This is a genomic window from Enterobacter sp. FW301-JW81 (assembly GCF_058788735.1).
The window spans coordinates 456,378-514,048 of record NZ_JBYTBA010000003.1; the positions used below are offsets into that span (position 1 = coordinate 456,378).

General features: G+C 53.8%; 53 protein-coding genes (2 of these 53 cut by a window edge). 29 read left to right on the forward strand and 24 right to left on the reverse strand.

All coding sequences use genetic code 11. The features are described 5' to 3' along the window. Both gltB and gltD read left to right on the forward strand, forming a co-directional pair. On the forward strand, positions 1-219 hold the end of the coding sequence (gene gltB / locus AC3WOK_RS13195; RefSeq protein ID WP_059312157.1) for a glutamate synthase large subunit. The gene continues 4,242 nt to the left of window position 1, outside the view; only the last 219 of its 4,461 coding nucleotides appear in the window; the start codon falls outside the window, past its left edge; the stop codon is at positions 217-219. Between the two features lie 9 nt (positions 220-228). After that, complete coding sequence (gene gltD, locus AC3WOK_RS13200) at positions 229-1,647, forward strand: glutamate synthase subunit GltD (protein WP_059312156.1); 1,419 nt, start codon at positions 229-231, stop codon at positions 1,645-1,647. A gap of 33 nt (positions 1,648-1,680) precedes the next feature. Here gltD and AC3WOK_RS13205 read toward each other — a convergent pair whose 3' ends face one another. The 9 genes from AC3WOK_RS13205 to zapE all read right to left on the reverse strand — a co-directional run bounded on the left by AC3WOK_RS13205 (position 1,681) and on the right by zapE (position 10,629). Continuing rightward, the gene (locus AC3WOK_RS13205; protein ID WP_492354639.1) at positions 1,681-2,232 is read right to left on the reverse strand and encodes a hypothetical protein; all 552 of its coding nucleotides are present in this window, start codon (positions 2,230-2,232) and stop codon (positions 1,681-1,683) included. Then, positions 2,229-4,655 (reverse strand): fimbrial biogenesis outer membrane usher protein, encoded by a 2,427-nt coding sequence (locus AC3WOK_RS13210; protein WP_492354640.1) that lies wholly within the window; start codon positions 4,653-4,655, stop codon positions 2,229-2,231. The genes AC3WOK_RS13205 and AC3WOK_RS13210 overlap by 4 nt, the downstream gene beginning before the upstream one ends. Positions 4,656-4,661: 6 nt before the next feature. Beyond that, positions 4,662-5,369, reverse strand: coding sequence for a fimbria/pilus chaperone family protein (locus AC3WOK_RS13215; protein ID WP_063431365.1), 708 nt, complete (start codon positions 5,367-5,369; stop codon positions 4,662-4,664). Positions 5,370-5,904: 535 nt separating this feature from the next. After that, entirely contained in the window at positions 5,905-6,576 is a 672-nt protein-coding gene (locus AC3WOK_RS13220) for a DUF1120 domain-containing protein (protein ID WP_492354641.1), read from the reverse strand. 353 nt (positions 6,577-6,929) lie between these two features. Then, the gene (sspB, locus tag AC3WOK_RS13225) at positions 6,930-7,427 is read right to left on the reverse strand and encodes a ClpXP protease specificity-enhancing factor (RefSeq protein ID WP_059312151.1); all 498 of its coding nucleotides are present in this window, start codon (positions 7,425-7,427) and stop codon (positions 6,930-6,932) included. A gap of 5 nt (positions 7,428-7,432) precedes the next feature. After that, on the reverse strand, positions 7,433-8,071 hold the full coding sequence (gene sspA, locus AC3WOK_RS13230) for a stringent starvation protein SspA (RefSeq protein WP_014071978.1): 639 nt from the start codon (positions 8,069-8,071) through the stop codon (positions 7,433-7,435). Positions 8,072-8,379: 308 nt separating this feature from the next. Further along, positions 8,380-8,772: a 30S ribosomal protein S9 gene (gene rpsI, locus AC3WOK_RS13235; protein WP_003860436.1), complete on the reverse strand. Its 393-nt coding sequence runs from the start codon at positions 8,770-8,772 to the stop codon at positions 8,380-8,382. A gap of 15 nt (positions 8,773-8,787) precedes the next feature. Beyond that, on the reverse strand, positions 8,788-9,216 hold the full coding sequence (gene rplM, locus AC3WOK_RS13240; RefSeq protein ID WP_006178824.1) for a 50S ribosomal protein L13: 429 nt from the start codon (positions 9,214-9,216) through the stop codon (positions 8,788-8,790). Between the two features lie 288 nt (positions 9,217-9,504). Further along, positions 9,505-10,629: a cell division protein ZapE gene (zapE, locus tag AC3WOK_RS13245; protein WP_492354642.1), complete on the reverse strand. Its 1,125-nt coding sequence runs from the start codon at positions 10,627-10,629 to the stop codon at positions 9,505-9,507. Between the two features lie 189 nt (positions 10,630-10,818). Here zapE and zapG point away from each other — a divergent pair, with 189 nt between their 5' ends. From zapG to degS, 3 genes are all read left to right on the forward strand, one after another. After that, a complete protein-coding gene (zapG, locus tag AC3WOK_RS13250) occupies positions 10,819-11,217 on the forward strand; it encodes a Z-ring associated protein ZapG (RefSeq protein WP_008502832.1) in 399 nt (132 codons plus the stop codon). A 171-nt stretch (positions 11,218-11,388) separates the two neighbouring features. Next, positions 11,389-12,756, forward strand: coding sequence for a serine endoprotease DegQ (gene degQ, locus AC3WOK_RS13255; RefSeq protein WP_492354643.1), 1,368 nt, complete (start codon positions 11,389-11,391; stop codon positions 12,754-12,756). Positions 12,757-12,848: 92 nt separating this feature from the next. Beyond that, positions 12,849-13,916, forward strand: coding sequence for an outer membrane-stress sensor serine endopeptidase DegS (gene degS / locus AC3WOK_RS13260; protein ID WP_492354644.1), 1,068 nt, complete (start codon positions 12,849-12,851; stop codon positions 13,914-13,916). Positions 13,917-13,973: 57 nt separating this feature from the next. Here the strand turns inward: degS and mdh are convergent, their stop codons facing one another. Next, a complete protein-coding gene (gene mdh / locus AC3WOK_RS13265; RefSeq protein WP_023309387.1) occupies positions 13,974-14,912 on the reverse strand; it encodes a malate dehydrogenase in 939 nt (312 codons plus the stop codon). A 397-nt stretch (positions 14,913-15,309) separates the two neighbouring features. On the opposite strand from mdh, the gene argR reads away from it, so the two are divergent. The 3 genes from argR (at position 15,310) to yhcN (AC3WOK_RS13280) (ending at position 16,796) form a co-directional block, all read left to right on the forward strand. Further along, positions 15,310-15,780, forward strand: a complete 471-nt coding sequence (gene argR / locus AC3WOK_RS13270) for a transcriptional regulator ArgR (protein WP_059312147.1) — start codon at positions 15,310-15,312, stop codon at positions 15,778-15,780. A gap of 375 nt (positions 15,781-16,155) precedes the next feature. Further along, positions 16,156-16,419: a peroxide/acid stress response protein YhcN gene (gene yhcN / locus AC3WOK_RS13275; RefSeq protein ID WP_047347671.1), complete on the forward strand. Its 264-nt coding sequence runs from the start codon at positions 16,156-16,158 to the stop codon at positions 16,417-16,419. A gap of 110 nt (positions 16,420-16,529) precedes the next feature. Beyond that, positions 16,530-16,796 (forward strand): peroxide/acid stress response protein YhcN, encoded by a 267-nt coding sequence (gene yhcN, locus AC3WOK_RS13280; RefSeq protein ID WP_032659672.1) that lies wholly within the window; start codon positions 16,530-16,532, stop codon positions 16,794-16,796. A gap of 68 nt (positions 16,797-16,864) precedes the next feature. Here the strand turns inward: yhcN (AC3WOK_RS13280) and AC3WOK_RS13285 are convergent, their stop codons facing one another. The 5 genes from AC3WOK_RS13285 to aaeX all read right to left on the reverse strand — a co-directional run bounded on the left by AC3WOK_RS13285 (position 16,865) and on the right by aaeX (position 21,845). Further along, entirely contained in the window at positions 16,865-17,137 is a 273-nt protein-coding gene (locus AC3WOK_RS13285; RefSeq protein ID WP_047347670.1) for a barstar family protein, read from the reverse strand. Between the two features lie 45 nt (positions 17,138-17,182). Next, positions 17,183-18,637 carry an NAD-dependent succinate-semialdehyde dehydrogenase gene (locus tag AC3WOK_RS13290; protein WP_492354645.1) on the reverse strand — a complete coding sequence of 485 codons (1,455 nt, stop codon included), beginning with the start codon at positions 18,635-18,637 and terminating at the stop codon, positions 17,183-17,185. Positions 18,638-18,728: 91 nt separating this feature from the next. Next, positions 18,729-20,696 (reverse strand): p-hydroxybenzoic acid efflux pump subunit AaeB, encoded by a 1,968-nt coding sequence (gene aaeB, locus AC3WOK_RS13295; RefSeq protein ID WP_063431359.1) that lies wholly within the window; start codon positions 20,694-20,696, stop codon positions 18,729-18,731. A gap of 5 nt (positions 20,697-20,701) precedes the next feature. Beyond that, positions 20,702-21,634 (reverse strand): p-hydroxybenzoic acid efflux pump subunit AaeA, encoded by a 933-nt coding sequence (gene aaeA / locus AC3WOK_RS13300; protein WP_059312144.1) that lies wholly within the window; start codon positions 21,632-21,634, stop codon positions 20,702-20,704. Positions 21,635-21,641: 7 nt separating this feature from the next. Further along, on the reverse strand, positions 21,642-21,845 hold the full coding sequence (gene aaeX / locus AC3WOK_RS13305) for a p-hydroxybenzoic acid efflux pump operon protein AaeX (RefSeq protein WP_003860416.1): 204 nt from the start codon (positions 21,843-21,845) through the stop codon (positions 21,642-21,644). Between the two features lie 179 nt (positions 21,846-22,024). Here aaeX and aaeR point away from each other — a divergent pair, with 179 nt between their 5' ends. Both aaeR and AC3WOK_RS13315 read left to right on the forward strand, forming a co-directional pair. Beyond that, a complete protein-coding gene (aaeR, locus tag AC3WOK_RS13310; protein ID WP_023616809.1) occupies positions 22,025-22,951 on the forward strand; it encodes an HTH-type transcriptional activator AaeR in 927 nt (308 codons plus the stop codon). 219 nt (positions 22,952-23,170) lie between these two features. Then, complete coding sequence (locus AC3WOK_RS13315; protein WP_059312142.1) at positions 23,171-23,785, forward strand: YagU family protein; 615 nt, start codon at positions 23,171-23,173, stop codon at positions 23,783-23,785. Positions 23,786-23,830: 45 nt separating this feature from the next. Here the strand turns inward: AC3WOK_RS13315 and tldD are convergent, their stop codons facing one another. The 8 genes from tldD to csrD all read right to left on the reverse strand — a co-directional run bounded on the left by tldD (position 23,831) and on the right by csrD (position 36,099). Further along, on the reverse strand, positions 23,831-25,276 hold the full coding sequence (gene tldD, locus AC3WOK_RS13320) for a metalloprotease TldD (protein WP_047347665.1): 1,446 nt from the start codon (positions 25,274-25,276) through the stop codon (positions 23,831-23,833). An 84-nt stretch (positions 25,277-25,360) separates the two neighbouring features. Next, complete coding sequence (gene yhdP, locus AC3WOK_RS13325) at positions 25,361-29,161, reverse strand: AsmA2 domain-containing protein YhdP (RefSeq protein WP_492354646.1); 3,801 nt, start codon at positions 29,159-29,161, stop codon at positions 25,361-25,363. Positions 29,162-29,203: 42 nt separating this feature from the next. After that, complete coding sequence (gene rng / locus AC3WOK_RS13330; protein WP_010436156.1) at positions 29,204-30,673, reverse strand: ribonuclease G; 1,470 nt, start codon at positions 30,671-30,673, stop codon at positions 29,204-29,206. Continuing rightward, a complete protein-coding gene (locus AC3WOK_RS13335; protein ID WP_492354647.1) occupies positions 30,663-31,256 on the reverse strand; it encodes a Maf family protein in 594 nt (197 codons plus the stop codon). Before AC3WOK_RS13335 ends, rng begins: the two co-directional genes overlap by 11 nt. 9 nt (positions 31,257-31,265) lie before the next feature. Next, positions 31,266-31,754, reverse strand: coding sequence for a rod shape-determining protein MreD (mreD, locus tag AC3WOK_RS13340; RefSeq protein ID WP_023309399.1), 489 nt, complete (start codon positions 31,752-31,754; stop codon positions 31,266-31,268). Continuing rightward, positions 31,754-32,770 (reverse strand): rod shape-determining protein MreC, encoded by a 1,017-nt coding sequence (gene mreC, locus AC3WOK_RS13345; protein ID WP_023309400.1) that lies wholly within the window; start codon positions 32,768-32,770, stop codon positions 31,754-31,756. The genes mreD and mreC overlap by 1 nt, the downstream gene beginning before the upstream one ends. 62 nt (positions 32,771-32,832) lie before the next feature. Next, positions 32,833-33,876, reverse strand: a complete 1,044-nt coding sequence (gene mreB / locus AC3WOK_RS13350) for a rod shape-determining protein MreB (RefSeq protein WP_000913396.1) — start codon at positions 33,874-33,876, stop codon at positions 32,833-32,835. A gap of 282 nt (positions 33,877-34,158) precedes the next feature. Further along, positions 34,159-36,099, reverse strand: coding sequence for an RNase E specificity factor CsrD (csrD, locus tag AC3WOK_RS13355; protein ID WP_059312139.1), 1,941 nt, complete (start codon positions 36,097-36,099; stop codon positions 34,159-34,161). A gap of 182 nt (positions 36,100-36,281) precedes the next feature. On the opposite strand from csrD, the gene acuI reads away from it, so the two are divergent. The 14 genes from acuI (at position 36,282) to AC3WOK_RS13425 (ending at position 49,198) form a co-directional block, all read left to right on the forward strand. Further along, complete coding sequence (gene acuI / locus AC3WOK_RS13360) at positions 36,282-37,256, forward strand: acrylyl-CoA reductase (NADPH) (RefSeq protein WP_063957249.1); 975 nt, start codon at positions 36,282-36,284, stop codon at positions 37,254-37,256. A gap of 77 nt (positions 37,257-37,333) precedes the next feature. Further along, positions 37,334-38,335 (forward strand): protein-methionine-sulfoxide reductase catalytic subunit MsrP, encoded by a 1,002-nt coding sequence (msrP, locus tag AC3WOK_RS13365; RefSeq protein ID WP_059312137.1) that lies wholly within the window; start codon positions 37,334-37,336, stop codon positions 38,333-38,335. Continuing rightward, a complete protein-coding gene (gene msrQ / locus AC3WOK_RS13370) occupies positions 38,336-38,935 on the forward strand; it encodes a protein-methionine-sulfoxide reductase heme-binding subunit MsrQ (RefSeq protein ID WP_059312136.1) in 600 nt (199 codons plus the stop codon). Between the two features lie 234 nt (positions 38,936-39,169). Continuing rightward, entirely contained in the window at positions 39,170-39,622 is a 453-nt protein-coding gene (aroQ, locus tag AC3WOK_RS13375) for a type II 3-dehydroquinate dehydratase (protein WP_032642454.1), read from the forward strand. Between the two features lie 21 nt (positions 39,623-39,643). After that, positions 39,644-40,105 carry an acetyl-CoA carboxylase biotin carboxyl carrier protein gene (gene accB, locus AC3WOK_RS13380; protein ID WP_010436174.1) on the forward strand — a complete coding sequence of 154 codons (462 nt, stop codon included), beginning with the start codon at positions 39,644-39,646 and terminating at the stop codon, positions 40,103-40,105. Positions 40,106-40,115: 10 nt separating this feature from the next. After that, positions 40,116-41,465 carry an acetyl-CoA carboxylase biotin carboxylase subunit gene (gene accC, locus AC3WOK_RS13385; protein WP_010436177.1) on the forward strand — a complete coding sequence of 450 codons (1,350 nt, stop codon included), beginning with the start codon at positions 40,116-40,118 and terminating at the stop codon, positions 41,463-41,465. Between the two features lie 108 nt (positions 41,466-41,573). After that, complete coding sequence (locus AC3WOK_RS13390; protein WP_032659654.1) at positions 41,574-41,816, forward strand: YhdT family protein; 243 nt, start codon at positions 41,574-41,576, stop codon at positions 41,814-41,816. Further along, positions 41,806-43,257, forward strand: coding sequence for a sodium/pantothenate symporter (panF, locus tag AC3WOK_RS13395; protein ID WP_059312133.1), 1,452 nt, complete (start codon positions 41,806-41,808; stop codon positions 43,255-43,257). Before AC3WOK_RS13390 ends, panF begins: the two co-directional genes overlap by 11 nt. Positions 43,258-43,268: 11 nt before the next feature. Then, the gene (prmA, locus tag AC3WOK_RS13400) at positions 43,269-44,150 is read left to right on the forward strand and encodes a 50S ribosomal protein L11 methyltransferase (protein WP_047347656.1); all 882 of its coding nucleotides are present in this window, start codon (positions 43,269-43,271) and stop codon (positions 44,148-44,150) included. Positions 44,151-44,277: 127 nt separating this feature from the next. Continuing rightward, positions 44,278-45,018, forward strand: a complete 741-nt coding sequence (locus AC3WOK_RS13405; protein ID WP_059312132.1) for a carbonic anhydrase — start codon at positions 44,278-44,280, stop codon at positions 45,016-45,018. Between the two features lie 330 nt (positions 45,019-45,348). After that, positions 45,349-46,314 carry a tRNA dihydrouridine synthase DusB gene (gene dusB, locus AC3WOK_RS13410; RefSeq protein WP_047347654.1) on the forward strand — a complete coding sequence of 322 codons (966 nt, stop codon included), beginning with the start codon at positions 45,349-45,351 and terminating at the stop codon, positions 46,312-46,314. Between the two features lie 23 nt (positions 46,315-46,337). Beyond that, positions 46,338-46,634, forward strand: a complete 297-nt coding sequence (gene fis / locus AC3WOK_RS13415; RefSeq protein ID WP_000462905.1) for a DNA-binding transcriptional regulator Fis — start codon at positions 46,338-46,340, stop codon at positions 46,632-46,634. A 178-nt stretch (positions 46,635-46,812) separates the two neighbouring features. Further along, positions 46,813-46,977, forward strand: a complete 165-nt coding sequence (locus AC3WOK_RS13420; RefSeq protein ID WP_492354648.1) for a DUF2556 family protein — start codon at positions 46,813-46,815, stop codon at positions 46,975-46,977. Between the two features lie 139 nt (positions 46,978-47,116). Next, positions 47,117-49,198 (forward strand): putative bifunctional diguanylate cyclase/phosphodiesterase, encoded by a 2,082-nt coding sequence (locus AC3WOK_RS13425; protein WP_492354649.1) that lies wholly within the window; start codon positions 47,117-47,119, stop codon positions 49,196-49,198. Here the strand turns inward: AC3WOK_RS13425 and envR are convergent. Beyond that, positions 49,114-49,833 carry an acrEF/envCD operon transcriptional regulator gene (envR, locus tag AC3WOK_RS13430; RefSeq protein ID WP_492354650.1) on the reverse strand — a complete coding sequence of 240 codons (720 nt, stop codon included), beginning with the start codon at positions 49,831-49,833 and terminating at the stop codon, positions 49,114-49,116. The genes AC3WOK_RS13425 and envR overlap by 85 nt on opposite strands. A 388-nt stretch (positions 49,834-50,221) precedes the next feature. Here envR and AC3WOK_RS13435 point away from each other — a divergent pair, with 388 nt between their 5' ends. From AC3WOK_RS13435 to AC3WOK_RS13455, 5 genes are all read left to right on the forward strand, one after another. Next, the gene (locus AC3WOK_RS13435) at positions 50,222-51,361 is read left to right on the forward strand and encodes an efflux RND transporter periplasmic adaptor subunit (RefSeq protein WP_492354651.1); all 1,140 of its coding nucleotides are present in this window, start codon (positions 50,222-50,224) and stop codon (positions 51,359-51,361) included. An 11-nt stretch (positions 51,362-51,372) separates the two neighbouring features. After that, positions 51,373-54,486, forward strand: a complete 3,114-nt coding sequence (locus AC3WOK_RS13440; RefSeq protein ID WP_492354652.1) for an efflux RND transporter permease subunit — start codon at positions 51,373-51,375, stop codon at positions 54,484-54,486. A gap of 303 nt (positions 54,487-54,789) precedes the next feature. Continuing rightward, positions 54,790-55,011 (forward strand): lipoprotein, encoded by a 222-nt coding sequence (locus AC3WOK_RS13445; protein WP_008502867.1) that lies wholly within the window; start codon positions 54,790-54,792, stop codon positions 55,009-55,011. Positions 55,012-55,485: 474 nt separating this feature from the next. Next, positions 55,486-56,511 (forward strand): amino acid ABC transporter substrate-binding protein, encoded by a 1,026-nt coding sequence (locus tag AC3WOK_RS13450; RefSeq protein ID WP_063431964.1) that lies wholly within the window; start codon positions 55,486-55,488, stop codon positions 56,509-56,511. 67 nt (positions 56,512-56,578) lie between these two features. Further along, positions 56,579-57,671, forward strand: partial view of an amino acid ABC transporter permease gene (locus AC3WOK_RS13455; protein ID WP_492354653.1) — the 5' portion only. The gene runs 89 nt beyond the window's last position; the window shows 1,093 of its 1,182 coding nt (coding positions 1-1,093); its start codon is at positions 56,579-56,581; its stop codon lies off the right edge, out of view.

The following is a 57,671-nucleotide window of genomic DNA, read 5'->3' on the forward strand; positions in this document are numbered from 1 at the left end:
CTGGACGTTGATACGCTGGCCATCCACGAAGAACACCTGCGCGGTTTGATTACCGAGCACGTGCAGCATACCGGTTCTTCGCGCGGCGAAGAGATCCTGGCGAACTGGCCGGCGTTCTCTGCGAAATTCGCGCTGGTTAAACCGAAGTCCAGCGATGTTAAAGCCCTGTTGGGTCACCGTAGTCGTAGCGCAGCAGAGCTGCGCGTGCAGGCGCAGTAAGGAATTCAGATGAGCCAGAACGTATACCAGTTTATCGACCTGCAGCGTGTTGATCCGCCAAAGAAACCGCTGAAGATCCGTAAAATTGAATTTGTAGAAATCTACGAGCCGTTTTCAGAAGGCCAGGCCAAAGCGCAGGCAGACCGCTGCCTGTCCTGCGGTAACCCTTACTGCGAATGGAAATGCCCGGTACACAACTACATCCCGAACTGGTTGAAGCTGGCCAACGAAGGACGTATTTTTGAAGCCGCCGAGCTGTCTCACCAGACCAACACCCTGCCGGAAGTGTGCGGCCGCGTGTGTCCTCAGGACCGTCTGTGTGAGGGTTCCTGTACGCTGAACGACGAGTTTGGCGCGGTGACCATCGGTAACATCGAACGCTATATCAACGATAAAGCGTTCGAGATGGGCTGGCGCCCGGACATGACCGGCGTGAAGCAAACCGACAAGCGCGTGGCGATTATCGGCGCGGGCCCGGCGGGCCTGGCCTGTGCGGACGTCCTGACCCGTAACGGCGTGAAGGCGGTGGTCTTTGACCGTCATCCGGAAATCGGCGGTCTGCTGACCTTCGGCATCCCGGCCTTCAAGCTGGAGAAAGAGGTCATGACCCGCCGTCGTGAAATCTTCACCGGCATGGGTATCGAGTTCAAGCTGAACACAGAAGTGGGCCGCGACGTGCAGCTCGACGATCTGCTGAAGGATTACGACGCCGTGTTCCTGGGCGTGGGCACCTATCAGTCCATGCGCGGTGGTCTGGAGAACGAAGACGCGCCGGGCGTGTACGATGCGCTGCCGTTCCTGATTGCCAACACCAAGCAGATTATGGGTTATGGCGAAACGGCCGAAGAACCTTTCGTCAGCATGGAAGGCAAACGCGTGGTGGTGCTGGGCGGCGGTGATACCGCGATGGACTGCGTGCGTACGTCTATTCGTCAGAACGCGGCACACGTGATCTGCGCCTATCGTCGTGACGAAGAGAACATGCCGGGCTCTAAACGCGAAGTGAAAAACGCGCGTGAAGAGGGCGTTGAGTTCCAGTTCAACATCCAGCCTCTGGGTATTGAAGTGAATGCCAATGGCAAAGTGAGCGGCGTGAAGATGGCGCGCACCGAGATGGGCGCGCCGGATGCGAAAGGCCGTCGTCGTGCAGAAATCGTAGCCGGTTCCGAGTATGTGATCCCGGCCGATGCCGTGGTCATGGCGTTTGGTTTCCGTCCTCACAGCATGGCGTGGCTGGCGAAGCACAGCGTTGAGCTGGATTCGCAGGGCCGTATTATTGCGCCAGAAGGCAGCGACAATGCGTTCCAGACCAGCAACCCGAAAATCTTTGCAGGTGGCGATATCGTTCGCGGTTCCGACCTCGTGGTCACCGCGATTGCCGAAGGGCGTAAAGCGGCCGACGGGATTATGAATTACCTGGAAGTGTAACGAGAATGGCCCGGCAGACACCGGGCCATTTTTTTATTTCTTGAGAAGTTGCCAGGACAAATCGCTCTCCAGAGCAGTTTGATCAGAAATATGGTTAAACGCGCTGTCATTCAGTACCGGGAAAATCGTCACGGTAAAATTTAGCTGCTGGCCGCTGGGTACCTTACCGTTTTCAACCGCGATTACCGCTTCGTTATTGCGAACATAGAGTGATGCGCCGCTATCACTTTCAGGCGTAAAGTTCACCTGATCGGTTGTTTTTCCCACGCTGTAGCTTTTACCGTCAAGCGTCAGGTTGCTGACTTTAATCGCCACACCGCCGTTCTGGCCAAACTGAAAACGCCCTTTCTGTCCGGAAGCGCCCTGTATTAACGTCGCCATCTGCTGTTTTTCAGGGCAATAGACGCTGACGTTAATCTCTTTTTCCGGCATTTTGTTCCAGCTTTGCTGACTGGAGATAATGTTGTCACGCCGCATCTGATGATAATCCACGACCTGCTGGGAGAGCGTTAACTGGCACTCTTCAGCATAAGAAAAGCACGGTAAGGCAAGCAGCAAAAGCGTAGCCAGATGTTTAAGGTTCATCGACATACTCCGTTAACTTCCTCATAAAACGCGTCTTCGTCATGCTTTGCAGGAAGGGTGAAATCAAGCTTGCACAGACGTTGATTGTCATCATTGATGGCATACAGTGCGGCGACCTGATCGGCATCGTTCAGGAAAACATGTCCATCATCGACCACCGTCACCACGTAATTATCTTTGTCATCCACCACGGACAGGCCTTTCGTTAGCGGCTTACCGTCGGCCTGCTTGATGCGTAACATCACGCGACGGCTGTTCAGCACCTTAAAGCTCACCTCACTGACCGAACCATGGGCAGCAGCAATGTACTTGGTGCCGTTTGCCAGCGTCATGCTCTGCGGCAGTTTGTTCGCATCCACTTCAATGCGCGAGTTACGCCACTCGGTCAGGCCTGGAATGACAGCCTGCCCCCAGCGATCGGTCCAGACGGTACCCTGCGGCGTGGTGATCTCCACACCCGCTTTCGGTTCGCTCAGTTTGGCAATTGCGAAGGTGTCTTTAATGGAATACGGCGAGAAGGTCACGCCCTCTTTATGCATGGCAATACCGCCAGACAGCGTCGCATTATAGTTACGCTGGTTATCACCGCTGGTCCCCCCGCCTACGCTAAGCTGGGCGTAGTGCAGGTTGGTGTTAATGTTGCCGTTAAAGCTGTTTTGCTTTGATTCCTGGTCACGATCGGCAGAAATATAGTAGTTAGTGTCATTACCCAGCGAGCCGCTGTTTGCCAGGCCGTAGCTGGTGCTATCGCCCTGCTTGCGCATATAAGAGCTCAGGCTCTGCGAACCGCCTAGCGGGATGCTGAGGTTGATGTATAAAAGATCGTCATTCTGGTCATCATCAGAGTTACCAACTGCGCTTTGCCAGTTAACGTTGACCGAGGCATATTTGAAGGTCTTACCCCATGACAGCAGTAAATAACGTGAATCCTCTCCGTCTCCTGCTGCCTGGTTGTAGCTAAGGCCTGCACTAAATGCTCCGGCTAGCGGAGTTGACCAGCGAATGTTGGCGGAATAGCTGTTGTCATAGCCCTGGTAATCATCGTCCATGGCATCCGCCAGCTCGCGGTAATCACCGCTGTAGTGCGCTACGCTGGCAGACAGGCCGACGTTCTCGGTAAATGAATAATCGCTCTGTAATTCGTTTTTGATACCGTTATCGCTGTCGCCAAATTGCGCCTTGCTGGCGGCCATGCTGGTGGAGATATTCCAGTCATCGGTGACCATAAACTCAGTGCGCGCGCCTGCTGCCTGGTAATCTTCAGCCACCACGCCGGAGGCAAGCAGGTTCATCCAGGGGAAAATTCGCCAGCCGTCGGATACGTTGAACACCAGCGGGTCGCTGTAGTCACTGTCTATGCCGCGCACCTGGCCTGCCGAAACGGTCAGGCCGTTTGGTCTTGAAAGGTTCCGCGATTTTACGGAAGAGGCGGGAACAATGTAGTGGTTCGTTGAGCCGTCAGATTCAACAACGGTGACGTCCAGATCGACGTTGTTGCGTACCATCGGCACATCATCCAGCGTAAACGGCCCCGCCGGAACCAGGGTGTTAAAGATAAGTCGCCCGTTCTGACGAACTTCAACGCGCGCCTGTGACGTACGGGCGATACCGGACACGCTCACGCCCGAGCTGTCTTTCTGCAAACCGCTCGTTGGCATCAGCTGTACACCGGTGATCGGCACGCCGCTTAGCACATCGGACATGGCGTTGACTTCACCCACCTGCATGGTCAGGCGCTGGGGCACAAACACATGTTCTGCGTAGGTATAAATGCTCTCTGCGTTTCGGTTACCGTTATCATCCGTCAGGATATAGCGGCTGCGCAGAGACCAGTCCATCGTATTGAACCCCGCCTCCAGGCTTGCCTGGGAGTAACGGTTACTGCTGCTGTCACTTCCGCTGTAGTCACTTTTGGTACTGAATAACGAGTAGTTAAGCATGCCTGCCGTGCCGCCATGCTGGAAGTTTTTAACGTCTGCGCTCAGGCTGTTAAGCGCTTCCGGTGGCAGATAAAGCTCGACTGCCTCCTGGTTTGGCAACGGGTTAATCACAGCCTGAGCATAGTCGCTGCGAATATCATGACAGGTTTCATTCGCCTTTATGGGCACCGGCATGAGTCCTGCGAATTCCAGGAAGTCGTTATCAACGCACATCGTACCGTCTTCACTGAAGCGTACGGCTGCCGTTCCGCGATCGTTGCCGTTCACTTTGACCGAAACGGAATGCGTCCCCGGTAAAAAGCGCGGGGCTTCGGCAAAGTAGCGGTTCAGATCGACGCCCAGCCCCCGGGATTTGAGGATATCCGTATCAAACGTCACCTCCCTCGCGTGGACAGATGGGGCATCAAGCAACAACAGTGGTATTGCGCTATAAATCACAGCGCGCACAAAAAGTGCAAGTTGGCTTTTTTTACGCACCGCCATAATCCTTTATTTTTTATTGAGATCCGAGATGAAGCTTGGAACTTCGACCCCATAGCGGCTGGCGGGGAAGAATTTAACTTTGTTGTTGCCGCTGACGGATTTGCCCATTGAAACCGTCATGGTTTCACCGGGTAGTATGTAGGTTTTGGCAAGCGAGCCGCTGATGCCTGAAGGCTGCAGGACTACGTTTTGCGCCAGGCGTACGACATATTTGCTCGGGTTTTTCACCGTGACGGAGGTGCCTGAAGCGGTCCAGTCGAGGTATTTCCAGGCATCGGTCACCACGGCCAGTTTCGCAGGGCGAATCAGTACAGGCAGATCCTGACGAATATTGATGCCAATTTTGACTTTGTTGTCGTCACTTTTCGGTGGGATACCTTCAAAGGTCACACGCTTATAATGCTCAACATCCAGTGGCTTGCTGTTTTGCAAAATGAAGCGCAATTGCTGGGTCTGACCGGGCTCGAGACGCACCACGGGCTGAGTGGTCACCAGTTTCAGGCCTTGATCATCTGGCAAATCCACCACATCGGTATACAGCAGCGACGGATGGCTATCGGTATTTTTGACGTTGATGGTGCCGCTGTGGGTCGCTTCATCAATAACTAGCAGACTGGTTTCTGGCACCATACCTGCGGCATGTACGGCAAACTGTGCAGTGAACAAGGCAGCTGCAGCGAGCGTTTTAATTAAAACAGTTTTAGAGCATGTCATATGTATATTCCTTGAAAGCACTACCTAACACTCCGTGTTTATGGCGCTTCTCTATTAGGGTGAAATGTTACTTATTTGTTGGTTTGAATTTAACTCACTTTAAATTTTGAGAGACTGACAGATTCCTATCGCCAGCACATTAAAAATTAACAACCCATTGATAAATACCACTGAAGTTCACGGCGATAATATAGAAATTCCAAATGCATGCAATTTAGACTTATTAATAATTGACTTAAGATAATCTCAATCCATTAATAATTCATATAAATTAAATGATATCAAGTAAATTATCAGCCATTTATATTCAAGAAATTAATTGATTGCGGTTTTGATTTAATCCACTTACGCTCTTAGCATTTCAATACATATAAAATACTTGTTTACACTGTTCTAAATTTGTCCCCATCCATCCTCAAAAAGTGATTTTACTATACGCATCTTCATAGCATTGAGTGTTTTACAAACAATAAAAAAGAGCAAATATACAGCATTTGCTCTTTTGGATGATTTTTATACTTTGAAAAATGGAGGATTACAGATAATTTAGGCTGATTGTCAGTTGACCATCTAACTTCGTATCGTCGGTTATCGCTAAAGTCGTCGTATCCTGAATAGCGACAGAGGTTATCAAAGGGAACACTGCTGTAGTAAATGCCAATGGCTCTAAAGAGCCTTTTGCTGCAACTGTCATTGTCCGAATATTCTCATCCTGAAGCTGGTTTCGTACAGTAGTACTTGTCCATCTTCCATCAAGATATTGCGTATAAATGCCATCAACGTCAATGCCATCAGCGGTAATTTTATCGCGATCCAAGAGCACTGCATATGCACCAATCTTAACATCCCCAGTCGTTTTCCCAAGACCAAACAAATAGGGATCAATGGTTTGATCGCCGTATTTTGTGCTTTCAACTTTGATATCTGCCTGACTATCACTTCGGTCATCAACAGATGAGAATCCAACTTTAGTGGGTGCTGAACAGTTAATTGTCAGGCTAATGTTTTTTTCGCCCAATTGATTTACTTCAGTTGTCGACAGCTCACCCAGATGGATGTTACCGTAGTCGACAACACCGCCATTGCTTAATTCAGGTGTACATGCTGAGTTAGTCAGCGTTCCTTTCACCTTCATTACCGCCGTTTCCGCAGCAAATGCAGATGAAACACACAGTGACAATACCGTGACAAGTAATACTTTTTTCATTTGTTAATCCTTAACGTATGAGTTATTTCAGTATATGATTTCTGCAACAAATCTTTTTCTTCATGCTGAAGGATATGCAACAGTACATGTGCATATAATATCTACAATGCGAATATATGCAATTTATCAAAAATAATATTATTATTTAGTTTTTTTAATTCTAATGGTTTAAATGATAAATAGCCTGAAAAAGACCGCTACGGAAGGGGTTGATATTCACGACAATGATATATTCAGAGCATCTCTTTGACTTTCAGCGAGTCCCATTAGAAAAAATATATGAAATATTAATTTCACAAAAAAAAATCCAGCCATCTTTAGATAAGCTGGATTTATAACGTATTGATTAACCGTTATTTTACCACTCTGAGAGCAGGACGCCCCCCGCGTGGTGGCGGATCGTCATCTGGATCGTTATCATCCTGGCGATCGGGTTTGTCGCCGTCGATAACGGACATCACCGCGTCGCTTTCGCGCTCTCCGGTTGCATCGTCATCATTCAGGCTGGCAACGTCTTCGTCGTAAGCCGCTTCCGGCTCAAACATGGTACCCGCACCGTTTTCACGCGCGTAGATAGCCAGCACGGCAGCCAGCGGCACGGAAACCTGACGCGGTACGCCGCCGAAACGCGCGTTAAAGCGCACTTCGTCGTTTGCCAGTTCCAGGTTACCCACTGCGCGCGGCGCAATATTCAGCACGATCTGTCCGTCACGCGCGTATTCCATGGGAACCAGCACGCCCGGCAACGTCACATCCACCACCAGGTGCGGCGTGAGCTGGTTATCCAGCAGCCATTCATAGAAGGCGCGCAGCAGATACGGACGGCGTGGGGTTAGTTGTGACATTTCCACAGTGATTAGCCTCGGCCGAGACGCATTTCACGTTCCGGTTCAGTTAAAGATGCCAGGAAAGAGTCGCGCTCAAATACGCGAGTCATATAGCCCTTCAGCTCTTTCGCACCAGGACCGCTGAACTCTACGCCCAGAGTAGGCAGACGCCACAGCAGCGGAGCCAGGTAGCAATCCACCAGGCTGAACTCATCGCTCAGGAAGAACGGTTTCTGACCAAACACAGGGGCGATGGCCAGCAGCTCTTCACGCAGCTGCTTACGCGCAGCATCGGCTTCAGAAGAGGAACCGTTAACGATGACGTTCATCAGCGTATACCAGTCTTTTTCGATACGCTGCATGTACAGGCGGCTTTCACCACGCGCAACAGGGTAAACAGGCATCAGTGGTGGATGCGGGAAACGCTCATCCAGGTATTCCATAATGATACGGGATTCCCACAGGGTCAGCTCGCGATCCACTAGCGTCGGTACGCTTTGGCTCGGGTTGAGATCGATCAGATCCTGAGGCGGGTTATCCTTTTCCACATGCTCGATCTCAAAACTGACACCCTTCTCGGCCAGCACGATACGAACCTGATGGCTATAAATGTCAGTAGGACCAGAAAACAGCGTCATTACCGAACGTTTGTTGGCAGCGACAGCCATGAAAACCTCCAGGTATATTCAGAATTTTTACTGCTACCAGCCCAACAGGGGCCAGCCAGATGTTGTATCGCCCATCCCAGAGAAAACACATTGTTCAAGAATCGAACAAAAATCGAGTATTCACCGATATTTGGGCAGAAAATTGGATGATAGTTTACCAGATTTTGATGGCTTTGTGGTGAGGGGATTCTGGAAATGTGGAAAAAGAGAAGATATATGCATTGATACTGTGGATAACCTACGCATTATCCATAAAAAAACCCGCCGAAGCGGGTTTTTCGCCAATCGTTCTGCGTAAGCAGAATGAATTAACGTTTGGAGAACTGTGGACGACGACGTGCTTTACGCAGACCCACTTTCTTACGTTCAACCTGACGCGCGTCACGAGTAACGAAGCCAGCTTTACGCAGTTCAGAACGCAGGGATTCGTCGTACTCCATCAGAGCGCGGGTGATACCGTGACGGATCGCACCTGCCTGACCGGAGATACCACCACCTTTAACGGTGATGTACAGATCCAGTTTTTCTACCATGTCAACCAGTTCCAGCGGCTGGCGAACTACCATGCGGGCAGTTTCGCGACCGAAGTATTGTTCCAGAGAACGCTGGTTGATTACGATTTTACCACTGCCCGGTTTGATGAAAACGCGAGCTGCGGAACTTTTGCGGCGACCAGTGCCGTAGTATTGATTTTCAGCCATTGCCTATAATCCCGATTAGATGTCAAGAACTTGCGGTTGCTGTGCCGCGTGGTTGTGCTCGTTGCCTGCGTAAACTTTCAGTTTACGGAACATAGCACGACCCAGCGGGCCTTTTGGCAGCATGCCTTTAACCGCGATTTCAATCACACGCTCAGGACGGCGAGCAATCATCTCTTCAAAGGTCGCTTCTTTGATACCACCGATGTGGCCGGTGTGGTGATAGTACACTTTGTCAGTACGCTTGTTGCCGGTTACAGCAACTTTATCAGCGTTCAGAACGATGATGTAATCACCGGTATCAACGTGCGGAGTGTATTCCGCTTTATGCTTACCGCGCAGGCGACGAGCCAGTTCAGTAGCCAGACGGCCCAGAGTCTTACCGGTCGCGTCAACAACATACCAGTCGCGCTGTACGGTTTCTGGTTTAGCTGTAAAAGTTTTCATTAAAAGCTTACCCAAATAATAAGTTACACGTTGGTGAACACCCAAACGTTTAGTCAGTTGAGGTTCACACGACAAAGTCCGGCAAACCTACCCCTTCGAATAGCTAATGCCGACACATAGAAAGTTTCGGGAAAAAAACCTTCTCGTAACGTGGGGTCGCAAGATTATAGAGAAGTTGAGGTCAAAGATCGACCCTTAAATGTGATTTGGAATGGGTTTTTCGGGGGTGAGCACTGTGCGGTCTGGTGCCCTCACCCCCAGCCCCTCTCCCACGGGAGAGGGTGGCATTTATGGCATATGCTCCAGCTTGAGGTATTCCTCGCTCTGCATCTCCTGCAGGCGCGAGAGGCAGCGCTGGAACTCAAACTTCAGCCGCTCCCCCTGGTAGATCTCATATAAAGGAACCTCGGCGCTAATCACCAGCTTGACGTGGCGCTCATAAAACTCATCCACCAGCGCAATGAAGCGACGTGCTTCGCTCTCCATCAGCCGCGTCATCACCGGAACATCCAGCACCATCACGGTGTGGAACAGACGCGAAAGCGCAATATAGTCGTGCTGGCTGCGGGCATCAACACACAGCGTCGTAAAGGAGACCGCCAGCGTTTGGTTTTCAACACCGAGCGTTGCCAACGGGCGATGGTTAATCTCGAGTTCCGGAGCGTGCTCGCGTTTTGCCCCCGCTAGCGCCAGCCACAGTTTATCCATCTGTTGGGTGGTCTCTGCATTTAATGGTGAGAGCCAGAGATGTGCCTGGGTCAGCGTGCGTAGCCGGTAATCTACCCCTGCATCAACATTCATAATGTCACAATGCTGTTTGATAGCGTCGATGGCAGGCAGGAAGCGCGCCCGCTGCAGGCCATTGCGGTACAGCTCATCAGGCGGGATGTTCGACGTGGCAACCAGCGTAATCCCCCGGGCAAATAGCGCTTTCATCAGGCCACCTAACAGCATGGCATCGGTGATGTCAGACACAAAAAACTCGTCGAAGCAGAGCACGTCCGTTTCCGCCTTGAATCTGTCGGCCACAATCTCCAGGGGATCGCTTTTGCCCTGCAGTGCCGTCAGCTCTTCATGCACCCGCAGCATAAAGCGATGGAAGTGCAGACGCTGTTTACGCGCCCCCGGCAGGCTCTGGTAGAACATGTCCATCAGCCAGGTTTTTCCCCGCCCGACACCGCCCCACATATAGAGACCGCGCACCGGCGCGTGCTCCTGCGGCGCTTTTTTCCCAAGCAGCCGTCCAAAGGCCGCCTTGAGCCCACCGCTCTGTTCAGCTTCCGCGGGCTTTGCCGTGAGTTCCTGATAGATCGTCTCCAGACGGCTTACCGCCTCACGCTGAACGTCATCCGGTTGATGGGTGCCCTCGTTAAGGGCCAGTTGATATCGCGATGCAGGGGACAAGTTTTGCATAATCTTATTGTTATTCCCTCAATTAAAGCTCACCAGCAGGCGTGACTGATGAAAAAAAGGCCGTTCTACACTACGCGATGATACGTCAGGATTCCACTTCTGCGGAAATAGCGGTTATAGTGGCATTATCAGGCACAGGCAGGAGCCGAGCCAACACCCTACGGAACAACAAGACAACGGGAGAAGTTCATGACCTGGGAATATGCGCTAATCGGTTTAGTGGTCGGCATCGTCATCGGTGCTGTGGCCATGCGTTTCGGTAATCGCAAATTGCGTCAGCAGCAGTCACTGCAGTACGAACTGGAAAAGAACAAAGCCGAACTGGAAGAGTATCGTGAAGAGCTGGTCAGCCACTTTGCCCGTAGCGCCGAGCTGCTGGACAACATGGCGACCGACTATCGCCAGCTGTATCAACACATGGCGAAAAGCTCCAGCAGCCTGCTGCCTGAAATGACGGCGGAAACCAACCCGTTCCGCAATCGTCTGGCAGACTCTGAAGCCGGTAACGATCAGGCTCCGGTTCAGATGCCACGCGACTACTCAGATGGCGCGTCCGGCCTGCTGCGCGGTGGCGTAAAACGCGATTAATCGCACAACCAGAATTTATTTTACGGGCGCAGCGATTGCGCCCGTCCTTTCTTGATGACCCCAGCTATTATTTAGTTAAACACCTCATTGTTCAGCGGTTTAAAATTCAATAACATCAACGTGTTTTTGGGGCCGTTTTTCCTTTATTCCAGGTTACGAGAGTCAACATCGATGAAGAAAAAAAACCAGCTGTTGAGCGCTATCGCGTTAAGTGTCGGGTTATCTCTCTCGGCGTCCGTCCCGGTATTCGCCGCCATTCCCTCCCAGGTGCCAGGCCAGGCGGCCATCCCAAGCCTCGCGCCAATGCTGGAAAAAGTATTGCCTGCGGTGGTCAGCGTCCAGGTTGAGGGCACAGCAGTACAAAGCCAACGCGTCCCTGAAGAACTGAAAAAATATTTTGGCGATGAGTCTCCCGACCAGCAGGCTCAGCCTTTTGAAGGTCTGGGTTCTGGCGTCATTATTGATGCGGCAAAAGGCTATATTCTGACCAACAATCATGTCATCAGCCAGGCCGATAAAATCAGCGTCCAGCTTAACGATGGCCGCGAATTTGATGCCAAACTGATCGGCGGCGATGACCAGAGCGACATCGCGCTGTTGCAGGTGCAAAACCCAAGCAACCTGACCCAGATTGCCATTGCGGATTCCGACAAACTGCGCGTCGGCGATTTTGCCGTCGCCGTGGGCAACCCCTTTGGTTTAGGGCAGACCGCAACTTCCGGGATCGTCTCGGCGCTCGGGCGCAGCGGCCTGAATCTTGAAGGGCTGGAAAACTTTATCCAGACCGATGCCTCCATCAACCGTGGGAACTCCGGCGGGGCATTGCTCAACCTGAACGGCGAGCTGATTGGGATCAACACGGCAATCCTGGCTCCGGGCGGCGGCAGCATTGGGATCGGTTTTGCTATCCCCAGTAATATGGCCAAAACGCTGGCGCAGCAGCTCATCCAGTTCGGCGAAATCAAACGCGGGCTGCTGGGCATTAAAGGTATGGAGATGAGCGCGGATATCGCAAAGGCGTTCAACATTAACGTACAGCGCGGGGCGTTTGTCAGTGAAGTAATGCCAAACTCCGGCTCGGCAAAAGCAGGCGTGAAATCGGGTGATGTGATCGTCAGCCTTAACGACAAACCGCTGAGCAGCTTTGCAGAACTACGTTCGCGGATTGCCACAACCGAACCTGGAGCCAAAGTGAAGCTGGGTCTGATTCGTGACGGTAAGCCGCTGAACGTTGAAGTAACGCTGGATAAGAGCACCTCTTCCTCTGCCAGCGCAGAGCTTATCGCGCCGGCGTTGCAAGGCGCTACGTTGAGCGACGGGCAGCTGAAAGACGGTACGAAAGGCATCAGCATCGACACCGTCGAGAAGGGCAGCCCTGCCGCGCAGGCCGGATTGCATCAGGATGACGTTATCATTGGCGTAAACCGCAATCGCGTGCAGTCCATTGCCGAAATGCGCAAGGTGCTGGAAAGTAAACCGGCGGTTATTGCCCTGCAGGTCATGCGTGGCAATGAGTCCATCTATATTCTGTTGCGCTAAGCATTTGCGACCCCGGACATCACCGCTGCGTGTGATGTCCGGATAACTCATGTTATGCTGCAAATCGTTCCTTATTTAACGACACGCGCATCATGCTTTTAAAGCTCTTACGTTCTACTTTCATCGGTTTGATTGTCGCAGGCCTGCTGCTGCTGGCGCTGCCGTCTTTACGTCAGTTCAACAAACTGTCGGCTCCCCAGTTCGATAGCACGGATGAAACGCCGGCCACCTATAACCAGGCCGTTCGCCGTGCCGCACCTGCCGTGGTTAACGTCTATAACCGTGGCCTGAACACCTCAGCCCATAACCAGCTGGAGATACGCACCCTCGGCTCCGGGGTAATTATGGACGAGCGTGGCTACATTATTACCAACAAGCACGTGATTAACGATGCCGACCAGATCATCGTCGCCCTGCAGGACGGCCGCGTGTTTGAGGCATTACTTGTTGGATCGGATAGCCTGACCGACCTGGCCGTCCTGAAAATTAACGCCACGGGCGGTTTGCCGGTCATCCCGATCAACCGTAAACGTACCCCGCACATTGGTGACGTCGTGCTGGCTATCGGCAACCCTTACAATCTGGGCCAGACCATCACCCAGGGGATTATCAGCGCGACCGGCCGTATTGGTCTCAACCCATCGGGACGGCAGAACTTCCTGCAAACCGATGCCTCAATCAACCACGGTAACTCCGGCGGTGCGCTGGTCAACTCGCTGGGCGAGCTGATGGGCATCAACACCCTCTCGTTCGATAAGAGTAACGACGGTGAGACGCCGGAAGGGATCGGCTTTGCCATTCCGTTCCAGCTGGCGACCAAAATTATGGATAAACTGATCCGCGATGGGCGTGTGATTCGCGGCTATATCGGTATTGGCGGCCGTGAAATTGCACCTATGCATACCCAGGGCGGCGGTATCGATCAGATTCAGGGCATCGTGGTGAACGAGGTGTCGCCAGGCGGTCCGGCGGCGAATGCGGGGATTCAGGTAAATGATGTCATTGTGTCGGTCAACGGCACGCCGGCGGTCTCTGCGCTGGAGACGATGGACCAGGTGGCAGAAATTCGCCCAGGCTCTATCATACCTGTTGAAGTCATGCGCAACGATAAGAAACTGACGCTGCATGTGACGATTCAGGAATACCCGGCCACTAACTGACAGGCATAAAAAAACGGAGCGATAAGCTCCGTTTTTTTTACCGGGTGGGGGTGCGCTTTACTTGTTAACGAACTCTTCGCCCAGGGTGATATCTTTCTTCAGCGTGTCCAGCATGCCTTCCATCGCGTGTTGTTCAAACGCGCTCAGCGTACCAATGGATTTACGCTCTTCGATACCGTTTTTACCCAGCAGCAGCGGCTGAGAGAAGAAGCGAGCGTGTTCGCCATCGCCTTCAACGTAAGCGCATTCAACAACGCCTTTCTCGCCCTGCAGAGCGCGAACCAGTGACAGACCGAAACGCGCAGCTGCCTGGCCCATAGACAGGGTCGCAGAACCGCCACCCGCCTTCGCTTCCACCACTTCGGTGCCCGCGTTCTGGATGCGTTTGGTCAGGTCAGCCACTTCCTGCTCGGTGAAGCTAACGCCTGGGATCTGCGACAGCAGAGGTAGAATGGTGACGCCAGAGTGTCCACCAATAACCGGAACTTCCACTTCTGTTGGCTGTTTGCCTTTCAGCTCAGCAACAAAGGTGTTGGAACGGATAATATCCAGCGTGGTCACGCCGAACAGTTTGTTTTTGTCGTAAACACCTGCTTTCTTCAGCACTTCTGCCGCGATAGCAACGGTGGTGTTTACCGGGTTAGTGATGATGCCGATGCATGCTTTCGGGCAGATTTCAGCAATCTGCTGCACCAGGTTTTTCACAATGCCTGCGTTGACGTTGAACAGGTCTGAACGATCCATGCCTGGCTTACGCGCCACGCCTGCAGAAATCAGCACCACGTCGGCACCCTGCAGTGCAGGACGCGCATCTTCACCGGAGAAGCCTTTGATTTTTACAGCGGTTGGGATGTGGCTCAGGTCAACCGCCACACCTGGGGTTACCGGAGCAATATCGTACAGGGAGAGTTCTGAGCCTGAAGGCAGTTGGGTTTTCAGTAGTAGGGCAAGCGCCTGGCCGATACCACCAGCAGCGCCGAGGACTGCGACTTTCATCCTAAACTCCTTATTATGGTTAACTTAAGTATCTGTAAATCCGTTGCGGCGACCATAATTCAGCAAGTGTTTAATTACAATTTTCGTAGCTAAAGAATTTGAGGTCACGCGGCTTTATCTCTCATCAGAAGACTATCTGACGACAGATGGCAACGAATTAAGAGGTGGTTACAATACACCCTGCCCCGCCACCAAAACAACATCATTTTGATAACATTTAATTTACTTTTAAGCTTATTTGCGCGGCGTGACCCAGGCATGTTTTCTGATAACGAAATCTGATAAAATCACTCCCTTTCATAACATTATTTCAGCCTGGCGCTGAGTAGATAATTTGCATAAAAATTCATCCACATGCATAATAATGTTGTTTCTATCGTCATATTCCGGGTGACTTATGCGAAGCTCGTCTAAGCAAGAAGAATTAGTTAAGGCGTTTAAGGCGCTACTTAAAGAAGAGAAATTCAGTTCTCAGGGAGAAATTGTTCAGGCGCTGCAGGAACAAGGCTTCGATAACATCAATCAGTCGAAAGTCTCCCGCATGTTAACCAAATTTGGCGCGGTACGTACCCGTAACGCCAAAATGGAGATGGTTTATTGCCTGCCTGCAGAACTTGGCGTGCCGACCACCACCAGCCCGCTCAAGAATCTGGTTCTGGATATCGATTACAACGACTCCGTTGTGGTGATCCGCACAAGCCCTGGTGCCGCGCAGCTGATTGCCCGCATGCTGGACTCAGTAGGTAAAACGGAGGGTATCCTCGGGACTATCGCCGGTGATGACACCATCTTTACCATCCCGGCCAGCGGTTTCTCCGTTAAAGATCTCCACGAAGCGATTCTGGCTCTGTTCGAACAGGAACTGTAATCCTCTCTCCCCGTAGCGCCGCTGCGGGGATCATTCTGCTCCCGCATCATTTCCCCCTGTCTTCTACTGCCTCTGGCTTTGACAAATAGTGCTTTTTACCACCCATTAACATTCATTCAGTGAATGGTAAATCAAAAAATCGCACAAAAAATCAAAAGCAGATATCCATATGATTTAATTAGATATAACCCCACATAATGGCCAAAAAACGGCCAGCATTATGCAATTTCGTTATAAAAAAAAGACTGGTTAACACGTAATAACAATAGAAACCATTAGCCTGGTATTAATTTTTAGCGTTATTAGTGTATACTTGATTTTGTGATGAGGGTCACGAAACAAGACCCCACTAAAAAATTCGACGAGGTAAGAATCATGAAAATCAAAACTACTGTAGCGGCGCTGAGCGTCCTGTCTGTTCTGTCATTCGGTGCTTTCGCTGCTGACTCTATCAACGCTGACCAGGCGCAATCCCGCCAGGCAATCGGTACGGTTTCTGTCGGCGCGATCGGCACGTCTCCAATGGACATGCATGAAATGCTGAACAAAAAAGCGGAAGAACAGGGTGCGTCATCCTATCGCATCATCGAAGCGCGTTCAGGTGACCACTGGCACGCTACCGCTGAGCTGTACAAATAAGTTTTAGTAATAACTGAAAACGTAAATCTCCACTCAACGGCACCAGGCATAAAAATAGCGGTTCAACCCTTCCTGCCGTTGAGCAAAAACCCTATTCAGGAGTAAAGACTATGAAAACTAAATTGATCATCGCAACCCTCGGTCTGGCTTCCGTTCTCTCTTTCGGCGCGAGTGCAGCCGTACAGCAAGTGAATGCCGACCAGGCTCAAAATCTGCAGCGTATGGGCAGCGTATCCGTCACGTCAGTCACCGGCTCACCGATGGATATTCGTCACGAACTTGCCGCCAAAGCTGAAAAAGCAGGTGCCAGCAGCTATCGCGTCACCGAACTGAATCAGGGTGACCACTGGCATGCTACGGCAGAACTGTATAAATAAACCCTCGTCGTATCTCATCATACGACTTGCCCCTGGCCTCATGGTCAGGGGCTTTTTTTTCATTTCATTCAATGACGCGCGTTAAAGCGCAGCTGCCCTTCCAGCTCTTCTTCTGCTTCATCGAACAGCAAAATCAGTGCGCCAAAACGTCTGCGCAGCTTATCGGGCAAATGGATGAATTCGATCTCCAGAGGTAGCGGCAGCAGACTCCCGGTCACCACGTCCCACAGCGTGTCCAGATTCGTCACGCTTCCCCGTTCAAGATCAAACACCCGGATAAATTCTCGGTAAAAGTCTTCCTGACCATCGATCTCGTCAAAATCAAAGGTATAGGTTTTCATTGCCAGCCACCCAGTCCAGGCGAGCGGCAGATGCCGCCCCGTCTATTATAATCCCCCGATATGCAGGGTTTTAACTTCCAGATACTCTTCCAGACCCAGCACGGAGCCCTCACGTCCAAGGCCTGACTCTTTTACGCCGCCAAATGGCCCAAGCTCAGTGGACACGGCGCACTCGTTAATGCCAATCATCCCGCTCTCGATGGCCTGTGAAACGCGGAAAACCCGCGAGAGATTCTGGGTGTAGAAGTAAGCCGCCAGCCCGTAGGGCGTGTTGTTGGCGCGCTGGATAACTTCATCTTCCGAGGTGAAACGGAAGCACGCCGCAACAGGGCCAAACGTCTCTTCTTCTGCCAGCTTCATGCCTTCATGGCAGTCGCCCAGCACGGTTGGCAACCAGAAATTCCCGCCAAGCGGATGAGGCTTACCGCCTGCCAGTACGGTCGCGCCCCGGGCAACAGCGTCTTCCACATGCTCGCGCACTTTGTTCACCGCTGAGGGTTCAATCAGCGGACCTACGACCACACCGTCGTCCAGACCATTTCCCACCTTCAGCGCGTTCACCGCATCGGCCAGTTTGTTCACAAACTTGTCGTAGACGGTTTCCTGAATATAGAAGCGGTTAACGCTAACGCAGACCTGCCCGGCATTGCGGAACTTGTTGGCGATCGCCCCTTTAACCGCAGCGTCGATATCCGCATCTTCAAAAACGATATACGGGGCATTTCCCCCCAGTTCCATGGAGACTTTTTTCATGGTTTCCGCAGCGTTACGCACCAGCGTTTTGCCGACGGAGGTCGAACCGGTGAAGGAAATTTTACGCACGTCCCGGCTCGCCATGATCGCGTCGCTGATCTCATGCGTATTCCCGGCCACGGCGTTGAGCACGCCGTCGGGCACACCGGCCTGTTTTGCCAGCGTAAGCAGCGCAAAGGCGCTGAGCGGCGTGTTATTTGCCGGTTTTATTACCCCGGTACACCCAGCAGCCAGCGCCGGGCCTAATTTACGGGTGAGCATCGCCATCGGGAAGTTCCACGGCGTAATCGCCGCGACCACGCCAATCGGTTCTCGGGTCGCCAGAATGCGCGAACCGGGTTTAACAGGGGGAATAATTTCACCGTTAGCGCGCTTGGCCTCTTCGGCGAACCACTGGATAAAGCTGGCAGCGTACTCCACCTCCCCTTCCGCTTCTTTGAGGGGCTTGCCCTGCTCGGTGGTCATTAACCGCCCGAGCCAGCTTTTATTCTCAATAATTAGCTCGTACCAGCGATAGAGGATAGTCGAGCGCTCTTTCGCGGTTTTGGCGCGCCATGCCGGGAAGGCTTTGGTGGCCGCTGCGATAGCATCTTCGGTTTCCGCTTTACCCGCTTTTGCCACTCTGGCGATGACCTCACCGGTCGCGGGGTTAAGCACATCAAACGTCGTGTCCAGCGTTTTCCAGATTCCATTGACCAGATATCCGGTCTGAAAAAGGATGTGGTCCTGTAGCGCCTGGGTCGTCATATGCCCTCCCTTTCTGAAATGTAAGAACGTGCTGGAATTAAGTATAGCCACAAAAAAACCGACGCTTTTGGCGTCGGCTTTTTTACTTCAGTCAGTTATCCGTGAGGGCACTCTGGTAGCGATGCAGCATTGACACCAGCCGCCCTACCGGCTCGGTCACCTGAGGCGGAGCTTCCCAGACCTTTAGCTTCTCCTGGTAGATATCGAGCTCTTCAAGCAGTTGCGTGAAGTAACGGCGTCGTTTGTCATCGCTGCTCGCGGAAAGCACGTGGTCGGCGGTACGACGCAGCTGACGGTGGTAGGCCGACAGATCGTCGTTGATCGGCACAGGCGCGTTACGCAGACGCTGGTGCGCAATGATCATGGTTAACGCCAGCCGGAACTTCGCGATATCGCCCGGGAATTTGTTCAGCAATAAAAACAGCTGCTGATAGAGCGCGGGCAGGTGGTTCTCTTTACGGCGCGCGGTATTGGTGGTCATAGAGGATACGGCAGCCGACACAAACTGGTTCAACAACACGCGGCCCGTTCTTGCCTGCGAGTTATCCCTTACCAGCAGAATGACCATCATCGCCAGGAAACAGCCCACCAGCTGACCTAACGCGCTGTCGAGAAACTGGCTGAAGTGGAAGGTCATCGGGTTATCCAGCACAATAATGTTTATCGTACTCGCCAGCGCCCCCAGCGATCCCAGACGCCGCTTTTGCACTTCAATGCCGATAAAGAACGCCATCACCGCCAGGCTAATACAGAGCAGCAACATGCTCTGTTGCGTAGAGGGAATGATCACCAGGAAATAGAGTGCGCCTATCGGCAACGCGGCAATCGTGCCGTACAGGAAATCAATAGCGACCATACGCGGGTTAGGCAGACGCATCGCCAGTGCGGTCACAACGGCAATCATCACCATTGCGCCGCTGCCGGACGTCCAGCCCGTCCAGAGCCAGAACAGCGTGCCGAGCATGCAGGCAAGCGTTGTACGCCAGAAGTTGACCATCGCATGATGACGCTCGGCAGATTCCGCCTTGATCACCACTTCTCCCTGAAGGACCTCTTCTTCCGCCGCGCTGATTTTGGTGTTACCGATCACGCCGCGTTTCAGCAACAGGTAGCGCGTCGCGGCGCCGACCCAGGTGTAGATCGTCACGGGCGTGTCGCGCTCCCCGGTCCAGGCGATGACCCGGCGCATGCGCTTAAGCTGCTTGTGCACGTCCTGCACCGTTTCCACCGGCTCGGCAAACAGCTCGCGGAACGTATCGGTCACCGCTTCAGGGCGCGTGTTCTGAATAAGGTAGGTTTCGCATGCCTGGGTAATCAGCGTCAGAGAGACGGTATTGAGCGCTTTAAGACGACGGTTAGCGCGGGCCCAGCGCGAAGACTCCATATTGAGATTGCTGCGCATCCCTTCAAGCGCCTGCGTGCGGCGTACCAGCCCGCTCCAGGCTTTATCCACCTCTTCGCTGTCGCCATGCTTAATACACAGCTGCATCAGCTGGTACTGGGCAACGATCAGCGCGTCGAGTTCACGGTCTACTTCCTGCTTGATGGAGCGCGGGGAGAAAAGCAGGTCAGCGACAATGGCGCAGACAATACCAATGACAATCTCACTGCAGCGTTCAACCGCAAACTGCGGAGCGAGCAGCGGTTCGGACTGAATAGTGATAACAATAATCAGCGCGGTATAGCCCGCCAGGCCCCAGGCGTAGGAGTTCTCCACTTTCACCAGAGACGAAATCCAGGTGCAGAAACCCGCCCAGATACAGCAGACCATCAGCATCAGCAGCGGCGTGCGGATCATCAGAATAATAATGGTGAGCGCCGCGAAACAGCCGATGAACGTCCCGATGATACGCAGCATCCCGCGATAGCGGATGGCGCCCGAATAGGGCTCCCCACCCGCGGCAAAAGCTGGACCCGCCGCGACAATCGCAGCCGTCAGCACCGCCCAGCGAGGGGTTTCAAGCTGGAAGTGAAAACCGACAAACAGCGCCAGCACGATGGCACAGGCCAGCTTCACGGCGAAGCGAATGTGCTGGCTGGCGATGGAAAAGATCCCCATAGCGATTAACCAAACTCGCGCAGGCGATGGGCGATTTTACGGAAGATCGAGTCCTGGCTGGCATCCCTGTCTTTTTCACCGGTAATCACCACCGTGGCGGTGGTCCCCGCAGGCCACAGATTTCCCTGCTGCTCGTCCAGGTGGATACGCACCGGCACGCGCTGGGCCAGACGCACCCACTCCAGGTTGGAATCCACCGTTGCCATCCCTTTAGCATCGTTAGAGCTGCTGGAGTTGGTCACCCCCGCGGCGACGCTGTCGACGGTGCCTTTAAAGACGCGGTTGCTGCCAAGCGGCGTGATTTCCGCCCGGTAACCTGGGCGCACGCCTTCCAGCTTGGTCTCTTCCATATAGGCGAGCACGTAGAAGGAGTTCTGCTTAACCAGCGCCACGGCGGTTGAGCCGCGGGTGATAAATTCCCCGGCATAGACGTTAAGGTTGGTGACCCAGCCATCGGACGGCGCGCGGATCACCGTGCGCTCGAGATCGAGCTTCGCCAGGTCGCGCGTCGCTTGCGCTTTCGCCAGCTGGTGTAGCACGGTTTGCAGCACGTTGTTGGACTGGTCAATCTCTTCACGGGACATTGCCTGCACGCCCAGCTGGTTACGGCGGCCTGCCTCACGGCGCTTCTCAGCTGCCAGCGCCTGGTAATAGGCGACATCCGCTTCCGCCTCTTCCAGCGCTTTCTGGTAACGAGGCTGGTCAATGGTGAACAGGACCTGATCTTTTTTCACCAGCTGGTTATCGTGAACGTTAACCGCCGTGATAAGGCCGGCTACGTCGGGCGCTATCGCCACGACGTCGGCGCTGAAGCGCGCATCACGCGTCCACGGCGATTCGGTGTAATAGACCCAGGCGCGGAAAATAGCGATGAAGGCGAGGATTACCAGCGCCATCGTAATGGCAGTGCGGGAGATTTTTCTTGTTAGCGTTTTCACATCAACCTCAGACAAACATGCGCGATATCAGGTAAAACAGGCAGCAATACAGCGCGGTATTGAACAATGCAGGATGCCAGACGAAATCGTAGATCCCGGTAGGGACCAGCACCTTGCGCACCAGCCAGAAGATCGCCAGTGATAAAAGAAGCTCGAAAAATATCGGTGGGAACGACAAACCGAACACCACGATAACGGGAAACAGACTCATGTTGACCTTGATAAGAGAGTGTGCAGGCTTCAGAATTTTTTAGCGCACGCCACCGCAGGAGAGCAAGAAACGCCGGGCGAGAATGGCGCAGCCGTTATGTAATTAATAGTATATTAACGTAACTGTTATGCTGTTATCTATAATATGTGATCTAAATCACTTTTAAGCCAGAGTGAACAATGGAACGTTTAAAACGCATGTCGGTCTTCGCCAAAGTGGTCGAGCTGGGCTCTTTCACCGCAGCGGCACGCCAGCTTCAGATGAGTGTCTCATCCATTAGCCAGACGGTGTCCAAACTGGAAGATGAGCTTCAGGTTAAGCTGCTCAACCGCAGTACCCGCAGCATTGGGCTGACGGAAGCGGGTAAAATTTACTATCAGGGCTGTCGCCGCATGCTGCTTGAAGTGCAGGATGTTCACGAACAGCTCTATGCCTTTAACAACACCCCCATCGGCACGCTGCGCATCGGGTGTTCTTCAACTATGGCACAAAATGTTCTCGCTGCCATGACCGCGGATATGCTGAAAGAGTACCCCGGGCTTACCGTCAACCTGGTGACGGGCATCCCGGCGCCGGATCTGATTGCCGACGGCCTGGACGTGGTGATCCGCGTCGGCGCGCTGCAGGATTCCAGCCTGTTCTCACGTCGGCTGGGCAGCATGCCGATGGTGGTTTGCGCCTCAAAGAGCTATCTGGCGCAGTACGGCGTTCCGGAAAAGCCCGCCGATCTCACCAACCACTCGTGGCTGGAGTACAGCGTGCGGCCCGACAATGAATTTGAGCTGATCGCCCCGGAAGGGATCTCCACCAAACTGCTGCCGGAAGGCCGGTTCGTCACCAACGATCCGATGACTATCTCCCGCTGGCTGGTCGCCGGGGCCGGGATCGCCTACGTGCCGCTGATGTGGGTGATCAACGAGATCAACAGCGGCGTACTGGAGATCCTGTTCCCTCGCTATCAGTCCGATCCGCGCCCGGTGTACGCCCTGTACACCGAAAAAGACAAGCTGCCGCTCAAAGTACAGGTGTGTATTAACTATCTGACCGAGTATTTTGTGGACGTGGCGGAGCTGTTTCAGGGGATGCGGGGAAGAAGGAAGGAATAATCGATTAATTCCTGAAAGTATATGCGTTATTAATATTTCCCGGATGGAACATACATTCATCCGAGAATATTTCCCCTCCGCTATCAGGAATAGCGAATTGACACTGCTGCTGTCCGCCCTTTACCTTATAAGCAGTCTGCCATTCAGACTGTTATTAATTTGTTGCTGATTTGAATAATAAAATGTATTCCGCAGGATGACGTTAAACAAGGAAAACAAATGAATATATTTGAACAAACACCGCCTGCACGCAGGCGCTATGGGCTCGCCGCGTTCATCGGTTTAATTGCAGGGATTGTCTCCGCTTTTGTCAAATGGGGAGCCGAGGTGCCGCTCCCGCCACGAAGCCCCACCGATTTATTCACCGCCGCGTGCGGGCCTGAACAATTAATAAGAGCCGCAAGCCAGATTGATTGTTCCCGTAATTTTTTAAACCCTCCCTATGTATTTTTACGCGACTGGCTGGGCGTCGTTGATCCTAACGCGGCGGTTTATACCTTTGCCGGTCATATATTTAACTGGGTTGGCGTAACACATATTATTTTCTCAATCGTGTTCGCTGTAGGGTATTGTGTAGTTGCTGAAGTCTTTCCGAAAATTAAACTCTGGCAGGGTTTGCTGGCGGGTGCGTTAGCCCAGCTTTTTGTTCATATGATCTCCTTCCCTCTGATGGGGCTGACACCACCGCTGTTCGACCTTCCCTGGTATGAACACGTATCAGAGATCGTGGGTCATCTGATCTGGTTCTGGTCGATCGAAATCATTCGCCGCGATTTACGCAACCGCATTACCCACGAGCCGGATCCGGAGATACCGCTGGGTCAATTACGTTAAAAAAAAGGCGCTACTCGGTAGCGCCTTTTTTTATGTGAACGCAGATCAGGCCGTGCCGCCCACCGTCAGGTTGTCCACTTTCAGCGTTGGCTGGCCCACGCCAACCGGCAGGCTCTGGCCCTCTTTACCGCAGACGCCCACGCCGTTATCCAGCTTCAGATCGTTACCGACCATGGAGATCTGCTGCATCGCTTCAATACCGGAGCCAATCAGCGTCGCGCCTTTTACCGCTTTGGTCACTTTGCCTTTCTCGATCAGATACGCTTCTGACGTGGAGAAGACGAATTTACCGGAGGTGATGTCCACCTGACCGCCGCCAAAGTTTGGTGCAAAGATACCGTAATCAACGGATTCGATAATTTCCTGCGGCGTGGATTTGCCCGGCAGCATATAGGTGTTGGTCATGCGCGGCATTGGCAGGTGCGCATAGGACTCACGACGACCATTACCCGTTGGCGCTACGCCCATCAGGCGCGCGTTGAGTTTGTCCTGCATATAGCCTTTCAGCACGCCGTTTTCAATCAGCACATTGTACTGGCCTGGCGTACCTTCGTCGTCGATAGCCACCGAGCCGCGGCGATCGCGCATGGTGCCGTCATCCACCACGGTGCACAGCTCAGAGGAGACGAGTTGCCCGATCTGGCCGCTGAATACGGACGTACCGCGACGGTTAAAATCGCCTTCCAGACCGTGCCCTACCGCTTCGTGCAACAGCACGCCCGGCCAGCCGGCACCCAGCACCACCGGGAATGAGCCCGCCGGTGCCGCGACAGCATTCAGATTCACCAGCGCCATGCGCACGGCTTCTTTTGCCCACGCGTCAGCGCGCGCTTCACCGTCAACATCCCCCAGGAACCAGTCATAGCCGAAACGGCCGCCGCCGCCGCTTGAGCCGCGCTCGCGTTTACCGTCGTCATCGACCTGCACGCTGATAGAGAGACGCACCAGCGGACGAACATCCGCCGCCAGAGTGCCGTCAGTGGCCGCAACCAGAATCAATTCATAAACGCCGCTCAGGCTGGCGGAGACTTCCTGCACGCGTTTATCGGCAGCACGCGCCACTTTGTCGACGCGGCGCAGGATATCCAGCTTCTCTTCGCGGCTCATGCTCTGCAGCGGATCGATGCTGGTATAGAGCGCAGAGTGAGACACTTCGCCCAGGGTTTTCACGCGACCATCACCGGTATCGCGCACAATGGTACGCGCTGCCTGCGCGCTCTGCTCTAGTGCGGCCAGGCTAATCTGATCGGCATAGGCAAAACCGGTTTTCTCGCCGCTGACGGCACGAACGCCAACGCCCTGGTCGATGTTATAAGAGCCATCTTTGATGATGCTGTCTTCTAAAACCCAGGATTCGTGATAGCTCGACTGGAAATAGAGATCGCCGTAGTCGAGACGGCGTTCGGTCAGTTGACCAAGAATGGAGAACAGGTCCTGATGGCTCAGGCCGTTCGCTGCGAGCAAATGTTCACTTACCAGGTTCAGACTCATCGTATTGCTACTCGTTCGTTGCCGCCCGTGGCGGTATAAAGATCGTATTTATTGAGAGTGAGGCAATTACCTGCCCACGTCAAATCATTGCTGTGCATCTTTGCGCGGCTGGCGCAGCACCTCGTTAATCTGCGGTTTATCCACCGGACCGGTAATGCGGTAGCGCAGAATGGAGACCTTGCTCCAGAGCGGCCCCAGCACTTTACTGGCGGCAAACACCGCCGCACCGACAATCGGGTTCACCACAAAGGCCGCCGCTACGCCCACGCTCGCGGAAATTTCCGGCGCCACCACGGCTTCCATATCCAGCTCGCGACGCACGAGGTTGACTGAGCCTTTCATGGCGATATCCGCTTCCAGGCCGTCCACCAGCGTATCGTCCGTATGCAGAACGCCGTCTTTGATCCACGCCGTACTGCGGATGGAATCGTAGTAGAAACCTTCGTTGAAGGTATCGCTGAAATCGAAGCGCAGCTTGCGCAGCAGCGCATCAAAACTCAGCAGGCGCAGGATCTGCCCGGCGCGCCCCGTGCTCACGTCGGCGATTTCACCTTTGCCGAAGCGGGTTTTCAGAATGCCGTTCAGCGAGGCCTCATCCGGCGTCCACGGCGCGGCGCGCCAGTGAAGATCGTAATCGACGTCAAATGACGAGCCGCGCAGCGGCGTGCTGACACCAAAGAAATTGGCCGCTGCATCCAGCTTGTTACCTTTAATGTCGCCTTTCAGAGACGTACGCTGCTCGCCGGGGTTATTCACCCATTCCCCTGCGGCCGTCATCCGGCCAAAACCGGTATCAACCAACCCGCCAGAGAGCGTAAGCGTGTTTCCCTGGATGGCAAAATCACCGTCGATACGGCCATATTTTTGCCCCCACAGCCAGCACTCCGCACAGCGCAGCTGGAGATCGGGCCAGCCGCTAAAATCGATGCGGGATGTCTTACTCAACGGCGACGTTTTTGCTGGCTGGTCTTTCCTACTCGCGCTTGCCGGGTTGTAGTAGAGATAGCGGATCGCCGCCTGCCACGGCGCGTTATTGCGCATGGTCAGCGTACCGTTGATTTCTCTGCCCTGGGCCTCCACCTTCGAGCCGTTAGCGGTGGGCTGTGAAACAATACTCAGGTTGTTCCACTGCTGTCCGCCCAGCATCAGCGACGGCGTGCGTACGGTAATGGCCTGCGGGAACTGGGCGGTTTGATCGACGTTTTGCCCAACGCCTTTCTGGAACAGCGCCAGCCATTCCGCACCGTCCATCGGCGGGAGATTCAGCTCAACGCCCGCCTGCTCCGGCAGCGGCGGCGTGGAGCGGCTATCCGTCGTCCATATGGCTTTGTCGAGGGTGAGCTTGCGGTTAAGCAGCCAGCGGCTGTTAAAGTGGTTCGTCCCGCCCACGCTTCCGGTCAGCTCGAAGCTGTTCAGGTTGCCATCAACGTTCAGCTTCACCGGCAGCGGCTGTCCGGCCTGTTTATCCAGCGGCGCAGGCAGCTGGCTATGAAGGTTTTTCAAATCGCCCGTAATGTCGACCTTATACTGGGCACCGGCGTGATAAGGCAGGTCGATGGCGACTTTGCCCTGCCAGGCTACCGCACCGTCCACGGATCCCTCAATGGCCTTCGGAAGAACATCCATACGCGATGGCTGCCAGCTACCGTCCAGATTGACGGCCACCTGATAAGCCTTTTCCCCCTCGGTAGTCGTGAAGTCGATATTCACGGGCTGATTAAACCAGCTGGCGTTAAGCGTCTCGCTCTTCAGGTTGCCGTTCTCAAAGCTGAACTGCCCGCTGAGATTTTTCAGGGTGCTCTCAAGGGGTTTGATGTACAGGCTGTTATTCTTCAGACGGACGTCGCCTTTGGCGGTGGTCATTTCACCGTCCAGCGGGATATCAAGATGTAAGCGAGCATTCACATCACCATCAAGCTGCAGCTGCTGCAGAGTCGCCGCCAGCGATTCTTTCAGCGGCGTCTCCTCAAAGTACGGTCCCACCGCTTTGCCCGGCCCGCTGATGTCGGCATCAATAAGCAGTTTCTCTTTTGAATAATCCGGGATGTTTGCCGTCAGGTTGCTGGCCGTCACGCCGCCCAGCGCAACGCTGTCTGACTTCATCCACAGCCCGTCATTGAGAAAGTTAAGCTCGATGTCCAGGTTTTTCAGCGCGGGCCAGCCTGGCTGGAACGCGAAGGTGGCGTTGTGTAACGGCACCAGCACCTGGAACTGACCTTCATTATGCTTGTACGGGAAAAGATGCGGATTACCGCCGTAGGCCAGCGTGGCACTATCGGCCTGACCGCCCTGAATTGCACCGCTCAGATAGTCCACCAGCGCTTTACCCATCAGGTTTTCCGGGAAATAGCGCCAGGCCTGAGAACCGTCACTGGTGCTAATGCCGGCCAGAATACCCAGCCACGGCTCATCACCTTCTGGCTGCAGATAGCGGAAATCGCCGCGCGCATGTACCGCTTTGGCTTTTACGTCGATATGGCGGCCATCAAGCTGGAAACCTTTATCGTTACGGAGCCAGTTTAGCACCGCGCTGCCCTGTTCAATTTCCAGCGGCGCGCGGAAGACCGTTTCGTAAGGCATTCTGGCGTCGTGCATATCAACCGTCAGCCTGCCGTTCTCCACGCTGCCTTCCAGCTTGCCGCTAAAGTGCTCCGCACCCGGCAGCAGCTTCCACTGCTTCCAGGCGAGATCTTTCCACGTTGCCTGGAAACGGGTTTTTTCTGTCGCCTGTAGCGGAATATCCAGCGCCAGGGCGTCTATCTTCCCGCTCGGCTGCGTGGCCAGCCAGATCTCGCCAAGGTCAGGCGAGAGCTTTGCTGCCATGGAGCGCAGCCCTTCAATGGCGGCCAAATCCAGGTTACTGGCACGGATGCGCAGCTCGTCGCTGCGTTTGCTGGCCGCACCGCCAACGTCCTGCTCCGGCATCCAGGCCAGCGTCAGCGCACCGCGCGGCCACGGCTTATCGTCCATAGTGATGCGCGTGTCCGGAATGGCGAACTGCCAGCCCTCTTTCTCCTGCGTGACGTGCGCGGTGAGGTTATCAACGGAAAGCTGATGCTGCTGTTTTTCACCTTTCCAGCTTGCGCCCCCCTGCTTGAGCCAGATATCACCGCTGGCAAATTCCCCTTTCGTCAGGGTCAGCCAGCCTTCAAGGCTGAAACGGGCCGTTTCCAGCTGCATATTTTGCTGGATCCAGTCGCCCAGCCACGGCTTCACATCCACATCGTCGGCCTGTAGCCAGACTTTGCCGTTGTTAAGCAAGCCGTCATCGTCCCGCAGATCCATGCGCACCTGCATCACGCCGTGCTGGCCGTTCAGACTTGAGAGACTAACCTGCCCCTCGGCGCGGTGCCGATCTTTGCCGTTGAGCCAGGTCAGCTGGGGAATCGCGAGCTCGGCACGCTGGCCAGAAAGGGTAATAAAGCTCACTTCGCTGTCGCGCAGATCGAAATGATCGAACTGGCGAAGGAAGAGATCGCTGAAGCGGTTGGCTTCAAGCCCCTGACTGCTATCGCCACCAGACAGCGGCGTGTTGGTCAGAAACTGGAGTTGATAAAAGGTGAGATCGCGAAACTGCCAGCGCAGATGCAGCAGGCTTTGCCAGACGTCCAGCGCCAGGGTCACGCGTTTAATTTTGAGGTAGCCGCCGTCTTTCAGGCTGGCATTGATATCCCGGACATCAAGCGTCGGGCCAAAATTCTGCCAGTTAGCGCTGAGCTGGCTTACATTCACCGGCACGCCGGTGGTGGATTCGATTTTCGCCAGCAGCTGCGGACGCCAGCTGTCCAGATGCGGTAAAACGAGGCGTAGCCCGCTCACGAGCAACGCGACAATCACGACCAGCGTTGCCCCTGTAAGCAATAAAATCCCCGGCAATCGCCTCACGCATCTCTCCTTGTCAGCTTTCGTCACGCAGCGTACTGCGTCTTACATCATCACGACGTCGAACTGCTCCTGGTTATAGAGCGGTTCAATTTGTACTTTTACCTGTTTGCCGACAAAGATTTCCACTTCCGCCAGCGCGTGTGACTCTTCGCCTTTCAGCGCTTCAGCCACCGCAGGGGAAGCATAGACCAGAAAACGATCGGAGTCGTAGGCATGATGAACACGAACGATCTCACGCATGATTTCGTAGCAGACAGTCTCAACCGTCTTTACCGTTCCGCGTCCATGGCAGGTTGGGCATTCATTACACAGCACATGCTCAACGCTTTCACGGGTACGCTTGCGCGTCATTTCCACCAGCCCCAGCTGTGAGAAACCGTTGATGCTGGTTTTCACGCGATCTTTACTCAGCGCCTGTTCAAGCGAGTGCAGCACGCGGCGGCGATGGTCTTCATTACTCATATCGATAAAGTCGATGATGATAATGCCGCCCAGGTTGCGCAGACGAAGCTGGCGCGCAATCGCCTGCGTGGCTTCGATGTTGGTATTGAAGATAGTGTCATCCAGGTTGCGATGGCCAACAAACGCGCCGGTGTTGATATCGACGGTGGTCATCGCTTCGGTCTGATCGATGATCAGATACCCGCCGGATTTCAGCTCGACCTTACGCTCCAGCGCGCGCTGGATCTCGTTTTCAACATCATAGAGATCGAAGATCGGCTGACGCCCTGAGTAATGCTCCAGCAGGCCGGGCATCTCGGGGATATATTCGGCGGTAAACTCCAGCAGGGCTTCATAGGTCAGGCGAGAGTCCACGCGAATGCGGTCGAGCTGCGCATCGGCAAAGTCACGCAGAACACGCTGAGCCAGGGCCAGCTCGCCATAGAGCTGGTAGCGGGTCTGGTTGCGTTTCTTACGCTCCATCACTTTGGTCCAGACGCGCTTCAGATAAGCGGCATCCGATGCCAGGTCTTCTTCGCTGATCCCTTCCGCGGCGGTACGGATGATAAACCCACCCTGCTCATCGCAGTAGGCGCTGACCACTTTTTTAAGACGCTCGCGCTCGGTTTCGCTCTCTATACGCTGCGAAACACCCACGTGCGACGCGCCGGGCATAAAGACCAGATAGCGGGAAGGTAAGGTGATGTCGGTGGTCAAACGCGCGCCTTTGGTACCGAGGGGGTCTTTCACCACCTGTACCATCAGATCCTGTCCCTGACGCACCAGCTCAGAAATATCGCGCACGGCAAACTGCTTTTGCTCTTCGCCCGCAACGCACTCGGTGTGCGGCATGATATCGGAGGCATGTAAAAATGCCGCCTTATCCAGTCCAATATCTACAAAAGCCGCCTGCATACCCGGTAGTACACGACTGACACGACCTTTGTAGATATTGCCTACTATTCCGCGCCGCGCTTCACGCTCAATATGAATTTCCTGAAGAATGCCACCATCAATATAGGCCACACGGGTTTCCGATGGCGTTACGTTTACCAACAATTCAGCCGTCATAATTATCCCTTCCCTCACGCAGTGAGTTAAAATTGCTCAGCAACTCATACGTTTCCACCAGCGGTAAGCCGACTACGGCGTGATAGCTGCCATGAATCTTCCTGACAAAACAGCCACCCAGCCCCTGAATACCGTATGCACCTGCTTTATCCATCGGTTCACCGCTGGCAATATAAGCGGCGATGTCGTCGTCGGTAAGTACTCTGAACGTCACGTCCGTCACCACCAGGCAATCCAGCACGTGCTGGCTGTCAGCCAGCGCGACGGCCGTCATCACCTGATGCGTTTGTCCGGACAGTTTGCGCAGCATGCGCGCCGCATGATCGGCGTCGCGCGGTTTCTCAAGCACTTCACCGTTAAGGATAACGATGGTATCTGCCCCCAGCACGGGGAGATCGCGTGGCACGCTGGCTACGCCAGCCTGCGCTTTCTCGCGCGCCAGGCGAGACACGTACTGTTGAGCACTTTCGCCTTCAGCACGTTTTTCTTCAATGCCGGTCACGATGCGTTCAAAAGACACCCCTAGCTGCGTCAGGAGTTCCTGACGGCGCGGGGAGCCGGAAGCGAGATACAAAGACGTCATAGAAACCTTTTATTGCACAGCAAACTGCTGGCGAACCTTACGCATCAGCAGGAACAGCCATGGCCAGAGCACACCGTTTACTACACTACTCCAGAACACTTCCGGTCGGAAAGAGACGTTGATCACTAAAAACTCTGCCCAGAAAACAACGATATCCGCCGCGAGCGACAATAGCATCACCACCAGGGCCTGTTGCCAGAGCGCAAGGTTACGAAAGAGCTGGAATTTGAGAGCGACGAGGTACGCAATAATGCTCATGGACAAGGCACGCACGCCAAGCGTAGAGCCGCTAATGAGATCCAGTATGGCACCCATCACAAAACCTGTGCCGACATTTACGCGATGCGGCAGGGCAAGGATCCAGTAGAGCAAAATGAGCAATACCCAGTTAGGCCGGAAAACGAGAATGTCATCCGGCCAGGGCATCACTTGCAGTAACAGTGCGATGAGAAACGAGAGCCAGATGACCCAGCGTCCCTGGCTACGATAGCTTGCCACTACTGCCCTCCCGAAGAGAGTTTAGGCGGTGGCGGCGCATCCGGCAGCGGCTGCGTTAACCCTGTTGCCGGCGCCGGGACTGGCGCAGGTGGCCCCATGGAATCCGCAGGCGGGAGAACCTGCGGCATCATCTGCATCAGGCGTTCATTCGCCACACGATGCACCTCTTCAGGCGTCATCGGGTTAGCACCATTGCGATCGGCACCCCACAGCAGCAGCAGATAGCGCAGACGCTGTAAACCGGCGGTTGGACGCGCCTGAATCACGGTATAGGCACGCTGAGTATCCAGCTTCACTGACGACACCACCGCAACCGGATAGCCTTCAGGGAAGCGCCCGCCCAGACCGGAGGTCACCAGGACGTCGCCCACGCGGATATCCGTGTTAGCAGGCAGGTGTTCCAGCTGCAGATCGTCCGTACAGCCGTTACCGGCCGCAATCACGCGAATATCGTTACGCAGAACCTGGATCGGCAGCGCATGCGTGGCATCGCAAATCAGCAGCACGCGGCTGGTCAGTTTGGCCACGGCAACAACCTGGCCCACTACGCCTTTATCACTGATAACAGGCTGACCTTCATACACGCCGTTTACGCTCCCTTTGTCGATCACAACCTGATCGCTGTAAGGGTCGTTTACGGTTGAGATCACCTGCGTCACCATTTTCTGCTCATCCTGACGCAGCGGCGAGCCGAGCAGCTCACGCAGACGCGCATTTTCCTGCTTATACTGCCCCAGCATCAGCAGCTCGCTGTTTTTCAGCAGCAGTTCCTGACGTAATGCCCGGTTTTCGAGTTCGAGTTGGTCACGCGAAGACAGCGTTTGAGAAACGGAGTCGAGCAGTTCACGGGGACCATTTGATACAAAGTAGAAAGGACTGACGGCGGTATCCATGTACGTTCTGATTTGGCTGAACGTACCGAGGCGGCTATCGGCAATAATGACCCCAAGCGCAACCAGAACCGCCAGAATGAGGCGAAACTGTAGCGATGGGCCACGGCTAAAAATTGGCTTCATAGGCTATGCGTATTCTCGCGTCAGAGAGAAAGGGTAGCAAATTGCTACCCTCTCAAACTCGACTACTCTTCGCTGAACAAATCGCCGCCGTGCATGTCGATCATTTCCAGCGCCTTGCCACCACCACGGGCGACGCAAGTCAGTGGATCTTCTGCAACTACGACAGGAATACCTGTCTCTTCCATTAACAGGCGGTCGAGGTTACGCAGCAGCGCACCACCACCGGTCAGAACCATACCGCGCTCGGAGATGTCGGACGCCAGCTCTGGTGGGCACTGTTCCAGCGCAACCATTACCGCGCTCACGATGCCAGTCAGTGGTTCCTGCAATGCTTCCAGAATTTCGTTGGAGTTCAGGGTAAAGCCGCGTGGAACACCTTCAGCCAGGTTACGACCGCGAACTTCGATCTCACGCACTTCATCGCCCGGATAAGCAGAGCCGATTTCGTGTTTGATACGCTCTGCGGTAGCTTCACCGATCAGAGAGCCGTAGTTACGGCGCACGTAATTAATGATGGCTTCATCGAAGCGGTCACCACCGATACGTACGGAAGAGGAGTACACTACGCCGTTCAGAGAGATAACGGCGACTTCAGTGGTACCACCACCGATATCCACCACCATAGAACCGGTAGCTTCAGAAACAGGCAGACCTGCACCGATTGCCGCAGCCATTGGCTCTTCAATCAGGAACACTTCACGTGCACCTGCACCCTGGGCAGATTCACGAATTGCGCGACGTTCAACCTGGGTTGCGCCAACCGGCACACACACCAGAACACGCGGGCTTGGACGCATGAAGCTGTTGCTGTGAACCTGCTTGATGAAGTGCTGAAGCATTTTTTCAGTCACGAAGAAGTCAGCGATAACGCCGTCTTTCATTGGGCGAATGGCGGCGATGTTGCCAGGGGTACGACCCAGCATCTGCTTCGCGTCATGACCCACTGCGGCCACGCTTTTCGGCGAGCCTGCACGATCCTGACGAATGGCCACAACTGAAGGCTCATTCAATACGATGCCTTGTCCTTTTACATAAATAAGGGTATTCGCGGTACCCAGGTCAATGGACAGGTCATTGGAAAACATGCCACGAAATTTTTTCAACATACTAAGGGATAATCCTGAAAGCTGGGGCGGAAAACAAAATCCGCTTACTTTACCAACCACACGCAGCAGCGACAAGGCGCAAAAATCATCTGCAACGGTGAAAATTTGTGCAGTACGTTTCCTGATGTTACAAAATCATCCCCTGACTCCCTCAGGGCTGAGTAAACAGTAGCGTTCCCCACTGACATTTGTAACCCGTTAAAGGTCGTTCACTGGCTTTTTGCTCGACATACTCAAAGCTACAGGCGCGATATTCTACGTGAAAACAGCGTAAACGGCAGGTCAAACAGAGTATCTTTGCAAATATTTTTTCACGTTGGTGTCAAGCGGTTGAGAGGCAGCAAAAAAATCCCCCTGACCACCCATAACACCGCGCTCTTTTAACATCTGCCATTCGCTTCTGGAGCGCACGCCCGTAGCAAACACTTGTGTCCGCGTTCCCTTGCATGCTTCTACCAGACTCTGTACCAGCAGCTGGTTTTCCGTACGCTTCTCAATATTCCTCACCAGGCCTGGATGTAGCTTTAATAACTCCACATCCAGCTCCTTGATCCAGTTGGTACTGACCAGCGTTAAACCTGCCTGCGTCACCGCGACACGCGCGCCGAGCGCATTGATCAAACGTACCACCGGACGTAACCGGCTGATGTGTTGACCTACATCCGCCTCAGCAAGTTCAAAAATAATGTGTTTGCGTTGCGATTTTTCGCATTGCATTAATGTATCACGCAGCCAGCGCTGAAAACGTGGGCGTATTAACGACTCCACGGTGACCTGTAACGCGAGGTTTTCTTCAGGCCAGAAGGATAAAAACGGAATCAGTCGGGTAATTTGCTGGCGGTCATACTCTTCGGACAACCCAAATTGCAGCACCATCGGCAGATATTCCGCAGAGATAACTTCTTCCGTGCCGTCAAAAATACGACACATCAATTCTCGGTGGTGGACGTTGCCATTTTTCATGACCGCGGGTTTTTGATAAATGCGAGGCCCGCCGCGGCTAAGCATTTGCTCAATCAGCGTTCGCCAGCGCACGTTGCCGCGCCCTTTTTCCGGCAGCGAGTCATCATAAACCGCCCACCCGTTCGCCCCCTGCAGAACGGCGTTGCGGGTGGCGGCTTCGGCGTGTTCCATCACCTGTTCTGCCGATTGTCCGCCGCGCCAGGCGCAGATCCCCATGTGCACCATATCGTCCCTGTCGAGCATTTTGCTCTGCGGCAGCGCATCCACCGCCTTCAGCAGCTGGCTGGCGATGCTTTCAGACTCCTTCAGCGTGCGATGAGGCAGCAATACGGCAAAGTCGCTGCGGTGATAGCGGGCCAGCAGCGCCCCCGGGTAGCGCATAATAAAGGTGGAGAGCAGGTTAATCAGCGTAAAGAGATTTTCTTCCGCGGCCCGCTGTCCCCAGGTATCGCGCAGGAGATCGAAATCGGGCAGGCGAATCATCATCACCACCCCGTGTGTTCCCACCTTTTCCGAATCGTCGAGCAGCGTGGCGAGCTGATTATCAAAGAAAAGGCGGTTGTTCAGGCCGGTTTTATTATCCTGCGCGGCATACGAGCGGATCAGCGTATCCATACGGCTGCGCTGGTCGCTGGCAAACTGGATTTCTGAGAGTAGCGTATCCAGCGCGCTGCTGGCGCGTGAAGGCCATTCATGAACCGAGCCGCGCACCTGCGGGCCGCGTTCACCGTTAAGGATCCGCAAGGAGCGGAGCTCCAGCAGCTCCTGACCAGAAAGCTGGCGCCGCAGCCAGCGGACCGCGAGAAAGATCAGCAGGACAATAAACACCACGGCGACGGTGAGCGGCGCGGTGGTCATCATGGAATGGAAATAGCTGGCCATCGGATCGAGATAGACCATGTGGATGGTCATGCCCGGATTTTTGAGGGAGTGCACCGTCACTTCCCGGTACTGGCTCACCACGCCCGCGGGGCGATAGCTTCCCTGACGTTCATGGCTTAAAACGCGATGCTTTCCCTGCTGAATGTCGATCTGAACAATATCAACAGGTACCATCAACTCATCGAGCTCGCGGGAGAGCGCCGGCAGCGGCGTCGTCAGCAGACGCGTATCAATCACCGATGCGACAGACTGTACCCGGTTGACCAGCTTGTCCTGAATGGCGTTGTAAAAGCTCAGAGAGCAGCCCAGAAGCGTGACAAAAATGGTCAGCCCCGTCAGCAAGGTGATAAAAGCTGAGAACTTCGTCGTTAATCGCATCCTTGAGATTACTCCGTGGGTTGATGGGGTAGCGAGTAAGCGCTAACTTGCATTTCAAATGCGGCATACTACCAAACCTGGTGTATCTGGCAATTTATTGCGTTAAATCGGCACTGCGTTTCCCTGAGCGAGTATAGTCTTCAGAAATTATTTTCCAATCATCTGAGTCGAGAGGACCCCGTATGCAGGCTTTGATCTTAGAACAGCAGGACGGCAAAACGCTTGCCTCAGTGCAGGCGGTTGAAGAGGGTCGCCTGCCGGAAGGCGAAGTAACCGTCGACATCGACTGGTCCAGTTTAAATTATAAGGACGCGCTGGCTATCACCGGTAAGGGTAAAATCATCCGAAATTTCCCTATGGTGCCGGGAATTGATTTCGCTGGCCGGGTTCATACCAGCGAGGATCCGCGCTTCCATCCGGGCCAGCAGGTGCTGCTTACCGGGTGGGGCGTCGGTGAAAATCACTGGGGCGGTCTGGCAACGCAGGCGCGCGTTAAGGGCGACTGGCTGGTGCCGATGCCGAAAGGCATGGATGGCCGCAAAGCGATGATTATCGGCACGGCAGGCTTTACCGCCATGCTGTGCGTGATGGCGCTGGAAGATGCGGGCGTCCGCCCTGAGTCGGGTGAAGTTGTCGTCACCGGTGCCAGCGGTGGCGTCGGCAGCACGGCCGTAACGCTGCTGCACAAGCTGGGCTATCAGGTCGCTGCGGTGTCGGGTCGCGAAAGTACCCACGATTACCTGCGTCAGCTCGGTGCCAGCCGCATTCTTGGCCGCGACGAGTTTGCCGAAACCCGCCCTCTGGAAAAACAGGTCTGGGCAGGTGCGGTGGATACCGTCGGTGATAAGGTGCTGGCAAAAGTGCTGGCGCAGATGAACTACGGCGGCTGCGTCGCAGCCTGCGGACTGGCCGGAGGATTTGCCCTGCCAACCACCGTGATGCCGTTTATTCTGCGTAACGTACGCCTGCAGGGTGTGGATTCCGTGATGACCCCGCCAGCCCGTCGTCTTGAAGCCTGGGAACGGCTGGTGCGCGATCTGCCGGAAATCTTCTATTCCCAGAGCGCAACGGAGATTACCCTCAGCCAGGCGCCGGAATATGCCAGTAAAATCATGGACAATCAGTTCCACGGTCGCGCGCTGGTGAAAATCGCCTAATCTTCAAATTTTCGTGACATATTCGCGCGAGTCCCTCTCCTCCGTCATGCTTAGAAAAACGCATGACGGAGGATGCCATGAAAAACCGAAAACTGACGGAAGCCGACGTAACGTCTGAGTCTGTCTTTATGTTACAGCGCCGCCAGATCCTGAAAATGCTTGGCATCAGCGCCACCGCGCTCACGCTCTCACCGGCGGCACACGCCGACCTGCTCGACTGGTTTAAAGGTAACGATCGGCCAAAGGCGCCTTCCGGCGCACCGCTCACCTTTACGAAACCCGCCCAATGGCAAAATAAACTGACGCTCACGCCGGAAGATAAAGTTACCGGCTACAACAACTTCTACGAATTTGGTCTCGACAAGGCCGATCCTGCAGCCAACGCAGGCAGCCTCAAAACCGATCCGTGGACGTTGAAAATCGAGGGTGAAGTGGCAAAACCCCTGACGCTGGACCATCACGATCTCACCACCCGTTTTCCCCTCGAAGAGCGTATCTATCGCATGCGCTGCGTGGAAGCGTGGTCAATGGTGGTGCCCTGGGTAGGCTTCCCGCTGCATAAACTGCTGGCGATGGCTGAGCCCAACAGCAACGCAAAATATGTCGCTTTTCAGACGCGTTATGCGCCGGACGAGATGCCAGGGCAGAAAGACCGGTTTATCGGCGGCGGGCTGGAGTATCCCTATGTTGAAGGGTTACGTCTCGACGAAGCGATGCATCCCCTTACCCTGCTGACCGTCGGCGTTTATGGCAAAGCGCTTCCCCCGCAGAACGGCGCCCCCATCCGTTTAACCGTACCGTGGAAATATGGCTTCAAAGGGATTAAATCTATCGTCAGCATTAAGCTCACTCGCGAACGTCCGCCAACCACCTGGAATCTGGCGGCGCCGGACGAATACGGTTTCTTCGCAAACGTGAATCCGCATGTGGATCACCCGCGCTGGTCGCAGGCAACCGAGCGTTTTATCGGTTCCGGCGGTGCGCTGGACGTTAAGCGCCAGCCTACGCTGCTGTTTAACGGCTATGCGGATGAAGTGGCCTCTCTCTACCGTGGTCTGAATTTACGGGAGAATTTCTAAGTGCGTTTAACGGCAAAGCAGATTACCTGGCTGAAGGTGCTCCTGCACCTGGCCGGGTTACTTCCTTTTATATGGCTGTTCTGGGCCGCCAGCCAGGGGCTCTTTAGCGCAGATCCGGCCAAGGATATTCAGCATTTTACGGGTCGGATGGCTCTGAAATTTTTGCTGGCGACCTTGCTCGTCTCGCCGCTGGCGCGCTACGCTAAACAGCCATTATTGATACGAACCCGTCGTCTTTTGGGGCTATGGTGTTTTGCCTGGGCGACGCTGCACCTTACCAGCTATGCCCTGCTGGAACTGGGCATTAACAATCTGGCGCTGCTGGGCCGCGAACTGGTGACACGTCCTTATCTGACGCTGGGTATCGTGAGCTGGCTGGTTTTACTGGCGTTAGCGCTGACGTCTACGCAGTATGCGCAGCGTAAGCTCGGCAGGCGCTGGCAACTGTTGCACAACTTCGTCTATCTTGTCGCGATCCTCGCACCCATTCATTACCTGTGGTCGGTGAAGATCCTCTCGCCTCAGCCAGTCCTTTACGCACTGGCGGCCGTGGCGCTTTTAGCATGGCGTTACAAGAAGTTCCGCCAGTGGTTGCGATAGTTCGCGAAACTGTGCGTTTTCCCGCAGATTCCCCGTCAACCGCAAATCTTTTTCGGATAGCGGTTGATAATCTTCCCTGATAAGACCAGTATTTAGCTGCTAAATGCTACGAAATCGTTATAATGTGCGACCTTGGTTCGCCTGACAGCGGTTTTAAGCCTCTGAAAAGGTGACAATTGCGCTTCGAAGGTATATTTTGTTTTTTACCGGAAAATCGCAGGAGATGGCAGCACAATGACTGATAAGTTCCATATCTTAGTTTTGAACGGACCGAACCTGAACATGCTCGGCACCCGTGAGCCAGAGAAGTACGGCACGCTGACATTGAGTGAAATTGTTAACCGTCTGGGAACGGAAGCAGCGTCACTGAATGTGGATTTGGATCATTTTCAGTCGAATGCGGAGTACGCACTCATCGACCGTATTCATCAGGCTAAAGACACTGTGGACTATATCCTGATTAATCCGGCCGCGTTTACGCACACCAGTGTTGCTATCCGCGACGCACTGCTCGCGGTGAGTATCCCGTTTATCGAGATCCACCTGAGTAATGTGCACGCCCGAGAGCCGTTCCGCCACCATTCGTATCTTTCGGATATCGCTGCTGGCGTTATCTGCGGACTGGGCGCTGACGGCTATTCATACGCTTTACAGACAGCGGTAAAACGCTTGTCACAATCACACTAAACAAGAGTACGGAACCCACTCATGGATATTCGTAAGATTAAAAAACTGATCGAGCTGGTTGAAGAATCAGGCATCTCCGAACTGGAAATTTCTGAAGGCGAAGAGTCTGTACGCATCAGCCGTGCAGCCCCAGCCGCTAGCTTCCCGGTAATGCAGCAGGCTTATGCTGCGCCAGTGCAGCAGCCTGCGCTCTCCGCAGCCGTTGCACCAGCAGCTGAAGCCGCACCTGCCGCTGCAGCAGAAATCAGTGGTCACATCGTACGTTCCCCAATGGTTGGTACTTTCTACCGCACCCCGAGCCCGGACGCGAAGGCGTTCATCGAAGTGGGTCAGAAAGTCAACGTAGGCGATACCCTGTGCATCGTTGAAGCGATGAAAATGATGAACCAGATCGAAGCAGACAAATCAGGTACTGTGAAAGCGATTCTGGTCGAAAGTGGTCAGCCGGTTGAATTTGACGAGCCGCTGGTCGTCATCGAGTAACGAGGCGAACATGCTGGATAAAATTGTTATCGCCAACCGCGGCGAGATTGCTCTGCGTATTCTTCGTGCCTGTAAAGAACTGGGCATCAAGACCGTCGCTGTGCACTCAAGCGCGGATCGCGATTTAAAACACGTATTGCTGGCGGATGAGACGGTCTGTATTGGCCCGGCTCCGTCCGTAAAAAGCTATCTGAACATCCCGGCTATCATCAGCGCCGCTGAAATCACCGGCGCGGTGGCAATTCATCCGGGTTACGGCTTCCTCTCTGAGAACGCCAACTTTGCTGAGCAGGTTGAACGCTCTGGCTTTATCTTCATCGGCCCGAAAGCCGACACCATCCGCCTGATGGGCGACAAAGTGTCTGCGATCACCGCGATGAAAAAAGCCGGTGTTCCAACCGTACCAGGCTCTGACGGCCCTCTGACCGACGACATGGATGCTAACCGTGCTCATGCTAAACGCATTGGCTACCCGGTTATCATCAAAGCGTCCGGCGGCGGCGGCGGTCGCGGTATGCGCGTTGTGCGCAGCGATGCTGAACTGGCTCAGTCCATCTCCATGACCAAAGCTGAAGCGAAAGCCGCTTTCAGCAATGACATGGTGTACATGGAAAAATACCTGGAAAACCCACGCCACATCGAAATTCAGGTGCTGGCAGACGGACAGGGTAACGCCATCTATCTGGCAGAACGTGACTGCTCCATGCAGCGTCGTCACCAGAAAGTGGTCGAAGAAGCACCAGCACCGGGCATTACCCCGGAACTGCGTCGCTACATCGGCGAGCGTTGCTCCAAAGCGTGTGTCGATATCGGCTATCGCGGTGCGGGTACCTTCGAGTTCCTGTTCGAAAACGGCGAGTTCTACTTCATTGAAATGAACACCCGTATTCAGGTTGAACACCCGGTTACCGAAATGATCACCGGCGTTGACCTGATCAAAGAACAGCTGCGCATCGCCGCAGGACAGCCGCTGTCCATCAAGCAGGAAGAAGTTGTGGTGAAAGGCCATGCGGTAGAGTGCCGTATCAACGCCGAAGACCCGAACACCTTCCTGCCAAGCCCGGGTAAAATCACGCGTTTCCACGCGCCGGGCGGCTTTGGCGTGCGCTGGGAGTCTCATATCTACGCCGGTTACACCGTACCGCCGTACTATGACTCAATGATCGGCAAGCTTATCTGCTATGGCGAAAACCGTGACGTGGCGATTGCCCGCATGAAGAACGCCCTGCAGGAGCTGATCATCGACGGAATCAAAACCAACGTTGATCTGCAGATGCGTATCATGAGCGACGAGCACTTCCAGAATGGTGGAACCAACATCCACTATCTGGAGAAAAAACTCGGTCTGCACGAGAAGTAATACAGCATCTTTGCTAAAAGGCCGGATTTTCCGGCCTTTTTTATTTCTGGGGCCTGGAAAGCCTCATCATGTACAATCCCCGCTTTCTTCATCCACAAGGGACAAACAATGGACAAACGTTTTGTTCAGGCCCATAAAGAAGCGCGCTGGGCGCTGTGGCTGACCCTTCTCTATCTCGCAGCATGGTTAGTGACCGCTTACTTACCTGATTCCGCTATCGGCATAACCGGCCTGCCGCACTGGTTTGAAATGGCCTGTCTGCTGGTACCGCTGATTTTCATTCTGCTCAGCTGGCTGATGGTGCGCTTTATCTTCCGCGATTTCCCGCTGGAGGATAGCGATGCAAACTGAAATTATCACCGTGCTGATTGTCTATTTGATCGTGGTGTTTGGCCTCTCTTTCTATGCCATGCGCAAACGCAGCACCGGTTCGTTTCTGAGCGAATATTTCCTCGGCAGCCGTTCCATGGGCGGGTTTGTGCTGGCGATGACGCTGACCGCCACCTATGTGAGCGCCAGTTCGTTCATCGGCGGACCTGGAGCGGCTTACAAATACGGGCTCGGCTGGGTATTGCTGGCCATGATCCAGGTGCCCACTATCTGGCTGTCGCTGGGCATTCTGGGCAAAAAATTTGCTATTCTCGCCCGCCGCTATAACGCCATTACGCTTAACGACATGCTGCAGGCACGCTATCAGAGCCGAGCGGTGGTCTGGATCGCCAGTATCAGCCTGATTGTTGCCTTTGTCGGCGCTATTGCCGTTCAGTTTATTGGCGGCGCGCGATTGCTGGAAACGGCGGCGGGTATCAAGTACGAGACCGGGTTGCTCATCTTCGGGATCACGATTGCGCTGTACACCGCGTTTGGCGGCTTCCGGGCCAGCGTGCTGAACGACACCATGCAGGGTATGGTGATGCTGATAGGCACTCTTGTGCTGCTGGTTGGCGTCATCTATGCGGCCGGCGGATTGCACAATGCGGTGCAAACGCTGGAACAGATCGATCCTAAACTGGTCAGCCCCCACGGTGCAGATGATATCCTGACGCCGGCGTTTATGACCTCCTTCTGGGTGCTGGTCTGCTTTGGCGTAATCGGCCTGCCTCACACGGCCGTGCGCTGTATCTCCTATAAAGACAGCAAAGCCGTTCACCGGGGGATTGTGATTGGTACCGTCGTTGTCGCGCTTCTGATGCTGGGCATGCATCTGGCGGGTGCGCTGGGACGGGCGGTTTTACCCCACCTGACCGTGCCGGATCAGGTCATTCCTACGCTGATGGTGCAGGTGCTCCCGCCGTGGGCCGCAGGATTGTTCCTTGCTGCACCGATGGCGGCCATCATGTCCAACGTTAACGCCCATCTGCTGCAGGCTTCTGCCACCATCATCAAAGATCTGTGGCTTAGCGCGCGTCCAGCTAAAATGCATAATGAGCAAAAGCTTAAACGCATCTCGACCTGGACCACGCTGGTGCTCGGCATTCTGATGATGTTAGCCGCATGGCGCCCGCCGGAGATGATCATCTGGCTGAATCTGCTGGCGTTTGGCGGCCTTGAAGCCGTTTTCCTGTGGCCGCTGGTGTTAGGGCTCTACTGGGAACGCGCGAACGCTGCGGGCGCGCTGAGCGGCATGATAGTCGGCGGTGTGCTGTATGCCGTTCTCGCTACGTTTAAAATTCAGTACCTGGGCTTCCATCCGATTGTGCCTTCGTTACTGCTAAGTTTACTGGCGTTTGTGGTGGGGAACCGTTTCGGTCAGCCCGCGCCACAACCCGCTATGATTTCATCTGATAAATAAAGAGTTTTGCCATGCCGTGGATCCAACTAAAACTGAACACAACCGGCGCTAACGCCGAGGAACTGAGCGATGCGCTGATGGAGGCCGGCTCGGTCTCTATCACCTTCCAGGACACGCATGACACGCCGGTCTTTGAGCCACTGCCGGGTGAAACCCGCCTGTGGGGCGACACCGACGTTATTGGTCTGTTTGATGCCGAAACCGACATGAAAGAAGTGGTCGCGATTCTGGAAAATCATCCTCTGCTGGGCGCGGGCTTTGCACACAAAATCGAACAGCTTGAAGACAAAGACTGGGAACGCGAGTGGATGGATAACTTCCACCCGATGCAGTTCGGCAAACGCCTGTGGATCTGCCCAAGCTGGCGCGATGTTCCCGATGAAAGCGCGGTTAACGTGATGCTCGACCCGGGCCTGGCGTTTGGTACCGGCACCCATCCAACCACGTCCCTGTGCCTGCAGTGGCTGGATGGTCTGGATCTTGACGGTAAGACGGTGATCGACTTCGGCTGTGGATCCGGGATCCTCGCGATTGCCGCCCTGAAGCTGGGCGCGGCAAAAGCCATCGGGATCGATATCGATCCGCAGGCAATTCAGGCCAGCCGCGATAACGCAGAACGCAACGGCGTCTCCGATCGTCTGGAGCTGTATCTGCCGGATGCGCAGCCAGAAGCCATGAAGGCCGATGTGGTGGTCGCAAACATTCTGGCGGGCCCGCTGCGCGAGCTGGCCCCGTTAATCAGCGTGCTGCCCGTTGAGGGCGGTCTGCTGGGGCTTTCCGGCATTCTTGCAAGCCAGGCTGACAGCGTGTGTGAAGCTTATGCCGATCTCTTTGATCTCGACCCGGTGGTGGAAAAAGAAGAGTGGTGTCGTATCACCGGCCGTAAAAAATAAGAATCTGGCGTGGTCATCTGACCACGCCCTTCTCCTCCGATACTTTTCTCTCCTCCGGTCATTCTTCGGTAATATACCCCTACAAATCATATTGATTTGTATTACAAAAATTCACCGGAAGAATATGATGAAACACATTACAGGCAAGGCAGCGCTGCTGACGCTGAGCATGATCTCGGCTTCAGCATTCGCATCACACTGGGGCTACGAAGGAAATAGTTCACCGGAACACTGGGGCGAACTGGACGAGGCATACAAGACCTGTCAAAACGGAATGAACCAGTCTCCCATTAATATTGATTCGACCGTTGACGCCCATCTCTCCCCGCTACAAACGCACTACATTGATGGCCCCGTGACGCTGACAAACAACGGCCATACCATTCAGGCCAGTGAACCGGCTGATACCCGCGATACCCTTACTCTGGATAAGCAAACCTGGACTTTACAGCAGTTCCATTTCCACGCGCCGAGCGAAAACACCGTTCACGGCAAGAGATATGCGATGGAAATGCACCTGGTTCATAAAAATGCCGGCGGAGAACTGGCGGTGGTGGCGGTCATGTTCGATAAAGGGACCGCAAACCCGGAGCTTGAAAAACTGTGGAGCGTTATGCCTCAGCTGGCCGAGCAGAACGTATCCATCAAAGGTAATCTCAACCTGAACGCTCTGCTGCCGAAAGATAAAACGTACTGGCGCTTTAGCGGTTCACTGACCACCCCACCGTGCTCAGAAGGCGTCACATGGATTGTGCTTAAGCACCCCATGACGGTTTCTGCAGAACAGCTCGAAAAATTCACCCATACCCTGCACCACGATAATAACCGTCCGGTACAGTCGCTGCATGGGCGTGTTGTGGTCGAATAAGACGCATTTTTCGCCTGACGATCATGTTCTAAAATGCGACGCAGATCGCAAAGAAGCGGGATAATCTGCTGCTAAAAACAGCAGATTATCCCGCGTCAGTGACGCATTTATTCAGAAATGATGAGAAGTTACGGGAAATTGTAAGCGTCCATAAAATAACCATTCCTGCATAACATAATGATTTAAATAATGAATAATTTTGAACGGACAGATTGAGCGGCGATTCCTTGATCTACAACAGTGGATTGTTCAAAGTTTGGCCTTTCATCTCGTGCAAAAAATGCGTAATATACGCCGCCTTGCAGTCACAGTATGGTCATTTCTTAACTCATGCGCATCGGACACCACCAGCTTAGAAATCGCCTGATCGCAGCCCCAATGGCAGGTATTACAGACCGGCCGTTCAGGACGCTGTGTTATGAGATGGGAGCCGGTTTAACCGTATCCGAGATGATGTCGTCTAACCCGCAGGTTTGGGAAAGCGATAAATCCCGCCTTCGGATGGTGCACGTTGATGAACCAGGTATTCGCACCGTGCAAATTGCCGGAAGCGTGCCTGAAGAAATGGCAGATGCCGCGCGGATTAACGTGGAAAGTGGTGCCCAAATTATTGATATTAATATGGGGTGCCCGGCCAAAAAGGTGAATCGCAAGCTTGCAGGTTCAGCCCTTCTGCAATACCCCGACCAGGTGAAATCTATCCTGACGGCGGTTGTCAGCGCAGTGGACGTTCCTGTTACGTTGAAGATTCGCACGGGTTGGTCGCCGGAACACCGTAACTGTGTAGAAATTGCCCAACTGGCCGAAGATTGTGGCATTCAGGCCCTGACCATTCATGGACGCACTCGCGCCTGTTTGTTCAACGGTGAAGCTGAATACGACAGCATTCGGGCAGTTAAGCAGAAAGTTTCCATTCCGATTATCGCGAATGGCGACATAACTGACCCGCTTAAAGCCAGAGCTGTACTCGACTATACGGGAGCTGATGCTCTGATGATAGGACGTGCCGCTCAGGGAAGACCCTGGATCTTTCGGGAAATCCAGCATTATCTGGACACTGGGGAGCTGCTTGCCCCGCTGCCGCTGGCAGAGGTAAAGCGTTTGCTTTGCTCGCATGTTCGGGAATTGCATGACTTTTATGGTCAGGCAAAAGGGTACCGAATTGCGCGTAAACACGTCTCCTGGTATCTCCAGGAGCATGCTCCAGATGACCAGTTTCGGCGCACATTCAACGCCATAGAGGATGCCAGCGTACAGCTGGAGGCGTTGGAGGCATACTTCGAAAATCTTGCGTAATGAAATAAAGAGCTGACAGAACTATGTTCGAACAACGCGTAAATTCTGACGTACTGACCGTATCTACCGTAAACTCTCAGGATCAGGTAACTCAAAAGCCCCTGCGTGACTCGGTTAAACAGGCACTGAAGAACTATTTTGCTCAACTGAATGGTCAGGATGTTAATGATCTGTATGAGCTGGTACTGGCTGAAGTTGAACAGCCACTGTTGGACATGGTGATGCAATACACCCGCGGTAACCAGACCCGCGCTGCGCTGATGATGGGTATCAACCGTGGTACTCTGCGTAAGAAACTGAAAAAATACGGCATGAACTAATTTCGGTTAGCGAAATGCTTGTTTAAAAAGGCGCTACCTGGCATGGGGATGCGCCTTTTTTATTTCCTTCCCCTCTCCGTCAACGCTTTGTAAACCTTCGCTTATCCCGCTTTTAAAGCGCGTCTTTTCGTGTATATTTTCCCCCACTCTACTGGCGCTCTTCTCGCGGAATGACACAATGATTCGTAAATACTGGTGGCTGGTTGTCTTTGCAATCTCCGTTCTCATCTTCGATACGCTCCTGATGCAGTGGATTGAACTGATGAGCACCGAGTCCGATAAGTGTCGCAATATGAACTCCGTGAATCCGCTGAAATTAGTGAACTGCTCAGAGCTCGACTAACCGCCCGATCGCGCAAACCTCCCCCTTATTACCCACTAAAAACGGGGATTTAAATCCCTTTGAGCCGTTAACTTACGGTGATAATGTCTCGCCCTTCTCAACCGCTCTAGCGTAACCTCACACTCGAGTAGAACCGACCATGCTGGTTAGCCAATACAACCATATCCTTGTAGTCCTCTCCTTCGTTGTTGCCATCATTGCGGCGTATACCGCGCTGAATATGGCTGCACGCGTCGCCGGGAGTCAGGGCGTTGCAGCCCGCGTCTGGCTGGCTGGCGGCGGAATTGCAATGGGCATTGGCATATGGGCCATGCATTTTATCGGCATGCTGGCGATGGACCTCTCCATGAGCATGAGCTACAACACCACCCTGACGGTGTTATCCATGGTCATCGCCGTAGGGTCGTCGCTGTTTGCGCTATGGCTCGTGAGCTGTGAACAATTGCGCTTGGGTCGGCTGCTGCCCGGTGCGCTGGTGATGGGAAGCGGTATTGTTGCCATGCATTACACCGGCATGGCGGCGCTGGAAGTGATGCCCGGGATTATCTGGGACAAGGTCTGGGTAGCTATTTCGGTCGCGATTGCGCTTGCCGCTTCACTCGCGGCCCTATGGCTAACCTTCCGACTGCGTCACGAAGCCGCGCAGGTCGTGCTGATGCGCATGGGTGCCGCCATCACGATGGGAATTGCCATTGCCGGTATGCACTACGCCGGGATGAAAGCCGCGCAGTTTCCGATGTCCACAATGGCTCATCATGACGGTATTAACGGAAGCTGGCTGGCGGTGCTGGTCAGCGTCGTCGCGCTCTCTATTCTTGGGATCACCCTGCTGGTGTCGATGCTGGACGCCCGCCTTCAGGCACGTACCGCCCTTCTGGCCTCGTCGCTTGCAGAAGCGAACCGCGAGCTCGCTCAGCTGGCGCTGCAGGATACGCTGACGCGTCTGCCGAACCGTATCCTGCTGGAAGACAGACTCGATCAGGCCATCAGCAAAGCCGACCGTGAAGGTACCCATTTTGCCCTGATGTTTATGGATCTCGACGGTTTTAAAGCCATCAATGACGCCTACGGCCATGATGTCGGTGACAAACTGCTGGTCGCCGTTACGCAGCGTCTGCTGCTTCTGCTGAAAGGCCAGTTTACCCTCGCGCGCATCGGCGGTGATGAGTTTGTCCTGCTGGCAGAGGGAGAAGGTCCTGACGATGCGGCCTCGCTGGCCAATGCCCTGGTGCGCGCGATCGATAGCCCGTTCAATATCGATCCCTATGAACTGGTGGTGACCCTCAGTATCGGTATCGCACTTTATCCTCACGACGGCAAAACCGAGCGCGAGCTGATGTTTAACGCCGATGCGGCGATGTACCACACGAAGCATATGGGTCGGAACGGTTACCACTTTTTCCAGCCTTCCATGAACACCCTGGCGCAGACCCATCTCCAGCTCATGAACGATCTGTGGATGGCGATCGATCGCAATGAGCTGCGCCTCCTGTATCAGCCAAAATTTCACGCCCCCGCGGGGCCTATCCTTGGATTTGAGGCGCTATTGCGCTGGCAACATCCCAAACAGGGATTACTGACCCCGGATCTTTTCCTGCCGCTGGCGGAAAAAACGGGGCTTATCATCCCCATTGGCAACTGGGTGATGAATGAAGCCTGCCGCCAGCTGCGGGAATGGCATCTTCAGGGGCATCAAAACTGGTCAATGGCGGTAAACCTGTCAACATTGCAGTTCGAACAACCTTCGCTGGTTAAAACGGTTCTCGACTGCCTGGCACTTCACCATGTGCCACCGGAAATGTTGATTCTGGAAGTGACGGAAACCACGGCAATGAGCAACCCGGATGAAAGTGTACGGGTGCTGACAGAGCTGACGGATGCTGGCGTGAAGGCCTCCATCGATGATTTTGGCACCGGATATTCGAGCCTGCTGTATCTCAAGCGCTTACCGGCCTGTGAATTGAAAATCGACAGAGCGTTTGTGAAAGAGTTAAGCGGGGAAAGCGAGGATGCCACTATTGTCTCAGCGATTGTGGCCCTTGCTAAAACGCTCAACCTGAAAGTCGTGGCAGAGGGTGTGGAAACTGTGGCTCAGCAAACCTTTTTGACCGAACTGGGCTGTAACACCCTTCAGGGCTATCTGTTAGGTAAACCGGTCAGCGCGCAGACCATAGAGGCACTTTGTGCCCGAGGGGAAATGTTACCCGGCGCGGAGCTGTAAACATCATCATGAGGCGATACGCGAATAACAGGGAGTGTCGCCAGAATGCTGTCGACCAGAGCTGGCGCTTGCTGATAAAGATTAAAACTGTCGTTATTCATTAACCAGTTTTTAATTATTCCGCTAAAAAAACCGTGGAATACGATCAAGGTGAGATCAACATTCACCTTTGACGAAATAATTTTCCGCGAAATACAGCCCTCCAGCGCGACGCGTAGCGTCTCATAATTGAATCCAATACGCTTTCTGATTTCACTCTCTGAAATCATATCGCTGCTAAATTCACACTTATGATACAGAATTTGCAAAAGCGCGCATTGCCGGGGCTCATGCGCAATATACTGCAGCGCAGTTATAAATTGCTCACGAAGCATTAACAACGGGTCATCACTTTCGGAAAGAGAAAGCCTGTCGCGAATAATGTCGCGAAGCGGTAATTGCTGTTCCCAGATGGCATTAAATATTTCAGATTTACTGGTGAAGTGCCAGTAGATCGCACCGCGCGTCACCCTGGCGGCATCCGCGATATCCGTCAGCGTCGTGCTGGCTACGCCACGCGTCGCAAACTGTCCGATAGCCGCCTCAATCAGCTGCTGCCGGGTTTGTTGAGCCTCTTCTTTCTTTTTACGCGCCATAGACAACTACTCGTTATGCACAAGGTTTAAAGGTATTACTGCGTTCATGGAAATAAAAGTATTCACCAAAATCCGTTTTAATTTTGCACAAAAAAAGTCAACGCGCATAATTTATAATTAATACAAATACATCAAGACAAATAAATTCACGGCATGAATAACTAGAGGACATTAAGCCCTGATTATCTGTTTAATTCGCCAGAAGTATACCGCTGAAAGTGCCGGGACCGATTCTGATTTTGTCTTCAGGCCTGGTCATTCGCACTTATAAATTAAAAAACATTAAACACCCTCATTATTATACGCAGCTACATTTTATTTTTTATCCCTCTGCCCTAGCTACCGGTTCACGGCATATATCGGTTAGTGGGTATTTAAAGGAACAGCAATGACGAATTATTTCAGACGCTTACCCTTATCCGGTTTCATTGTCTGCGCGGTACTGCTCACTGGATGCGATGGTCAGGAAAAACAACAACAGTCCCCGCAGGCGCCTCAGGTCAGCGTGCACATCGTGAAAAGCGCACCTCTGGCTGTCACCACTGAACTCCCGGGCAGAACAGATGCATTTCGGGTTGCGGAGGTTCGACCTCAGGTTAGCGGCATTATCCTGCGCCGCAACTTCACGGAAGGCAGCGATGTAAAAGCGGGCGAATCACTTTATCAGATTGATCCTGCGACCTATCAGGCGGCCTATGACAGCGCGAAAGGCGAGCTGGCGAAGGCCCAGGCGGCGGCCAGCATTGCGCACCTGACGGTGAAACGTTATCTCCCGCTGGTGGGAACACAGTATGTCAGCAAGCAGGAGTATGACCAGGCTGTTGCCACGGCGCAGCAGGCAGATGCCAGCGTCGTTGCCGCAAAAGCCGGCGTTGAAAGCGCGCGTATCAACCTTGCCTATACCAAAGTGACGTCTCCTGTCGATGGCCGCATCGGTAAATCCAGCGTGACCGAAGGCGCACTCGTCACCAACGGACAAGCCGCAGCGCTGGCAACGGTCCAGCAGCTTGACCCGATGTATGTCGACGTCACCCAGTCCAGTAATGATTTTTTGCGCCTGAAACAGACGAGTCTGCAAAAAGGTGATACCGCCAGCACCGTTGAGCTGCTGATGGAGAACGGTCAGCCCTATCCGCTAAAGGGCACATTGCAGTTCTCTGACGTCACAGTCGATGAAAGTACCGGCTCGATTACCCTGCGCGCCATTTTCCCGAATCCTCAGCATCTGCTGTTACCCGGCATGTTTGTTCGCGCCCGCATTGATGAAGGCACGCAGCCGGATGCGATTTTGGTTCCACAACAAGGGGTAACACGTACGCCGCGAGGCGATGCAACCGTTCTGGTGGTGAATGATAAAAACCAGGTTGAATCACGTACCGTCGTAGCCCCTCAGGCGATTGGCAATCGCTGGCTGGTGACGGAAGGGCTGAAAAACGGCGATCGCGTCATCGTCAGCGGGTTACAGAAAGTCAGACCGGGGGCAACCGTCGTCGCCACGCCTGATACCTCCTCAGCGCCAGCCAGTTAAGGGACGACGACATGGCTAATTTCTTTATTCAGAGACCGGTTTTTGCCTGGGTACTTGCCATCATTTTAATGATTGCAGGCGGGCTGGCCATTCTCAAACTACCCGTCGCACAGTATCCGACCATTGCGCCTCCCGCCGTGGCGATATCCGCAACCTACCCGGGTGCGGATGCTCAAACGGTGCAGGATACCGTGACCCAGGTTATCGAACAGAACATGAACGGTATCGATAACCTGATGTATATGTCCTCCACCAGCGATTCAGCGGGTAACGTCACCATCACCCTGACCTTCGATTCAGGAACCGATCCAGATATCGCCCAGGTGCAGGTTCAGAACAAGCTGCAGCTCGCTATGCCGCTGCTGCCGCAAGAAGTTCAGCAGCAAGGAATTGGCGTTGAGAAATCCAGTAGCAGCTTCCTGCTGGTCGCAGGCTTTGTTTCAGACAACAAGAACCTCTCGCAGAATGACATCTCAGACTATGTCGCGTCGAACGTCAAAGATGCTATCAGCCGAACGTCTGGCGTCGGTGACGTTCAGCTGTTTGGCGCTCAGTATGCGATGCGCATCTGGCTCGACAGCAACGCGATGAACAAATACCAGCTGACGCCGCTGGATATTATCAACCAGCTTAAAACGCAGAACGACCAGATAGCGGCAGGCCAGCTGGGCGGAACGCCGTCCATTCCCGGGCAGCAGCTGAATGCCTCGATCATCGCGCAAACTCGCCTGAAATCACCGGAAGAGTTTGGCCGCGTAACCCTCAAGGTGAACCAGGACGGCTCGATGGTTCATCTGAAGGATGTGGCTCGCATTGAGCTCGGTGGCGAAAACTACAATATGGTGACCAAAATTAACGGGCAGGCGGCAACCGGCCTGGGGATTAAGCTGGCAACTGGGGCAAATGCGCTGGACACGGCGGCAGCCATCAAGAGCAAACTGGCGCAACTGCAGCAGTTCTTCCCGCAGGGGCTAAAAGTAGTCTATCCCTATGACACTACACCTTTTGTGAAAATCTCCATCCACGAAGTGGTGAAGACCCTGTTTGAAGCGATCGTTCTCGTCTTCCTGGTGATGTACCTGTTCCTGCAAAACCTGCGGGCGACGCTCATCCCGACTATCGCGGTGCCGGTCGTTCTGCTGGGCACCTTCGCGGTTCTGGCGGCGTTCGGCTTCTCAATCAATACCCTGACGATGTTCGGTATGGTGCTGGCGATAGGCCTGCTCGTCGATGACGCTATCGTGGTCGTTGAAAACGTTGAACGCGTCATGGTCGAGGACAACTTGCCGCCGAAAGAGGCCACGCAGAAGTCGATGGAGCAGATCCAGGGCGCACTGGTGGGGATCGCCATGGTGCTCTCGGCGGTCTTTATTCCGATGGCCTTTTTTGGCGGTTCGACCGGGGCTATCTATCGCCAGTTCTCACTGACTATAGTTTCTGCCATGGCGCTGTCGGTGCTGGTGGCGCTGATCCTGACGCCAGCACTCTGTGCAACGTTGCTTAAGCCCGTATCCCACGATCGTCAGGAGAAGAAGGGTGGCTTCTTTGGCTGGTTTAATGCGCGCTTTGATAAGAGCGTGGAGCACTATAGCAACAGCGTGAGCGGTATTCTGCGCAAGACCGGCCGCTATCTGGTGGTGTACGTCATTATCGTCGCCGGGATGGCGGTGCTCTTCCTTCGCTTGCCCACCTCCTTCCTGCCCGAAGAAGATCAGGGCGTGTTTATGACGATGGTTCAACTCCCGGCAGGAGCAACCCAGACGCGGACTCAGCAGGTACTCGACCAGGTTCAGGACTACTATCTGAACAACGAAAAGGCGAACGTGGAATCTGTCTTTACCGTTAACGGCTTTAGCTTTAGCGGTCAGGGTCAGAACTCCGGTATTGCCTTCGTCAGCCTGAAGCCCTGGGAGGAACGCCCAGGAGAGAAAAATGGCGTCGAGGCCATTGTCGGTCGCGCGACCAAAGCCTTCAGCCAGATTAAAGATGGACTCGTGTTCCCGTTTAACCTGCCTGCAATTATTGAGCTGGGTACCGCTACGGGCTTCGACTTTGAGTTGATTGACCAGGCAAACCTTGGGCATACGCAGCTGACTCAGGCGCGAAACCAACTGCTCGGCATGGTGAAGGAGCATCCTGACCTTCTGGTTCGCGTGCGTCCTAACGGGCTTGAAGATACCCCTCAATTCAAGCTCGATGTCGATCAGGAGAAAGCGCAGGCGCTGGGCGTCAGTCTTTCTGACGTCAACCAGACGATTTCGACGGCTTTAGGTGGCACCTATGTGAACGACTTTATCGATCACGGGCGCGTGAAAAAGGTCTACGTTCAGGCCGACGCAAAATTCCGTATGTTGCCGGGGGATATCAATAACCTTTACGTGCGCAGCGCGAATGGGGAAATGGTCCCGTTCTCAGCCTTTAGCAACGCTCACTGGGTTTATGGTTCACCTCGCCTGGAGCGCTACAACGGAATGCCATCGATGGAGATCCTCGGTGAATCAGCCCCTGGAAAAAGTACCGGTGAGGCGATGGTCATGATGGAAAACCTCGCGGCAAAACTGCCTTCCGGCATCGGCTACGACTGGACAGGAATGTCTTATCAGGAGCGGCTTTCGGGTAACCAGGCACCTGCACTGTACGCCATTTCTCTGATCGTGGTGTTCCTGTGTCTGGCAGCTCTGTATGAAAGCTGGTCTATTCCGTTCTCTGTCATGCTGGTTGTACCGCTGGGCGTCATCGGGGCGCTTCTCGCAGCATCATTGCGCGGGTTAAACAATGACGTTTATTTCCAGGTCGGCCTGCTGACGACGATTGGTTTATCGGCGAAAAACGCCATCCTGATCGTAGAATTTGCTAAGGACCTGATGGATAAAGAGGGTAAAGGTATCATTGAGGCCACGCTGGAAGCCTCAAGGATGCGCCTTCGACCTATCCTGATGACGTCTCTGGCCTTTATTCTTGGCGTCATGCCGCTGGTGATCAGCACCGGGGCCGGGAGCGGCGCGCAAAACGCCGTCGGTACGGGCGTTATGGGAGGGATGCTTTCCGCAACGCTTCTGGCGATTTTCTTCGTGCCCGTCTTCTTTGTGGTTGTCCGGCGACGGTTTACAAACCATAAGGATTAATCTTTCCCTGAAAGGCACCTCTGGTGCCTTTTTTATTTTTAACATAAACAATGAATTAGGTATTACACAAAAGCAGTGTTAAAAATACGATGGTTTGCATTAAGTAAAAACAGCCTCTTGCAGCTTCATAATTTCTCCATTAATTCATCCTGAAACCGCTTTTTCTCCACGATTTTTACAAACTACATAATTTGAGATTATTCCTCGTGTAACGAGGAGTTACCCCGGTGGTAAAATAACCTCCAGTTCGTTAATAGCCCTCCTGGCTTTATAGCGAATGAGAAATAATACTGAGGTAACATCATGAAAAGATTCATTTCCGTTGCACTTCTCGCTGCGCTGCTTGCTGGTTGCGCGCACGACTCTCCATGTGTACCGGTTTACGATGACCAGGGCCGACTGGTTCATACCAATACCTGTATGAAAGGCACCACCCAGGATAACTGGGAAACAGCGGGTGCTATTGCCGGCGGCGCTGCCGCAGTGGCGGGTTTGACGCTGGGTATCGTTGCCCTGACCAAGTAACATCTGTTAAGAAAGCGCGGCTCTGGCCGCGCTTTTGCTTTTAAAGAGTGCAGGGTTTTTAAATAAGTAAAAAAATAGCCCCCTATTTATTCACACAATTAATTTTAGCCAGAAGCCAGTCACATCTTTTTCGTATACTTCTTTAAATTTCATATTCTATCGTGATGATTTTCACACATTAATACTATTGAATACCCTGCCAATATTCACTCTGGAAACTATCTCTCCCTTTCCTCTAACTCTCCTTAAAACTTTTGCTCCGATTTGTGGCATAGGTTGTAATTTCGCACCGTTTCGGGGCGCTCGTTTTATTTAAGCCTGTCTACACTCAGCATTAAGCGTTCACTCATCACTTATTTTATCGAACGCAAAACTGGCATTACGTTTGCTTTATAAACGTTGGCCAACGCCACAGACAGGTAAAGCGTTTAAAAGCGCCTCTATAACGATAAATTTCGCCACACAGGATGCATTATGAAAAAGACGATGATAGCCAGCCTGGCCGCTGCAGGCATGTTGTTTGCCGTAGCCGGACAAGCCCATGCGGGAACGACACTGGATGCCGTTAAAAAGAAAGGTTTTGTTCAATGTGGTATCAGTGACGGTTTGCCTGGCTTCTCTTATGCCGATGCGAACGGCAAATTTACCGGTATTGATGTGGATGTCTGCCGTGGCGTCGCCGCCGCCGTTTTTGGTGATGACAGCAAAGTAAAATATACCCCGCTGACGGCGAAAGAACGTTTTACGGCGCTGCAATCCGGCGAGGTTGACATGCTCTCCCGTAATACCACCTGGACCTCCTCCCGTGATGCGGGTATGGGGATGTCATTTACGGGTGTGACCTATTATGACGGCATCGGTTTCCTGACTCACAATAAAGCTGGCCTGAAAAGCGCCAAAGAACTGGATGGCGCGACCGTCTGTATCCAGGCGGGCACCGATACCGAGCTGAACGTCGCGGATTATTTCAAAGCAAATAACATGAAATACACCCCGGTCACATTCGACCGCTCGGATGAATCCGCTAAAGCGCTGGAATCCGGTCGTTGTGACACGCTGGCCTCTGACCAGTCACAGCTGTATGCCTTACGTATTAAGCTGAGCAACCCGGCAGAGTGGATTGTCCTGCCTGAAGTAATCTCCAAAGAACCTCTCGGCCCCGTGGTGCGCCGCGGCGATGAAGACTGGTTCTCCATTGTTCGCTGGACGCTGTTCGCCATGCTGAACGCAGAAGAGATGGGCATTAACTCGAAAAACGTTGATGAGAAAGCCGCGAATCCATCCAACCCGGATATGGCACACCTGCTGGGTAAAGAGGGTGATTTCGGCAAGGATCTGAAGCTGGATAATAAGTGGGCTTATAACATCATCAAGCAGGTGGGCAACTACTCTGAGATCTTTGAGCGCAACGTGGGATCGGAAAGCCCGCTGAAGATCAAACGCGGCCAGAACAATCTCTGGAACAACGGCGGTATTCAGTACGCGCCACCAGTACGTTAAGTCATAGCTGTAACGGGCACTGCTCAGGCAGTGCCCACTCCAGAGTCATGGTTACTGAGGTTTCTTTATGTCCCATCGCCGCTCAGCCGTAAAAGGATCGCTATCCTTTTCTCATCCCGCGGTCCGCGCCTGGCTATTCCAGATTATTGCTATCGTTGCGGTTGTTCTCATCGCCGTGTATCTCATCCATAACACAATCACCAACCTGAATAACCGCGGCATTACCTCCGGTTTTGCGTTTTTGGATCGCAGCGCGGGGTTTGGCATTGTTCAGCACCTTATTGATTACCAGGAAGGAGACACCTACGGCCGCGTGTTCGTGGTCGGTCTATTGAATACGCTGTTGGTGTCGGCGCTTTGTATTGTCTTCGCGTCGATACTGGGCTTCTTCATTGGTCTGGCGCGCCTTTCTGAAAACTGGCTCCTGCGGAAACTGTCTACCATTTATATCGAGACGTTCCGCAATATCCCACCGCTGCTGCAGATCTTCTTCTGGTATTTCGCCGTATTGCGTAACCTTCCCGGCCCTCGCCAGGCCGTCGACGCGTTTGAGCTGTTTTTCCTGAGTAATCGTGGGCTGTCCATTCCGTCTCCTCAGTCTGGAGAAGGACTGTACGCGTTCATCGCCGCGATTGTGATAGCGCTTGCTCTCTCTGCGGGGGTATTTCGCTTTAACCGCAAGCATCAGGTCAAAACCGGCCAGCTTCGCAGGACCTGGCCGACGGCTGTCGTCCTGATCGTTATCCTGCCGCTAGTGGCACACTGGCTGTTTGGAGCCGCGCTGCACTGGGACATTCCGCATCTGCGTGGCTTTAACTTTCAGGGCGGAATGGTATTAATTCCCGAGCTGGCAGCCCTGACGCTGGCGCTGTCGATTTATACGTCCGCGTTTATCGCCGAGATTATCCGTGCGGGGATCCAGGCCGTACCGTACGGACAGCACGAGGCGGCGCGCTCTCTGGGATTGCCCCATACCGTGACGCTTCGCCAGGTCATCATTCCGCAGGCTTTACGGGTCATCATTCCGCCCCTGACCAGCCAGTATCTCAACATCGTCAAAAACTCGTCGCTGGCCGCTGCCATTGGCTACCCCGATATGGTGTCACTCTTCGCCGGAACCGTACTTAACCAGACCGGGCAAGCCATTGAAACTATCGCCA

Bases quoted from the DNA above. Each gene is read 5' to 3' on its own strand.
- gltD (WP_059312156.1), top strand. From the start codon at position 229: ATGAGCCAGAACGTATACCAGTTTATCGACCTGCAGCGTGTTGATCCG.
- AC3WOK_RS13205 (WP_492354639.1), bottom strand. From the start codon at position 2,232: ATGAACCTTAAACATCTGGCTACGCTTTTGCTGCTTGCCTTACCGTGC.
- AC3WOK_RS13210 (WP_492354640.1), bottom strand. From the start codon at position 4,655: ATGGCGGTGCGTAAAAAAAGCCAACTTGCACTTTTTGTGCGCGCTGTG.
- AC3WOK_RS13215 (WP_063431365.1), bottom strand. From the start codon at position 5,369: ATGACATGCTCTAAAACTGTTTTAATTAAAACGCTCGCTGCAGCTGCC.
- AC3WOK_RS13220 (WP_492354641.1), bottom strand. From the start codon at position 6,576: ATGAAAAAAGTATTACTTGTCACGGTATTGTCACTGTGTGTTTCATCT.
- sspA (WP_014071978.1), bottom strand. From the start codon at position 8,071: ATGGCTGTCGCTGCCAACAAACGTTCGGTAATGACGCTGTTTTCTGGT.
- rpsI (WP_003860436.1), bottom strand. From the start codon at position 8,772: ATGGCTGAAAATCAATACTACGGCACTGGTCGCCGCAAAAGTTCCGCA.
- rplM (WP_006178824.1), bottom strand. From the start codon at position 9,216: ATGAAAACTTTTACAGCTAAACCAGAAACCGTACAGCGCGACTGGTAT.
- zapE (WP_492354642.1), bottom strand. From the start codon at position 10,629: ATGCAAAACTTGTCCCCTGCATCGCGATATCAACTGGCCCTTAACGAG.
- zapG (WP_008502832.1), top strand. From the start codon at position 10,819: ATGACCTGGGAATATGCGCTAATCGGTTTAGTGGTCGGCATCGTCATC.
- degQ (WP_492354643.1), top strand. From the start codon at position 11,389: ATGAAGAAAAAAAACCAGCTGTTGAGCGCTATCGCGTTAAGTGTCGGG.
- degS (WP_492354644.1), top strand. From the start codon at position 12,849: ATGCTTTTAAAGCTCTTACGTTCTACTTTCATCGGTTTGATTGTCGCA.
- mdh (WP_023309387.1), bottom strand. From the start codon at position 14,912: ATGAAAGTCGCAGTCCTCGGCGCTGCTGGTGGTATCGGCCAGGCGCTT.
- argR (WP_059312147.1), top strand. From the start codon at position 15,310: ATGCGAAGCTCGTCTAAGCAAGAAGAATTAGTTAAGGCGTTTAAGGCG.
- yhcN (WP_047347671.1), top strand. From the start codon at position 16,156: ATGAAAATCAAAACTACTGTAGCGGCGCTGAGCGTCCTGTCTGTTCTG.
- yhcN (WP_032659672.1), top strand. From the start codon at position 16,530: ATGAAAACTAAATTGATCATCGCAACCCTCGGTCTGGCTTCCGTTCTC.
- AC3WOK_RS13285 (WP_047347670.1), bottom strand. From the start codon at position 17,137: ATGAAAACCTATACCTTTGATTTTGACGAGATCGATGGTCAGGAAGAC.
- AC3WOK_RS13290 (WP_492354645.1), bottom strand. From the start codon at position 18,637: ATGACGACCCAGGCGCTACAGGACCACATCCTTTTTCAGACCGGATAT.
- aaeB (WP_063431359.1), bottom strand. From the start codon at position 20,696: ATGGGGATCTTTTCCATCGCCAGCCAGCACATTCGCTTCGCCGTGAAG.
- aaeX (WP_003860416.1), bottom strand. From the start codon at position 21,845: ATGAGTCTGTTTCCCGTTATCGTGGTGTTCGGTTTGTCGTTCCCACCG.
- aaeR (WP_023616809.1), top strand. From the start codon at position 22,025: ATGGAACGTTTAAAACGCATGTCGGTCTTCGCCAAAGTGGTCGAGCTG.
- AC3WOK_RS13315 (WP_059312142.1), top strand. From the start codon at position 23,171: ATGAATATATTTGAACAAACACCGCCTGCACGCAGGCGCTATGGGCTC.
- tldD (WP_047347665.1), bottom strand. From the start codon at position 25,276: ATGAGTCTGAACCTGGTAAGTGAACATTTGCTCGCAGCGAACGGCCTG.
- rng (WP_010436156.1), bottom strand. From the start codon at position 30,673: ATGACGGCTGAATTGTTGGTAAACGTAACGCCATCGGAAACCCGTGTG.
- AC3WOK_RS13335 (WP_492354647.1), bottom strand. From the start codon at position 31,256: ATGACGTCTTTGTATCTCGCTTCCGGCTCCCCGCGCCGTCAGGAACTC.
- mreC (WP_023309400.1), bottom strand. From the start codon at position 32,770: ATGAAGCCAATTTTTAGCCGTGGCCCATCGCTACAGTTTCGCCTCATT.
- mreB (WP_000913396.1), bottom strand. From the start codon at position 33,876: ATGTTGAAAAAATTTCGTGGCATGTTTTCCAATGACCTGTCCATTGAC.
- csrD (WP_059312139.1), bottom strand. From the start codon at position 36,099: ATGCGATTAACGACGAAGTTCTCAGCTTTTATCACCTTGCTGACGGGG.
- acuI (WP_063957249.1), top strand. From the start codon at position 36,282: ATGCAGGCTTTGATCTTAGAACAGCAGGACGGCAAAACGCTTGCCTCA.
- msrP (WP_059312137.1), top strand. From the start codon at position 37,334: ATGAAAAACCGAAAACTGACGGAAGCCGACGTAACGTCTGAGTCTGTC.
- aroQ (WP_032642454.1), top strand. From the start codon at position 39,170: ATGACTGATAAGTTCCATATCTTAGTTTTGAACGGACCGAACCTGAAC.
- accB (WP_010436174.1), top strand. From the start codon at position 39,644: ATGGATATTCGTAAGATTAAAAAACTGATCGAGCTGGTTGAAGAATCA.
- accC (WP_010436177.1), top strand. From the start codon at position 40,116: ATGCTGGATAAAATTGTTATCGCCAACCGCGGCGAGATTGCTCTGCGT.
- AC3WOK_RS13390 (WP_032659654.1), top strand. From the start codon at position 41,574: ATGGACAAACGTTTTGTTCAGGCCCATAAAGAAGCGCGCTGGGCGCTG.
- panF (WP_059312133.1), top strand. From the start codon at position 41,806: ATGCAAACTGAAATTATCACCGTGCTGATTGTCTATTTGATCGTGGTG.
- prmA (WP_047347656.1), top strand. From the start codon at position 43,269: ATGCCGTGGATCCAACTAAAACTGAACACAACCGGCGCTAACGCCGAG.
- AC3WOK_RS13405 (WP_059312132.1), top strand. From the start codon at position 44,278: ATGAAACACATTACAGGCAAGGCAGCGCTGCTGACGCTGAGCATGATC.
- dusB (WP_047347654.1), top strand. From the start codon at position 45,349: ATGCGCATCGGACACCACCAGCTTAGAAATCGCCTGATCGCAGCCCCA.
- fis (WP_000462905.1), top strand. From the start codon at position 46,338: ATGTTCGAACAACGCGTAAATTCTGACGTACTGACCGTATCTACCGTA.
- AC3WOK_RS13420 (WP_492354648.1), top strand. From the start codon at position 46,813: ATGATTCGTAAATACTGGTGGCTGGTTGTCTTTGCAATCTCCGTTCTC.
- AC3WOK_RS13425 (WP_492354649.1), top strand. From the start codon at position 47,117: ATGCTGGTTAGCCAATACAACCATATCCTTGTAGTCCTCTCCTTCGTT.
- envR (WP_492354650.1), bottom strand. From the start codon at position 49,833: ATGGCGCGTAAAAAGAAAGAAGAGGCTCAACAAACCCGGCAGCAGCTG.
- AC3WOK_RS13435 (WP_492354651.1), top strand. From the start codon at position 50,222: ATGACGAATTATTTCAGACGCTTACCCTTATCCGGTTTCATTGTCTGC.
- AC3WOK_RS13440 (WP_492354652.1), top strand. From the start codon at position 51,373: ATGGCTAATTTCTTTATTCAGAGACCGGTTTTTGCCTGGGTACTTGCC.
- AC3WOK_RS13445 (WP_008502867.1), top strand. From the start codon at position 54,790: ATGAAAAGATTCATTTCCGTTGCACTTCTCGCTGCGCTGCTTGCTGGT.
- AC3WOK_RS13450 (WP_063431964.1), top strand. From the start codon at position 55,486: ATGAAAAAGACGATGATAGCCAGCCTGGCCGCTGCAGGCATGTTGTTT.